Here is a 57105-nt window from a genome sequence, read left to right on the forward strand (position 1 = left end):
TACGATCCCGTGCGAGGTTAAGCTGAAGAGGCGGAGCCGCAGCGAAAGCGAGTCTGAATAGGGCGTTTAGTACGTGGTCGTAGACCCGAAACCAGGTGATCTACCCATGTCCAGGGTGAAGTTCAGGTAACACTGAATGGAGGCCCGAACCCACGCACGTTGAAAAGTGCGGGGATGAGGTGTGGGTAGCGGAGAAATTTCAATCGAACCTGGAGATAGCTGGTTCTCCCCGAAATAGCTTTAGGGCTAGCCTTAAGTGTAAGAGTCTTGGAGGTAGAGCACTGATTGGACTAGGGGTCCTCATCGGATTACCGAATTCAGTCAAACTCCGAATGCCAATGACTTATCCTTAGGAGTCAGACTGCGAGTGATAAGATCCGTAGTCAAAAGGGAAACAGCCCAGACCGCCAGCTAAGGTCCCAAAGTGTGTATTAAGTGGAAAAGGATGTGGAGTTGCTTAGACAACTAGGATGTTGGCTTAGAAGCAGCCACCATTTAAAGAGTGCGTAATAGCTCACTAGTCGAGTGACTCTGCGCCGAAAATGTACCGGGGCTAAATACACCACCGAAGCTGCGGATTGATACCGAATGGTATCAGTGGTAGGGGAGCGTTCTAAGGACAGTGAAGTCAGACCGGAAGGACTGGTGGAGTGCTTAGAAGTGAGAATGCCGGTATGAGTAGCGAAAGACGGGTGAGAATCCCGTCCACCGAATGCCTAAGGTTTCCTGAGGAAGGCTCGTCCGCTCAGGGTTAGTCAGGACCTAAGCCGAGGCCGACAGGCGTAGGCGATGGACAACAGGTTGATATTCCTGTACCACCTCTTTATCGTTTGAGCAATGGAGGGACGCAGAAGGATAGAAGAAGCGTGCGATTGGTTGTGCACGTCCAAGCAGTTAGGCTGATAAGTAGGCAAATCCGCTTATCGTAAAGGCTGAGCTGTGATGGGGAAGCTCCTTATGGAGCGAAGTCTTTGATTCCCCGCTGCCAAGAAAAGCTTCTAGCGAGATAAAAGGTGCCTGTACCGCAAACCGACACAGGTAGGCGAGGAGAGAATCCTAAGGTGTGCGAGAGAACTCTGGTTAAGGAACTCGGCAAAATGACCCCGTAACTTCGGGAGAAGGGGTGCTTTCTTAACGGAAAGCCGCAGTGAATAGGCCCAAGCGACTGTTTAGCAAAAACACAGCTCTCTGCGAAGCCGTAAGGCGAAGTATAGGGGGTGACACCTGCCCGGTGCTGGAAGGTTAAGGAGAGGGGTTAGCGTAAGCGAAGCTCTGAACTGAAGCCCCAGTAAACGGCGGCCGTAACTATAACGGTCCTAAGGTAGCGAAATTCCTTGTCGGGTAAGTTCCGACCCGCACGAAAGGTGTAACGATTTGGGCACTGTCTCAACCAGAGACTCGGTGAAATTATAGTACCTGTGAAGATGCAGGTTACCCGCGACAGGACGGAAAGACCCCGTGGAGCTTTACTGTAGCCTGATATTGAATTTTGGTACAGTTTGTACAGGATAGGCGGGAGCCTTTGAAACCGGAGCGCTAGCTTCGGTGGAGGCGCTGGTGGGATACCGCCCTGACTGTATTGAAATTCTAACCTACGGGTCTTATCGACCCGGGAGACAGTGTCAGGTGGGCAGTTTGACTGGGGCGGTCGCCTCCTAAAGTGTAACGGAGGCGCCCAAAGGTTCCCTCAGAATGGTTGGAAATCATTCGTAGAGTGCAAAGGCATAAGGGAGCTTGACTGCGAGACCTACAAGTCGAGCAGGGACGAAAGTCGGGCTTAGTGATCCGGTGGTTCCGCATGGAAGGGCCATCGCTCAACGGATAAAAGCTACCCCGGGGATAACAGGCTTATCTCCCCCAAGAGTCCACATCGACGGGGAGGTTTGGCACCTCGATGTCGGCTCATCGCATCCTGGGGCTGTAGTCGGTCCCAAGGGTTGGGCTGTTCGCCCATTAAAGCGGTACGCGAGCTGGGTTCAGAACGTCGTGAGACAGTTCGGTCCCTATCCGTCGTGGGCGTAGGAAATTTGAGAGGAGCTGTCCTTAGTACGAGAGGACCGGGATGGACGCACCGCTGGTGTACCAGTTGTTCTGCCAAGGGCATAGCTGGGTAGCTATGTGCGGAAGGGATAAGTGCTGAAAGCATCTAAGCATGAAGCCCCCCTCAAGATGAGATTTCCCATAGCGTAAGCTAGTAAGATCCCTGAAAGATGATCAGGTTGATAGGTTCGAGGTGGAAGCATGGTGACATGTGGAGCTGACGAATACTAATAGATCGAGGACTTAACCATATAATATGTAGCAAATGTTATCTAGTTTTGAAGGAATATGCCTTCAATAGTTTGGTGATGATGGCAGAGAGGTCACACCCGTTCCCATACCGAACACGGAAGTTAAGCTCTCTAGCGCCGATGGTAGTTGGGACCTTGTCCCTGTGAGAGTAGGACGTCGCCAAGCAACTAAGCACGAGTCAAATGACTCGTGTTTTTTCGTGTTTTCTTTTATAATCCATAGTAATAAAAAATGTATTTAAATAATTATTATTTTGATTAAATACAGGGGAATGTGGCTAGGATAGTAAATAAGCAAAAGAGTTGCAAATTTTATTAATACGTATATAATTAAAGTCAAAGATAGTCAAAGTCAATAAAGGTGGCGGATAAATGAGAAATATATCTGATATCATTGAGCAATATCTAAAGCAAGTTATTGACTTAAGTAATAATAATGTGATTGAAATCAAGAGAAATGAGATTGCGGATCGATTCGAGTGCGTACCATCTCAAATCAATTATGTGATCAATACCCGTTTTACGTTAGAAAGAGGATTTGTAGTAGAAAGTAAACGTGGTGGAGGAGGTTACATTCGCATTATAAAAGTCAAACTGCATGACGATATAGACATTATTGATCAAATGCTTCATATGATTGATCATAGCGTTGCGCAAGGAAATGCAGAGAGTATGATTATACGTTTAATAGAAGAGGGAATCATAACGAATCGTGAAGCTAAACTTATGTTAAGCGTACTAGATCGTTCTGTATTATCAATGGATGTTCCTTCTCGAGATGAACTTAGGGCTCGAATATTATGCGCAATGTTAAGAACACTGAAATATAAATAAATACAGCTTTTGTAAAAGAATAATAACTAAAAGATAAGGCAGTTAAATATTGTAGAAGTTTTGAAAAAAGAACACGCACTTTTATGTAAACGAATAAAGGAAAGTGAACAGTCTAGTAATGTATGAAAAGTACTATGAGATAGATCGTTCCTGTTGTAAAGGTGGGGATAGTGATGACTTGTCAAAACTGTAATATAAGACCAGCAACTTTACATTATACAAAAGTAATTAACGAAAAGAAGGCGGAAGTTCATCTTTGTGAGCAATGTGCAGAACAAAGTGGCTATACGTCTTTCTTTCAATCATCGCAGTCTAACTTTTCATTCCATGATTTATTTGCTGGGTTATTACATGGTGAATCAACAATGTTTGAAGAAGAAAAAAGCGGATTTTCGAACACAAATATATTAAGATGTCCAAATTGTAAAATGACATATGAGCAACTTACAAAGGTAGGACGCTTTGGATGTGCTTCTTGTTACGATACATTTAAGGAACATTTAAAGCCGTTATTAAAACGTCTTCACGGCGGGCATACAGATCATTGTGGAAAAATTCCGAAGCGTATAGAAGGAAATATTCACTTAAAGAAAGAATTAGATGAACTAAAACTCATTCTGAAACAATACGTACAGAAAGAGGAATTTGAGAAAGCTGCTGGAGTAAGGGATAAAATTAGAAATCTTGAAACTCAGCTTAGTGAGCATAGAGAGGGGGAATAGTTCTATGTCACTGGACAAAATTATGAATGAAGCGATTAGTCCATGGATGAAGGGAGATGGCCCTGATTCTGATATTGTTTTAAGTAGTCGAATTCGTTTGGCTCGTAATTTTAAAAAATATCAATTCTCTACTATGCAAAACGAAGAAGAAGCTAAACAGATTCAAGAATTATTTAAAAAGGAATTTATAAATAAAACAGTAGAACCTTTTGGAGAGTTTGAACTATTAAAAATGAATGAATTAACGCCTCTTCAAAGGAGAGTATTAGTTGAAAAGCATTTAATTAGTCCCAACCTTGCAGGAACAGAATATGGAGCGTGTCTATTGTCAGAAAACGAACATATTAGTGTTATGCTGAATGAAGAAGACCATATTCGGATTCAGTGCTTATTTTCAGGATTGCAGTTATCAGAGGCCCTTCAAAGTGCCAATCAAATAGATAATTGGATTGAGAAAGAGGTTGAATATGCTTTTGATGAATCACTTGGATATATTACGAGCTGCCCTACTAACGTTGGTACAGGACTTAGGGCTTCCGTAATGATCCATTTACCAGGGCTCGTTTTAACGAAAAGAATTAGCCGTATTATACAAGTAATTCAAAAATTAGGGTTAGTAGTAAGAGGAATATACGGTGAAGGTAGCGAAGCGTTAGGTAATATATTTCAAGTGTCAAACCAAATGACGCTAGGAAAATCTGAAGAAGATATTATTGCAGATTTAAAGAGTGTCATTCAACAAATCATACAGCAAGAAAAGATGGCTAGAGAATTAATTGTACAAAATTCAAGTATTGAGCTTGAAGATAAAGTTTATCGCTCTTATGGCATACTAGCCAACAGTCGTTTAATTCAATCTGCGGAAGCAGCCAATTGCTTATCAGATTTACGACTTGGTATTGATTTAGGATATATAAAAGGTATATCGAGAAATATTTTGACTGAGCTAATGGTTCTTACACAACCAGGCATTTTACAACAATATGCGGGAGGACCTTTAGGGCCAGAAGAAAGAGATTATCGAAGAGCAACCTTAATCCGTGAGCGATTACGTATTGAAAAAAACTAAGCGCAAGTAGGAGGCGATTTCTATGATGTTTGGAAGATTTACAGAAAGAGCACAGAAAGTATTAGCTTTATCTCAAGAGGAAGCGATTCGTATTGGGCATAACAATATTGGAACAGAACATATTTTACTTGGGCTTGTACGCGAAGGTGAAGGAATTGCAGCAAAAGCGTTGATTGCTCTTGGATTAAGCCCGGAGAAAGTTCAAAAAGAAGTAGAAGCGTTAATTGGACGCGGAACAGAAGCTTCTCAAACCGTACATTATACACCGCGTGCTAAAAAGGTTATTGAGCTGTCTATGGATGAAGCTCGTAAATTAGGTCATTCTTACGTTGGAACAGAACATATTCTACTTGGTTTAATCCGCGAGGGTGAAGGGGTAGCAGCACGTGTTTTAAATAACTTAGGTGTTAGCTTAAATAAGGCAAGACAACAAGTATTGCAACTTCTTGGAAGTAATGAAGCAAGTTCAGGTCATCAAGGTGGTTCTTCAACAAATGCAAATACACCAACACTTGATAGCTTAGCACGTGATTTAACAGTTGTTGCACGTGAAAATCGTTTAGACCCTGTTATTGGACGTGGTAAAGAAATTCAACGTGTAATTGAAGTTTTAAGCCGTAGAACGAAAAACAATCCTGTATTAATTGGGGAGCCTGGTGTAGGTAAAACGGCAATTGCAGAAGGATTAGCACAACAAATCGTAAATAATGAAGTTCCTGAAACTTTAAGAGATAAGCGTGTTATGACACTAGATATGGGTACAGTGGTAGCCGGAACGAAATACCGTGGTGAATTTGAAGACCGTTTGAAGAAAGTAATGGATGAAATCCGCCAAGCAGGAAATATCATTCTATTTATTGATGAACTTCATACATTAATTGGTGCAGGTGGAGCAGAAGGTGCTATTGACGCATCGAACATTTTAAAACCATCTTTAGCTCGTGGGGAATTACAATGTATTGGAGCGACAACGTTAGATGAATACCGCAAATATATTGAAAAAGACGCAGCTTTAGAGAGACGTTTCCAACCAATTCACGTTGATGAGCCAAGTTTAGATGAATCAACTCAAATTTTGAAAGGTTTACGCGATCGTTATGAGGCACATCACCGCGTATCTATTACAGATGATGCAATTGATGCAGCTGTAAAGCTTTCAGATCGTTATATTACAGATCGTTTCTTACCAGATAAAGCAATTGATTTAATTGATGAAGCTGCTTCAAAGGTTCGCTTACGCTCTTATACAACACCACCAAATCTAAAAGAGCTTGAAGTGAAGCTTGAGGAAATTAGAAAAGAAAAAGATGCAGCTGTACAAAGTCAAGAGTTTGAAAAAGCTGCTTCCTTACGTGATATGGAACAACGTTTACGTGAGAAGTTAGAAGATACGAAGCGTCAATGGAAAGAGCAACAAGGAAAAGAAAACTCAGAAGTGACAGTAGAAGATATTGCAAATGTTGTTTCTACGTGGACTCGTATCCCGGTTTCTAAGCTTGCACAAACAGAGACTGATAAATTATTAAACTTAGAATCGATTCTTCACGATCGTGTTATTGGTCAAGATGAAGCGGTAGTAGCTGTAGCGAAAGCTGTTCGTCGTGCTAGAGCAGGCTTGAAAGATCCGAAACGTCCGATTGGTTCATTTATTTTCTTAGGACCAACAGGTGTAGGTAAAACGGAGCTAGCAAGAGCGTTGGCAGAATCTATGTTCGGTGATGAGGATGCAATGATTCGCATCGATATGTCTGAGTACATGGAGAAGCATTCTACTTCTCGTTTAGTTGGATCTCCTCCAGGATATGTTGGATATGAAGAAGGTGGACAATTAACAGAAAAGGTTCGCCGTAAGCCATATTCAGTTGTCTTATTAGATGAAGTAGAGAAAGCTCATCCTGATGTGTTTAACATTTTACTACAAGTATTAGAAGATGGTCGCTTAACAGATTCTAAAGGGCGTACAGTTGATTTCCGTAATACAATTGTTATTATGACATCTAACGTTGGTGCAGAAGCGTTAAAACGTAATAAACATCTTGGATTTAACGTACAAGATGAGAGCCGCGATTATTCAGATATGAAAGGTAAAGTAATGGATGAACTGAAAAAGGCATTCCGTCCAGAATTCTTAAACCGTATTGATGAAATTATCGTGTTCCATATGCTTGAGAAAAAACATATTCAAGAGATTGTAACACTTATGGTAAATCAGTTAGTAAATCGCTTAAAAGAGCAAGAAATTGAATTGCATTTAACAGAAGGAGCGATTTCGGCTATTGCTGATAAAGGGTTTGACCGAGAGTACGGTGCTCGTCCGCTTCGTAGAGCAATTCAGAAACATGTAGAAGATAGACTATCGGAAGAACTTTTAAAAGGTGCTATTGAGAAAGGACAAAAAGTTATCTTTGATGTTGAAGGAGAATCATTTGTCATTCATAGTGCTGAAAAGGTAAAATAAGTATAGACAAACTAAGAGGGCTACGAGATAGCCCTCTTTCTTGTACGATAAGGATAAATTGTTTATAGATGAAAGTGAAGTGAGATATAAAACGATATGGCTAAAAAGAAAACAAAATTCACATGTCAAGAGTGTGGGTATCAGTCACCAAAATATATGGGGAAATGCCCTGGATGTGGTCAATGGAATACGCTTGTTGAAGAGATGGAACCGGTTGTATCATCAAGGCGCCTTAATTATGCGAATGCAATTCAAACAGAAGTAACAAAACCAAGACGTCTAACAGAAGTGGAAACAAAGTCTGAGGCGCGTATTGAAACAAAATTTCAAGAATTTAACCGTGTACTTGGTGGCGGGATTGTAGATGGATCCTTAGTACTGATTGGTGGAGACCCCGGGATTGGAAAATCAACGTTACTATTACAAATATCATCACAATTAGCGGATTCTTCATATGATGTCCTATATATATCGGGTGAAGAATCAGCAAAACAGATTAAACTGCGTGCGGATCGTTTACATGTAAATGGTAGTAATCTATTTGTTGTATCAGAGACGGACTTACAGCGAATTGCAACACATATTGAAGAGGTGAACCCAGCCTTTGTTGTTATTGATTCTATTCAAACAATACATCTACCTGAAGTAACATCAGCACCGGGAAGTGTGGCACAAGTTCGTGAATGTACAGCGGAATTAATGAAACTTGCAAAAACGAAAGGAATCCCTATTTTTATCGTTGGACATGTGACAAAAGAGGGAGCAATTGCAGGACCTCGTATGTTAGAACATATGGTCGATGCAGTTCTTTACTTTGAAGGAGACCGTCATCATACATACCGCATTTTGCGAGCAGTAAAGAATCGTTTTGGTTCTACGAATGAAATGGGTATTTTTGAAATGAAAGAGCTTGGCCTTGCAGAAGTATTAAACCCTTCTGAAATTTTTCTTGAGGAAAGACCAGTTGGGGTTGCAGGATCAACAGTGGTTGCCTCAATGGAAGGAACAAGACCAGTTTTAGTAGAAATACAAGCATTAATTTCCCCTACTAGTTTTGGAAACCCTCGAAGAATGGCAACGGGAATTGATCATAACCGTGTATCGCTTATTATGGCAGTGCTAGAAAAAAGAACAGGCTTATTATTGCAAAATCAGGATGCATATTTAAAAGTAGCAGGTGGTTTGAAGTTAGATGAACCAGCAATTGATTTAGCTGTCGCTTTAAGTATAGCTTCAAGTTTTAGAGATAAATCTACGGCACCAACCGATGCAGTAATAGGAGAAGTAGGATTAACTGGAGAAATAAGAAGAGTATCAAGAATTGAACAACGTGTACAAGAAGCAGCTAAATTAGGATTTCAACGCGCTATTATTCCTAGAAAAAATTTGGGAGGATGGACAATTCCAGATGGGATTGAGGTAGTTGGTGTATCTAATTTAGGAGAAGCACTTCGTTTGACATTAGGAGGCTAGGCTATGGAAGAAAACAAGCAACGTGTCAAAAGTATGATTAATATTTTACAACTTGTGGCCCCGGGAACACCACTGCGCGAAGGGATAGATAATGTACTTCGCGCACAAACAGGGGGATTAATTGTTCTTGGATATAATGAGCAGATTAAAAGTATTGTTGATGGAGGTTTTCATATTAATTGTGCATTCTCTCCAGCTAGTTTATATGAATTAGCAAAAATGGATGGGGCACTTATTTTAAATGAAACGGGAAGTAAAATTTTGATTTCGAACGCACAGTTAGTTCCAGAGTCATCTATTGACTCTATTGAGACAGGTATGCGCCACCGAACGGCGGAGCGTGTAGCAAAGCAGACAGGCAGCCTTGTTGTGGCTATTTCACAAAGACGTAACGTAATTACGCTATATCAAGGGAATTTACGTTATACACTAAAAGATATAGGCGTTATTTTAACAAAGGCGAATCAAGCTATCCAAACGTTAGAAAAATATAAGGCTGTATGGAATGATGGGATTACGAATTTGGGCATTCTAGAATTTGAAGAGGTTGTTACAATGTCCGAGGTAGTCCATGTTTTACATAGTGTTGAAATGGTACTACGTATTAAAAATGAAATATTGAGCTATATTCATGAATTGGGAACAGAAGGTAGGTTAATTCGTTTACAACTTACGGAACTATTAGCCGACTTAGAAGCAGAGGCAGCGCTATTAATTAAAGATTACTATCAAGAAAAAACACAAGACCATCATCAAATTTTGAAAAAGTTACAAGAACTTGCGAATACACAACTTCTAGAGGACAGTGATTTAGTTAAATTGCTTGGATACCCAGGACAAACGAGTTTAGAAGAAAGTGTGACGCCGAGAGGATACCGAATCACAAGCAAAATTTCGCGTGTTCCACCACTTATCATTGAAAATTTAATTAATCGATTTAAAACTTTGCAAGGTGTTTGTCGTGCAACTATTAATGAATTAGATGATGTGGAAGGAATTGGAGAAGTCAGGGCGAAGAAAATACGAGAAGGCCTAAAAAGAATTCAAGAGCATCTCTATATGAGTAGACACAATTAAGAATATTACATTGATTCCATAATATAACGACACTAGAACATTTTTGGTATATGATATGATATATTGGTAAATAAAACTATTTATAAAAAAACACGTCCGCTTTTGCATTCGGCGTTTTGATTAGCGAAACAATGGTTAATAATGAGTAGGAGGTGGTTGGATGTTAAAACGGATTGTACAGCTCTTCTTTTTAGTAATCGGGGGAGCGTTAGGGATTTACTTAATCCCAAAAGTTATTAATGTATTAGACATCGGTGCCGTTCCTTTATTGGAAGGATCGTATGTTCGTGCAATTATTGGTGCAATTATTTTATTTTTAACAACATTTTGGCTTGTAGATTATATTGTTCAACTTATTAAGCATATTGAAGAGGCTCTTGTAAAAGCGCCTGTAGCAGATGTTTTGTTTGGTACATTAGGTTTAATCTCTGGGCTTATTGTTGCGTATTTAATTTTAATACCAATTCGTGAATTTACAATTCCAGTTATTAGTACAGTGTTGCAAGTGTTCTTTACTCTTTTACTAGGATATTTAGGATTCCAAGTAGGGTTTAAAAAGAGGAATGAATTGCTAGGATTATTTACATTACCACAACGTGGGAAGAAGAAAAATAATAATAGTGAGAATGAAGAACCAGAAAATGAGGTAGAAGAATCTTTAGCGCATTGGAAAATTCTCGATACAAGTGTAATTATCGATGGACGTATTGCTGATATTTGCCAAACAAAGTTTTTAGAAGGAACAATTGTCATTCCGCAATTCGTGTTAGAAGAACTTCAGCACATTGCCGATTCTTCTGATGCTTTAAAACGTAATCGTGGTCGCAGAGGATTAGATATTTTAAATCGTATTCAAAAAGAGATGCCGATCCCGGTAGAAATTTATGAAGGCGATTTCGATGATATTCAGGAAGTGGATAGCAAACTTGTAAAGTTGGCGAAAATCACTGGTGGAACGGTAGTAACGAATGACTTCAACTTAAACAAAGTCTCTGAATTACAAGGGGTAACGGTGTTAAACATTAATGATTTAGCTAATGCAATTAAACCTGTTGTACTCCCAGGTGAAGAATTAAGTGTTTATGTTGTAAAAGATGGAAAAGAACAAAATCAAGGTGTAGCATATTTAGATGACGGCACGATGATTGTAGTAGAAGATGGTAGAGAATATGTAGGCTCACAACTCGATGTACTCGTTACGAGTGTGTTACAAACGTCGGCTGGGCGCATGATTTTTGCCAAACGTAAATTATTAGAAAAAGCATTATAAGTAGAGGATTATTAATATGTATACATTAATTATTCCAGCAGCTGGTCAAGGAAAGCGGATGGGTGCTGGCAAAAATAAGTTGTTCTTACTTATTAATGAAGTACCGATTATTGTGCATACGTTACGTGCTTTCGAACAGGATAAAGCATGTAAAAATATTATTATGGCAATTAACGAAGAAGAGCGTCCGTATTTTGAAGAGTTAATGCAAAAGTATCCGGTTGCAAAGCCAGTACAATTTATTCAAGGTGGAGCTGAAAGACAAGATAGTGTATATAATGCGATTCAGCATACGAGTGATGTTGAGTATGTTCTTGTACATGACGGTGCGCGCCCGTTCGTAACGAATAAAGTGATCCAAGACGTATTAACTGCAGCAGAAAAATATGGAGCTTCCATTTGTGCGGTGCCAGTGAAAGATACTGTTAAGAAAGTAGAGCAGGGTGTTGTTGTCGAAACGGTAGAAAGATCTCAACTTAAAGCTGTTCAAACACCGCAAGGGTTCTCTGTTTCTCTTTTGTTAGAAGCTCATAGAAGTGCGAAGCAGAGTTGTTTCCTTGGTACAGATGATGCAAGTCTCGTAGAACGTATCGGGAAGCAAGTAGGTGTAGTAGAGGGGAGTTACTATAATATTAAAGTGACGACCCCAGAGGATTTACTAATTGCTGAAAGTTTTCTTCACGTTCAAAAGAAATGATAGCAATGATTATAGCGAAGAGAAGCTCGGCAAAGGCCGGGCTTTTCTTTATAAGGATAGCAATATAATATAGAATCATAAAGCTCAGTAGTTTAGCTCGAGGAGGATGTAAAAAATGTTTCGAATTGGACAAGGTTTTGATGTGCATGAATTCGCGGAAGGTAGACCGTTAATTATTGGCGGAATTACAATTCCACATGAGAAAGGATTAATCGGTCACTCTGATGCAGATGTATTGTTACATACAATCGCGGATGCGTGTTTAGGTGCAATTGCAGCAGGAGATATTGGGAAACATTTTCCTGATACAGACCCTGCCTTTAAAGATGCTGATTCAGCTGTATTATTGCAAAAGGTTTGGGAGTTTGTGCGTGAACAAGGTTATGAATTAGGGAATTTAGATTGTACAATTATTGCTCAAAAGCCAAAAATGGCACCACATATTGAAAGTATGCGCAAACGCATTAGTGAGCTATTAGAAACGTCTATCGATAATATCAATGTAAAGGCAACAACAACAGAAAAATTAGGATTTACAGGTAGAGAAGAAGGAATTGCTTCTCAAGCAGTTGTTTTATTACAGAAAAAATAATGGTTTTTAATTCGTAAGATGGATAATCACATTTTTTTGGTGTACAATTATAGAATGTGTTGACATTAAGAATGGAAGGTGTACCAATTATGGAAAAGCAAGTGAGAGTGCGCTATGCGCCAAGTCCAACAGGACACTTACATATCGGAAATGCGCGTACGGCATTATTTAATTATTTATTTGCTCGTCATCAAGATGGTAAGTTTATTATTCGTATTGAAGATACTGATGTAAAACGTAATGTTGCTGGTGGAGAAGAAAGCCAATTAAAATACTTGAAATGGCTCGGTATGGACTGGGATGAAGGTGTTGATGTTGGTGGTGAATTTGGACCATATCGTCAAACAGAGCGTTTAGATATTTATAAAAAGTTATATGAAGATTTATTAGAGCGTGGTTTAGCTTACAAATGTTATATGACAGAAGAAGAGCTAGAAGCAGAACGCGAAGGGCAAATTGCTCGTGGTGAAACACCTCGTTACGCAGGTAACCACCGTGATTTAACTGAAGCGCAAGTGAAAGAATTTGAAGCTGAGGGACGTATTCCAAGTATTCGTTTCCGCGTACCAGCTGACCGTGATTACACATTTAAAGATATTGTAAAAGATGAAGTTGCATTCCACTCAAATGATTTCGGTGATTTCGTTATCGTGAAAAAAGATGGAATTCCAACTTATAACTTTGCAGTAGCAGTAGATGATCACTTAATGGAAATTACACACGTACTTCGTGGTGATGACCATATTTCAAACACGCCAAAACAAATGATGATTTATGAAGCTTTCGGTTGGGATATTCCGCAATTCGGTCATATGACTTTAATTGTAAATGAAAGCCGTAAAAAATTAAGTAAGCGTGATGAATCTATTATTCAATTTATTGAGCAATATAAAGAGCTTGGATATCTTCCAGAAGCAATCTTTAACTTTATTGCACTACTAGGTTGGTCGCCAGTAGGAGAAGAAGAAATCTTCTCTCAAGAAGAGTTTATCAAAATGTTTGATGCAGCTCGTTTATCAAAATCACCTGCATTATTTGATTCTCAAAAACTAAAATGGATGAACAACCAATATATGAAAAAGCAAGATTTAGATACGGTGGTAGAATTAAGCTTACCGCATTTAGTGAAGGCTGGACGTATAGGTGAAACTTTAAGTGAACAAGAACAAGCTTGGATTCGTGATGTAATTGCGTTATATCATGAACAAATGAGCTTTGGAGCTGAAATTGTAGAGCTTTCTGAAATGTTCTTCAAAGATCATGTTGATTATGAAGAAGAAGGACAAGAAGTATTAAAAGGTGAACAAGTACCAGAAGTACTTCGTGCATTTGCTGGTCAAGTAGAAGCACTAGAAGCTATGGAACCGGCAGCAATTAAGGCGGCTATTAAAGCAGTTCAAAAGGAAACAGGTCATAAAGGTAAAAACTTATTTATGCCAATCCGTGTTGCAACTACTGGTCAAACACACGGTCCAGAGCTTCCTAATGCTATTGCACTTCTTGGAAAAGAAAAAGTTTTAAATCGTCTTCAAAAAGTAATTGGTTAACATTTTCTAGGTTTAGAAATATAATAAGTATACTTAAAACCTAATAAGGAAAAGCGACGAGAAGGAGAAGTAGAAAATCAGGCTTTTTACAGAGAGAACCACCTTAGGCTGGAAGTGGTTTATAAGCGGATTTTTGAAATGCCCCTTCGAGTCTTCTGCTGAACAGCAAATTGTTTTGCGAAACGTCTTAGGACGTAAAGTAAGCAGAAGCGGTGTACACCGTTATCAGAGATGAGTTTGAGGCTTTTTTTAGCCTAAACAGAGTGGAACCGCGCTTATAAGGCGTCTCTGTCAATATGACAGAGACGTCTTTTTTTATACCGTAAAATTGGGTATGAGTATAAGTTTTATCCACGTGTATAAAGATTTAGGGGGATAAGTAGGGAGTTAGTTCACTCGAAAAAGCAGCCCATAAAGGGGAGGGAACGTCGATGTTTAAGAGGCTTCGGGAAGATATTGAAGTCGTTTTTGAACAGGATCCAGCGGCAAGAAGTTATTTCGAAGTCATTTTGACTTACTCTGGATTACATGCAGTTTGGGCCCATCGAATTGCACATGCTTTTTATAAAAAGAATTTCTTCTTTATTGCACGTTGGATCTCACAAGTTAGTCGTTTCTTTACTGGCATTGAGATTCATCCAGGAGCAACAATTGGTCGTCGTTTTTTCATTGACCATGGAATGGGGGTTGTAATTGGAGAAACGTGCGAAATTGGTGATAATGTAACAATCTATCAAGGAGTTACATTAGGTGGTACGGGTAAAGAAAAGGGAAAGAGGCACCCTACAATTCAGGATAATGTATTAATTGCAACAGGTGCTAAAGTACTGGGTTCGATTACAGTTGGAGAGAATTCTAAAATTGGAGCAGGTTCTGTCGTATTAAAAGAAGTCCCTGCACATTCTACAGTTGTAGGTATACCTGGCCGAGTCGTTATTCAAAATGGCGTAAAGATTGGTCAAGAATTGAATCATTCCGATCTTCCAGACCCAATTTTTGATAAATTAAAGGTCATGGAAGTAGAACTTGATAAATTGAAAAAACAACTTGAAGTAAAGGTAGAAAGGAAGGATAAAAATGACTATTCACATTTATAATACGTTAACACGTCAAAAGGAAGAGTTTATTCCATTAGAAGAAAATAAGGTAAAGATGTATGTATGCGGACCTACAGTTTATAACTATATTCACATCGGGAACGCAAGACCACCTATGGTATTTGATACAGTGCGCCGTTATTTAGAATATAAAGGATACGATGTGCAGTATGTATCTAACTTTACTGACGTAGATGATAAATTAATTAAAGCGGCAAATGAGTTAGGCGAAGATGTGCCGACAATTGCGGACCGTTTCGTGGAAGCGTACTTTGAAGATGTAACGGCACTAGGTTGCAAACATGCAACAGTTCATCCGCGTGTAACAGAAAATATGGACATCATTATTGAATTTATTCAAGAACTTGTGAATAAAGGATATGCATATGAATCAGAAGGGGATGTGTACTTTAGAACGAAGGAATTCGAAGGGTACGGTAAGTTATCACATCAACCGATCGCGGACTTACGTCACGGTGCGCGTATTGAAGTAGGAGAAAAGAAACAAGACCCTCTTGATTTTGCACTATGGAAAGCTGCGAAAGAAGGAGAAATCTTCTGGGAAAGCCCTTGGGGTCAAGGTCGCCCAGGCTGGCATATCGAGTGCTCGGCAATGGCGCGTAAATACTTAGGGGATACAATTGATATTCACGCTGGTGGTCAAGACTTGGCATTTCCTCATCACGAGAATGAAATCGCGCAGTCTGAGGCGTTAACAGGAAAAACATTTGCACGTTATTGGATGCACAATGGATATATTAATATTAATAATGAGAAAATGTCTAAGTCACTTGGGAACTTCATTTTAGTTCACGATATCATTAAGCAATATGATCCGCAGTTAATTAGATTCTTTATGCTATCAGTACATTACCGTCATCCAATTAATTTCAGTGAAGAGTTATTACGAAGCACAAATAACGGACTGGAAAGAATTAAAACAGCTTACGGTAATTTAAAACACCGTATGGAAAGTAGTACGGATTTAACAGATCATGATGAGAAGTGGTTAGCTGACCTGAAAAAATTCCAAACTGCATTTGAAGAAGCGATGAATGATGACTTCAATACTGCCAATGCAATCACTGAGTTATATAATGTAGCAAATCATGCAAATCAATATTTACTGGAAGAACATACGTCTACAGTGGTAATTCAAGCATACGTAAAACAACTTGAAACATTATTTGATATTCTAGGGTTAGAATTAGCGCAAGAAGAGTTACTAGATGAAGAAATTGAAGCGCTTATTCAAAAACGTATTGAAGCTCGTAAAAATCGTGATTTTGCATTATCAGATCAAATTCGCGATGATTTAAAAGATCGTAATATTATTTTAGAAGATACCGCTCAAGGTACAAGATGGAAAAGAGGATAAGAATGATTGATGCAAAGCAATTAAACAGCTTAGCGTTAGCATATATGGGTGATGCGGTATATGAACAATATATCCGCTATCACCTACTTCAAAAAGGGAAGGTTCGTCCTAATCAGTTGCATCGATTAGGGACAAGCTTTGTTTCGGCAAAAGCACAGGCGAAAGTTGTTTATCATTTATTAGAGACAGCATTTTTAACTGAGGAAGAAGAGGCAGTACTAAGAAGAGGGCGTAATGCAAATTCAGGTACTGTTCCGAAAAATACAGATGTACAAACATATCGACATAGTACAGCCTTTGAAGCGTTAATTGGCTATCATCACTTATTAAATAATCGTGAAAGATTAGACGAAATTGTATATAAGGCAATTGCTGTTCTAGAAGAAAAGGAAGGGGGCACATCATCATGAGTAGTGAATATATTATCGGACGTAACCCTGTAATTGAAGCGTTACGATCAGGGAGAGATATTAATAAAATTTGGATCGCAGAAGGTGCTGCCAAAGGACAAGTACAAATTGTACTAGCACTAGCGAAAGAAAATAAAATTATTTTGCAACATGCACCAAAAAAGAAGTTAGATCAATTAGTTGAGGGGAACCATCAAGGTGTAATTGCTCAAGTGGCCGCATATCAATATGCTGAGCTAGAAGATCTATTCAAAGTAGCAGAGAAGCGTAACGAAGATCCGTTCTTCTTAATTTTAGATGAAATTGAAGACCCGCATAACCTCGGTTCTATTATGCGTACTGCGGATGCGACAGGAGCTCATGGAATTATAATTCCGAAAAGAAGAGCTGTGGGACTTACTGCATCAGTTGCGAAAGCATCTACTGGGGCAATTGAATATATTCCTGTTGCACGTGTAACGAATTTATCTCGTACAATCGATGAATTAAAAGAACGTGGACTTTGGATTGCTGGTACAGATGCAAAAGGGAAAACGGATTATCGTAATTTAGATGGTAAAATGCCAATTGGATTAGTAATTGGAAGTGAAGGAAAAGGTATGAGTCGTATTATTGGTGAAAAATGTGATTTCTTAATTACTTTACCGATGGTTGGTAAAGTTACATCCTTAAATGCTTCAGTGGCCGCGAGTTTGTTAATGTATGAGGTATATCGTAAACGTAACGAAATTGGTAAATAAAAAATGAACGATATTTTAATCGTTGACGGTTACAACATTATTGGAGCTTGGGGAGACTTGAAAAAACTACGGGATGTAGATTTGCAATCATCAAGAGATGCACTGATTGATAAGATGGCGGATTACCAAGGTTACACAGGTACAAAGGTAATGATCGTTTTTGATGCTTATACAGTCCACGGTATTGAAAAAAAGATGAAACAATCACGTGTGGAAGTTATATTCACGAGGAAGAATCAAACTGCAGATGAAAAGATAGAGCAACTTGCAATTGAGCTTAGAAATATAAATACGCAAATATATGTTGCGACTTCTGATTATACGGAACAATGGGTTATATTTGCTCAAGGTGCGCTCCGGAAATCTGCGCGGGAATTAGAGTTGGAAGTACAAGCGATGGAGCAACAAGTAAGAAGGCGTACACAAGACACAAAAGAAAAGCAACCTGCTATGCGAAAGATATTTAGTAAAGATATTACAGAAAAGTTAGAAAAATTAAGAAGAGGAGAGCGTTGAAGCATTGACGCTCTTTGTCTTTTTACTGTATAATATTTCTAAATAAATAGCGGTCGGAGGGATCAAGGTGGAAGCAGGCTTCGTAAGTGTAGGCGACGTTACATTTCGTGATTTAGAAGATGAGGCAATCGTTGAGTTAGTTCGAAAAGGTAATACTGACGCTCTAGAATATTTGATTCACAAATATAAGAACTTTGTTCGCGCGAAATCGAGATCTTATTTCTTAGTGGGTGCCGATCGAGAAGATATTGTTCAAGAAGGTATGATTGGATTGTTTAAAGCGATTCGTGATTATAAAGAGGACAAGCTGTCTTCATTCAAAGCATTTGCTGAACTGTGTATCACTCGACAAATTATTACCGCTATTAAAACAGCAACCAGGCAAAAACATATTCCGTTAAATTCATATGTGTCTTTAGATAAACCGATTTATGACGAGGAATCTGATCGGACATTATTAGATGTTATTTCGGAAGCGAAGGTAACTGATCCTGAAGAAATGATTATAAGTCAGGAAGAATATACCGACATAGAATCTAAAATATCTGAATTATTAAGCGATTTAGAAAGAAAAGTGCTTTCTTTATATCTAGACGGTCGTTCTTATCAAGAGATTTCGGAACAGTTAAATAGACATGTGAAATCTATTGATAACGCTTTACAGAGAGTGAAGCGGAAATTGGAACGGTATATGGAAATGAGAGAGAGTACCACTTCAAATTAATAACAAGAGCTACAGGTGTAAAAAATCACCTGTTTTCTTTTTGTAGCGAGTACAAAAGGCATGTCATTGACATTGTCTTTTATTGTATGATACATTTTTAGGGACATAATGTTACAAGGTTGGTGTAACTAATGAGGAAAAAAGTTGTACTCTCATGTGAAGAGTGTAAAAATCGAAACTACTCTACGATGAAAGATACGAGCTCAGTAGAGCGACTTGAAATAAAGAAATTTTGTAAAACATGCAATCAGCATACAGTTCACAAGGAAACAAAATAAATAATTGAAATAATACACTGGAGGTCCCGTAGATGCGTTTAACGAACTTTTTCGGCGATGTAGGTCGCGAAATGAAAAAAGTAAGTTGGCCTAAAAAAGATGAATTACTCCGTTCAACAGCGACTGTTATCGCTACAGTTGTCTTCTTTGCGATTTTCTTCGCAGTAGTTGATATGGGCATTTCTTCTTTAATTCGGTTAATTCTTGGTTAATTCTTGAATAAGAAGCACTTATCCATGATATAATGTTATTTATAAGAACTGTGTAAAAGCCCGGTGAACGGGTTTTTTCATTTGCGCAAAAAAATGTACGTCAGGGAGGGAAGGACGCTCGTCCTAAATGAATGGAAAAAAGTTGGTATGTTGTCCATACTTATTCTGGATATGAAAATAAAGTAAAAGCAAACCTAGAGAAACGTGTAGAATCAATGGGTATGCAAGATAAAATTTTCCGTGTTGTTGTCCCGGAAGAAGTAGAAGTAGAAATGAAAAATGGTAAAGAAAAATTAATGAAAAGAAAAGTGTTCCCAGGTTATGTATTAGTAGAATTAATCATGACTGATGACTCTTGGTATGTTGTACGTAACACGCCAGGTGTAACTGGGTTCGTTGGTTCTTCTGGTTCTGGATCTAAACCATCACCTCTATTAGAAGAGGAAGTTGTTACCATTATGAAACATATGGGAATGGACAACGAAGTGGTTGATTTCGACTTTGAACTTCATGAGACAGTACGTGTAAATGAGGGACCATTCGCAGATTATACAGGTGCTATCGAAGAAATTGATGTGGAGAAGAAGAAGGTTAGCGTGCTTGTGGACATGTTTGGTCGCGAGACTCCAGTTGAACTTGACTTCCATCAAATTGAAAAATTATAAAATGAAACTTGAAATGAATTGTAAAAAGTGATAATATCTTTTAAGTCAGTACGTCTTCGTTATCGGAGACGTTTTTTGAAAGATTTTATCCTTAGAGATAAAATATGACGTGGGAGGGCAAATCACTGTCCAATTGACCACATCACGGACTTAAGGAGGTGTGTCTCGTGGCTAAAAAGGTAATTAAAATGGTAAAGCTTCAAATTCCTGCAGGTAAAGCTAACCCAGCTCCACCAGTTGGTCCAGCATTAGGACAAGCAGGTGTTAACATCATGGGCTTCTGTAAAGAGTTTAACGCTCGTACAGCAGATCAAGCTGGTCTTATCATCCCTGTTGAAATTACGGTATTTGAGGACCGTTCATTCACTTTCATTACTAAAACTCCTCCTGCTGCTGTTCTTCTTAAGAAAGTAGCTGGTATTGAGTCTGGTTCTGGTGAACCAAACCGTAATAAAGTGGCAACTGTTAAGCGTGATAAAGTACGCGAAATCGCTGAAACTAAAATGCCTGACCTAAACGCTGCTAGCGTAGAAGCTGCAATGCGTATGGTTGAAGGTACTGCACGCAGTATGGGCATCGTTATCGAAGACTAATTCGATTTGTTTTTTAAAAAAGGTTGCGGGTCTGGAATTCCAATTCGCAACCTTTATTATCGTAAATGATTATCGTTTTTAAATAAATGGGTGGCGCGCATCCTCAGGTTATACCTGAAAATAAGCGTAAACGTGGGAGGTTATTCCGCTAAAACCACATTCGAGGAGGAAATAAAAATGGCTAAAAGAGGTAAAAAGTACGTAGAAGCTGCAAAGCTTGTTGATCGTGCAGCTGCTTACTCTGCAACAGAAGCAGTAGAATTAGTAAAGAAAACAAACACAGCTAAATTTGATGCAACTGTAGAAGCTGCATTCCGTTTAGGTGTTGACCCTAAGAAAGCTGACCAACAAATCCGTGGTGCAGTTGTTCTTCCACACGGTACTGGTAAAGTACAACGTGTATTAGTGTTCGCTAAAGGTGAAAAAGCTAAAGAAGCTGAAGCTGCTGGAGCTGACTTCGTAGGCGATGCTGATTACATCGGTAAAATCCAACAAGGTTGGTTCGATTTCGATGTAGTAGTAGCAACTCCTGACATGATGGGTGAAGTTGGTAAACTTGGTCGCGTATTAGGACCTAAAGGTTTAATGCCAAACCCTAAAACTGGAACAGTTACTTTCGATGTAACTAAAGCTGTTAACGAAATCAAAGCTGGTAAAGTTGAATACCGCGTTGATAAAGCTGGTAACATCCACGTTCCAATCGGTAAAGTATCTTTCGAAGATGCTAAATTAGTAGAAAACTTCAGAACAATCGCTGACACTTTACAAAAAGTTAAGCCAGCTGCTGCAAAAGGTACTTACATGAAGAACGTAACAGTTGCTTCTACAATGGGACCTGGCGTACGTGTAGACGTTTCTACATTAGCGTAAATTTTGGAAGTTGACTTCATAAAGAAGTTTTAATATAATCATTTATGTTGTGAATTTAATTAGTGTACCGTAGACAGTAGGTGTCAATAGACTTAATTTCCTACCTAGGTGTTAATATACGAAGCGGAATTTTTTTCTGTGACTATATGCCTCCATGTCTACAAGTTGGGCATGGAGGTTTTTAGTGCACTTTCGGTACATCTTCTATATAATCTACAGGAGGTGTAATAACATGAGCAAAGTAATCGAAACTAAACAACAAGTTGTAACTGAAATCGCGGACAAACTTCGCGCTAGTAAATCTACAATCGTTGTTGACTACCGTGGTTTAACAGTTTCTGAAGCAACAGAATTACGTAAGCAATTACGTGAAGCTGGCGTTGAGTTCAAAGTTTACAAAAACTCTCTAACTCGTCGTGCTGCAGAATCTGCTGAAATGGCTGAGTTAAATGAATTCTTAACAGGACCAAACGCAATCGCGTTCAGTAACGAGGATGTAGTTGCTCCTGCGAAAGTATTAAACGACTTCGCTAAAGATCATGAAGCTTTAGAAATTAAAGCAGGCGTAATCGAAGGTAAACTTGTAACACTTGATGAGGTTAAAGCTATCGCTACTCTTCCATCACGTGAAGGCTTACTTTCTATGCTTCTTAGCGTTCTTCAAGCTCCAATCCGTAACCTTGCACTTGCTACTAAAGCAGTTGCAGACCAAAAGGAAGAGCAAGGCGCTTAATTTTTTAAAAGATAATTACGTATTATCGATAAAACAATACAAACCTATTTAAGGGAGGATATTTACAATGACTAAAGAACAAATCATTGAAGCAGTTAAATCTATGACTGTATTAGAACTTAACGACTTAGTAAAAGCTATCGAGGAAGAATTCGGCGTAACTGCTGCTGCTCCTGTAGCTGTTGCTGGTGGCGCTGGAGAAGCTGCTGCTGAGAAAACTGAATTTGATGTGGAACTAACTAGCGCTGGTGCACAAAAAATCAAAGTTATCAAAGTTGTTCGTGAAATCACTGGTCTTGGCTTAAAAGAAGCTAAAGAATTAGTTGACAACACTCCAAAAGTAATCAAAGAAGCTGCTGCTAAAGAAGAAGCTGAAGAAATCAAAGCTAAACTTGAAGAAGTTGGCGCTGCTGTAGAAGTTAAGTAATTAACTTTTGATGCTTTAAAAAAAGCTCGCTCTCATGCGAGCTTTTTTTTTAACTGTAAAGAAAAGAGGTGGCCATATGGCAGACCATTATTTTTCTAACGACCCTTCTAGTAAAAGTGATCGTAAGCGATGGGAATTTACGCTTCGTGGATCTCAATTTACTTTCTTATCTGACCGTGGGGTGTTCTCGAAAAACGAAGTGGACTTTGGTTCTCGTCTTTTAATTGAAGCGTTTCAAGTGCCAGATATTAAAGGTGACATATTAGACGTAGGTTGTGGATATGGACCAATTGGTTTATCGTTGGCGAAAGAGTTTCAAGACCGTAAAGTTCACATGGTGGATGTGAATGAAAGGGCACTTGAGCTTGCGAAAGAAAATGCCGCTAACAATAGAATTGGAAATGTGCACATTTTTCAAAGTAGCGTCTATGAAAATGTAGATGGTATGTATGCTGCTATTCTATCTAATCCTCCAATTCGTGCAGGTAAAGATATCGTGCATGAGATTTTAGAAAAAGCTATAGAACATTTAGTTCCAGGTGGGGAGTTGTGGATTGTTATTCAAAAGAAACAAGGTGCACCATCTGCGCTGAAGAAACTAGAAGAAGTATTTTCTGAAGTCGAAGTTGTAGAAAAGAAAAAAGGATATTATATCATAAAATCAAAAAAACGTTGACGGTTATTTTTGGCTATGTTAACATTATACAATGCCAATATATGATTTTCTGCGTTGAGAAAGATGTATATTTTTGTTTCTCTTGGAAAAGATAGTAAAATCAGCAGATTATGAAACAGAATGATGGTTTTCTTATAGAAGCCATTTTTCTTTTTTGAACAGGTAGAAAGACTCAACGTATTTATCTTTAAGAGAAAAAGACTACGCTAAATAGCAGTAGTTGTATTTATTTGTGATTTTGCACAAATTTTTTTGTGCATTTATAATACTCATGATTTGAGGGGTGAAGCAGTTGACAGGTCAACTAGTTCAATACGGACGCCACCGCCAACGAAGAAGTTATGCCCGTATTAGTGAAGTATTAGAGTTACCAAATCTTATCGAAATTCAAACCTCTTCTTATCAGTGGTTTCTTGATGAGGGTTTGCGAGAAATGTTCCAAGACATTTCTCCGATTGAAGACTTTACGGGAAATCTATCGCTTGAATTTATCGACTACAGCTTAGGTGAACCTAAATACTCTGTAGACGAATGCAAAGAGCGTGATGTGACGTATGCAGCACCACTTCGTGTAAAAGTGCGTCTAATCAACAAGGAAACTGGTGAAGTAAAAGAACAAGATGTGTTCATGGGAGATTTCCCACTCATGACAGAGACTGGAACATTCGTAATTAACGGTGCAGAACGTGTTATCGTTTCCCAGTTAGTTCGCTCTCCAAGCGTATACTATAGTGGCAAAGTGGATAAAAACGGAAAACGTGGTTTTACTGCTACTGTAATTCCAAACCGCGGAGCTTGGTTAGAGTATGAGACAGATGCTAAGGATGTTGTATATGTGCGTATTGACCGTACGCGTAAACTTCCTGTAACTGTTTTGTTACGCGCATTAGGGTTTGGCTCTGATCAAGAAATCACCGAGCTTTTAGGTGATAACGAATACTTAAGCAACACATTAGAAAAAGACAACACAGATAGCACAGAAAAAGCATTGCTTGAAATTTATGAGCGTCTACGTCCTGGTGAGCCACCAACAGTAGAAAATGCTAAGAGCTTACTTGTGTCTCGTTTCTTTGATCCAAAGCGCTACGATTTAGCAAATGTAGGTCGCTACAAGATCAACAAAAAGTTACACATTAAAAACAGATTGTTTAATCAACGTTTAGCTGAAACATTAGTGGATCCAGAAACTGGTGAAATTTTAGCGGCAGAAGGAACAATCTTAGATCGTCGTACACTTGATCGCATTTTACCTTACTTAGAGAAAAACATTGGATTCAAAACAGCGAAACCAATGGGTGGAGTGGTAGAAGGCGATGTTGAGCTGCAATCTATTAAGATTTATGCTCCTGAGTCAGAAGGCGAGCGCGTAATTAACGTAATTGGTAATGCAAATATTACTCGTGATGTAAAACACATCACACCAGGTGATATCCTTGCTTCTATCAGTTACTTCTTCAACCTACTATACAAAGTAGGGGATACAGATGATATCGACCACTTAGGAAACCGTCGTCTGCGTTCTGTTGGAGAACTATTACAAAATCAATTCCGTATCGGTCTTTCTCGTATGGAACGTGTTGTTCGTGAGAGAATGTCGATCCAAGATACAAATGCAATTACACCACAGGCATTAATTAATATTCGTCCTGTTATTGCATCTATTAAAGAGTTCTTCGGAAGTTCTCAGTTATCTCAGTTCATGGACCAAACAAACCCATTAGCAGAGTTAACTCACAAACGAAGACTATCTGCATTAGGACCTGGTGGTTTAACGCGTGAGCGCGCAGGCTTTGAAGTACGTGACGTTCACTACTCTCACTATGGTCGTATGTGTCCGATTGAAACACCAGAGGGACCAAACATCGGTTTGATTAACTCATTATCTTCATTCGCGAAAGTAAATGAGTTTGGTTTCATTGAAACACCATACCGTCGTGTTGACCCAGAAACTGGTCTTGTAACAGGGCATGTCGATTATTTAACAGCAGATGAAGAAGATAATTATGTTGTAGCCCAAGCGAATATGAAATTATCTGAAGAAGGAGAATTCCTTGATGAAGATATCGTAGCTCGTTTCCGTGGTGAAAACATTGTCACAAATAAAGAACGCATCGACTACATGGATGTATCACCAAAACAAGTAGTGTCGGCAGCGACAGCTTGTATTCCGTTCTTAGAAAACGATGACTCTAACCGCGCACTTATGGGAGCGAACATGCAACGTCAGGCGGTTCCGTTAATGAATCCGGAATCACCGATTGTAGGTACAGGTATGGAGTACGTATCAGCAAAAGACTCAGGTGCTGCAGTAATCTGTAAACACCCTGGTATTGTTGAGCGCGTAGAAGCACGTGAAGTTTGGGTACGTCGCTATGTAGAAGTTGACGGTCAAACAGTAAAAGGCGACTTAGATCGCTACAAAATGCAAAAATTCATTCGTTCTAACCAAGGAACTTGCTACAACCAACGTCCAATCGTAAGTGTTGGAAATGAAGTTGTAAAAGGTGAAATCCTTGCGGATGGTCCTTCTATGGAATTAGGTGAACTAGCACTTGGACGTAACGTGCTTGTTGGCTTCATGACTTGGGACGGTTATAACTACGAGGATGCGATCATTATGAGTGAGCGCCTTGTAAAAGATGATGTGTATACTTCTATTCATATTGAAGAATATGAGTCAGAAGCTCGTGATACGAAGCTTGGACCAGAAGAAATCACACGTGATATTCCAAACGTTGGGGAAGATGCATTACGTAACCTTGACGAGCGCGGTATCATTCGCGTTGGTGCGGAAGTAAAAGATGGAGATTTACTTGTTGGTAAAGTAACACCTAAAGGTGTAACAGAATTAACAGCTGAAGAACGTCTATTACATGCTATCTTTGGAGAAAAAGCGCGTGAAGTACGTGATACATCACTACGTGTACCACACGGTGGTGGCGGTATTATCTTAGACGTAAAAGTATTCAACCGTGAAGATGGCGACGAATTGCCACCAGGCGTGAATCAACTTGTGCGTGCATATATCGTTCAAAAACGTAAAATCTCTGAAGGTGACAAGATGGCCGGACGTCACGGTAACAAAGGTGTTATCTCTCGTATTTTACCAGAAGAAGATATGCCTTACTTACCAGACGGTACGCCAATCGATATCATGTTAAACCCATTAGGGGTACCATCTCGTATGAATATCGGTCAGGTATTAGAGCTTCATCTTGGTATGGCAGCAAGATACCTTGGCATTCACATTGCAACACCAGTATTCGATGGTGCTCGTGAGGAAGATGTTTGGGGCACAATTGAAGAAGCTGGTATGGCAAATGACGCGAAAACAATCCTGTATGACGGACGTACTGGTGAACCATTCGATAACCGTGTATCTGTTGGTGTCATGTATATGATCAAACTTGCGCACATGGTTGACGATAAACTTCATGCTCGTTCTACTGGACCATACTCACTTGTAACGCAGCAGCCTCTTGGAGGTAAAGCTCAGTTCGGTGGACAGCGTTTCGGTGAGATGGAGGTTTGGGCACTTGAAGCTTACGGTGCTGCTTATACTCTTCAAGAAATCTTAACAGTGAAGTCTGATGATGTTGTTGGACGTGTTAAGACGTATGAAGCAATTGTTAAAGGCGAAAATGTTCCAGAACCAGGCGTTCCTGAATCATTCAAAGTATTGATTAAAGAGCTGCAAAGTTTAGGTATGGACGTTAAAATGATGTCTAGCGACGATACAGAAATTGAAATGCGTGATACGGAAGATGACGATGATCATCAATCAGCAGACAAATTGAATGTCGAAGTTGAGACAACTAAGGAATAATTGGGATAACCTGTAGACTAAAAGGGAGGTAGGCCCCTTGATAGATGTAAATAACTTTGAATATATGAAGATTGGACTTGCTTCACCTGACAAGATTCGTTCTTGGTCATACGGTGAAGTTAAGAAACCAGAAACAATTAACTATCGTACGTTAAAGCCTGAAAAAGATGGCTTGTTCTGTGAGCGTATTTTCGGACCACAAAAGGACTGGGAATGTCATTGCGGAAAATACAAACGTGTACGTTATAAAGGTGTAGTTTGTGATCGATGTGGCGTTGAAGTAACGCGTGCGAAAGTGCGTCGTGAACGTATGGGTCATATCGAATTAGCTGCTCCTGTATCTCATATTTGGTATTTCAAAGGTATCCCGAGCCGCATGGGACTTGTCTTAGACATGTCCCCTCGCGCGCTTGAAGAAGTAATTTATTTCGCTTCTTATGTTGTAACAGAAAGTGGAGATACACCACTTGATAAGAAGCAATTACTTTCTGAAAAAGAATACCGTGCATATCGTGATCGATATGGTAGCACATTCCAAGCTGCTATGGGTGCAGAAGCGATTAAAAAGCTATTACAAGACATCGATTTAGATAAAGAAGTAGACTTCTTAAAAGAAGAATTAAAAACAGCACAAGGACAACGCCGTACTCGTGCTATTAAACGTCTAGAAGTATTAGAAGCATTCCGTAACTCTGGAAATGAGCCATCTTGGATGATCTTAGATGTTCTACCAGTAATCCCACCAGAACTACGACCAATGGTACAGTTAGATGGTGGACGTTTTGCTACTTCTGACTTAAACGACTTATACCGTCGTGTAATTAACCGTAACAACCGTTTAAAACGTCTATTGGACTTAGGTGCACCAAGCATTATCGTTCAAAACGAAAAACGTATGTTACAAGAAGCTGTAGACGCATTAATCGATAATGGTCGTCGTGGCCGTCCAGTTACTGGACCAGGTAACCGTCCATTAAAATCTCTATCTCACATGCTTAAAGGTAAACAAGGACGTTTCCGTCAAAACTTATTAGGTAAACGTGTTGACTACTCTGGTCGTTCTGTAATCGTTGTAGGACCGAACTTAAAGATGTATCAATGTGGATTACCGAAAGAGATGGCGCTTGAACTGTTCAAACCTTTCGTAATGAAAGAGTTAGTTGAAAAAGGATTAGCACACAACATTAAGAGTGCGAAACGTAAAATCGAGCGTGTACAACCTGAAGTTTGGGACGTTTTAGAATCTGTGATTAAAGAACATCCAGTACTTCTAAACCGCGCACCAACACTTCACCGTCTTGGTATTCAGGCGTTTGAACCTACATTAGTAGAAGGTCGCGCAATCCGTCTTCACCCACTTGTATGTACTGCATACAACGCGGACTTTGACGGTGACCAAATGGCCGTTCACGTACCTTTATCATCAGAAGCACAAGCAGAAGCTCGTCTTCTTATGTTAGCGGCACAAAACATCTTGAACCCGAAAGACGGTAAACCAGTTGTTACTCCATCTCAGGATATGGTATTAGGTAACTACTACTTAACACTTGAGCGTGAAGGTGCAATCGGTGAAGGTATGGTCTTCAAAGATGCGAACGAAGCATTACTTGCATATCAAAATGGATATGTACATCTTCATACGCGTGTTGCAGTAGCTGCAAGTGCAGTAAACAACGCAACATTTACTGAAGAGCAAAAGAGTATGCTTCTATTAACAACAGTTGGTAAATTAATATTTAACGAAATCTTACCAGAGTCGTTCCCTTATATTAATGAACCAACAAATTCAAACCTTGAAAAAGAAACACCAGCGAAATATTTCGTTGAAAAAGGTGCGAATATTAAAGAGATTATTGCTAGTCGCGAAGAAGTGGCGCCATTCAGCAAGAAAATCCTTGGTAACATCATTGCGGAAGTGTTTAAACGTTTCAAAATTACAGAAACGTCTCGCATGCTTGACCGTATGAAAAACTTAGGATTCAAGTACTCTACAAAAGCTGGTATTACAGTTGGGGTATCTGACATTCTTGTATTAGGTGAAAAAGATGAAATTCTCCACGAAGCACAAGCAAAAGTAGATAATGTAATTAAACAATTCCGTCGCGGTTTAATCACGGAAGAAGAACGTTACGATCGCGTTATCTCTATTTGGAGTAATGCAAAAGATGTTATCCAAGGAAAACTGATGAAGTCCTTGAATAAACGCAACCCAATCTTCATGATGAGTGATTCCGGTGCCCGTGGTAACGCATCGAACTTTACTCAGCTTGCTGGTATGCGTGGTCTGATGGCCAATCCATCTGGTCGTATCATCGAACTTCCAATCAAATCAAGTTTCCGTGAAGGTTTAACAGTACTTGAGTACTTCATCTCTACGCATGGTGCGCGTAAAGGTCTTGCCGATACAGCACTGAAAACTGCCGATTCTGGTTACTTAACACGTCGTCTTGTTGACGTTGCACAAGATGTAATCGTTCGTGAAGATGATTGTGGAACAGATCGCGGTTTATTAATTGGTGCGATTAAAGAGGGTAATGAAGTTATTGAGTCATTATATGATCGTCTTGTTGGACGTTTTGCAAGAAAAACTGTAAAACATCCTGAAACAGGTGAAGTATTAGTTGCTGAAAATCAATTAATTACTGAAGATATCGCTCATATCGTTGAAAATTCGGGTGTTGAAACTGTAAACATTCGTTCAGCGTTTACGTGTAACACTCGCCACGGTGTATGTAAGAAGTGTTACGGTCGTAACTTAGCAACTGGAACAGACGTAGAAGTAGGGGAAGCGGTAGGTATTATCGCAGCTCAATCTATCGGTGAGCCAGGTACACAGTTAACGATGCGTACGTTCCATACAGGTGGGGTTGCCGGAGATGATATCACTCAAGGTTTACCTCGTATCCAAGAGATCTTCGAAGCTCGTAATCCGAAAGGTCAGGCTGTTATCAGTGAAATCGACGGTGTTATCGCAGCGATCAACGATGTTAAAGATCGCCAAGAAGTAGTTGTACAGGGTGAAGTTGAAGCTCGTACGTATGCTATTCCTTACGGTGCTCGTCTGAAAGTAATTCCAGGACAGAAAATTAGCCACGGTAAAGAGTTAACAGAAGGTTCTATCGATCCGAAAGAATTACTAAAAGTAACGGACATTACGGCAGTTCAAGAATACTTATTACGTGAAGTTCAAAAAGTATACCGTATGCAAGGGGTAGAAATTGGTGACAAACACGTAGAAGTAATGGTACGCCAAATGTTACGTAAAGTACGTGTGAGTGATGCAGGTGAAACAGATGTATTACCAGGAACATTACTAGATATCCATCAGTTTACTGATGCGAATGCGAAGGTGTTACTGCAAGGTAAACAACCAGCAACAGCTAGACCAGTTCTGCTTGGTATTACAAAAGCTTCACTTGAAACAGATTCATTCTTATCTGCAGCATCGTTCCAAGAAACAACTCGTGTCTTAACTGATGCAGCGATTAAGGGTAAACGCGATGAGCTTCTAGGATTGAAAGAAAATGTTATTATCGGTAAACTTGTTCCTGCTGGAACAGGTATGAATCGTTATCGCAAAGTGGATCTTGTTAAAACAACACAAGATGACATGAATGTAGAAAACGATGAAGTTTATGTGGAACAGTAAAATTTTCCGTCGTAAATTTTGTATAAAAACAGTTAATCCTAGTTGACATTGTATGAGTCAAAATGTTACTATAAGCAAGGTTGCTCCTGAACGATGCTTTGGAGGATATTTATATGTCTTATCAAAAAGTGTCAAATGCTGAAAATGTAGTCGTTGGTCATAAACGTACATTGGAAGCAATCAAAAATGGTATAGTTAAAGAAGTTGTCATTGCAGAAGATGCTGATATGCGGTTAACCCATGTTATCATTCGCACTGCATTGCAACATAACATACCCATAACCAAAGTTGAATCAGTTCGTAAACTTGGAAAAGTTGCGGGGATTCAAGTGGGAGCTTCAGCAATAGGAATAATAAGTTAAAACTGTTTTTGTGAGGAGAGAGCATTTGCTCTCCCTTGCAAAAACTTTGTTTTCAACTAATAATGAACCACCTGGATATGTGGTCATACAAACATGCGAAGGGAGGATAATCAAATGCCTACTATTAACCAATTAGTGAGAAATGGTCGTACTGATAAAGTATGGAAATCTAAATCACCTGCGTTAAACAAAGGTTTTAACTCTTTAAAGAAAAAATCAACTGATATCTCTGCACCTCAAAAACGTGGTGTATGTACTCGTGTTGGTACAATGACTCCAAAGAAACCTAACTCAGCGTTACGTAAATATGCTCGTGTTCGTTTAACAAATGGTATTGAGGTAACAGCATACATCCCAGGTATCGGTCACAACTTACAAGAGCACAGCGTAGTATTAATTCGCGGTGGTCGTGTAAAAGACTTACCAGGGGTACGTTACCACATCGTTCGTGGTGCGCTTGATACAGCTGGTGTTGACAAGCGTATGCAAGGCCGTTCTAAATACGGTACTAAAAAGCCTAAAGCGGCTAAGAAATAATAACTTTTTAATGAAAGGAGGAACTCAATATGCCTCGTAAAGGACCTGTTGCAAAACGTGACGTGTTACCAGATCCAATGTACAATTCGAAGCTAGTAACACGCCTTATCAACAAAATGATGGTTGACGGTAAAAAAGGTAAATCTCAAACAATTCTTTATAATGCGTTCGATATCGTAAGCGAACGTACTGGTAAAGAGCCAATGGAAGTATTCGAGCAAGCTCTTAAGAACATTATGCCTGTTCTTGAAGTACGCGCTCGTCGTGTTGGTGGTGCTAACTACCAAGTTCCAGTTGAGGTTCGTCCAGAACGCCGTACAACTTTAGGTCTTCGTTGGTTAGTAAACTACGCTCGTCTTCGTGGTGAAAAAACTATGGAAGAGCGTCTTGCTAACGAAATCTTAGATGCAGCTAACAACGCTGGTGCATCTGTTAAGAAACGTGAAGACACTCATAAAATGGCAGAAGCTAACAAAGCATTTGCTCATTACCGTTGGTAGGATTCAACGTAAAATAAATGTAAGCATAAACCGCTTTATTTGTCGCTTATGGAAGTGTGGAGAGGGAGAATGCCTCTCCCTTTCGTTGGGCGCTCGTTTTACATAATGAGGGTACTGGACATACTGACATGTGTAACAATATAAAGTGGCTTTTTTGCTACTTAAAATAAAAAAATCCAATCCATATATGGAAGGAGCAAGACACCAAATGGCAAGAGAGTTCTCTTTAGAAAACACTCGTAATATTGGTATCATGGCTCACATCGATGCTGGTAAAACAACAGCTACTGAGCGTATTCTGTACTACACAGGACGTATTCACAAAATCGGTGAAACTCACGAAGGTGCATCTCAGATGGACTGGATGGAGCAAGAGCAAGAGCGTGGTATCACAATTACTTCTGCTGCAACTACAGCACAATGGAAAGGTCACCGTGTAAACATCATTGACACTCCAGGTCACGTAGATTTCACAGTAGAAGTAGAACGTTCTTTACGCGTACTTGATGGCGCAGTAGCAGTACTTGATGCACAATCTGGTGTAGAACCACAAACAGAAACTGTTTGGCGTCAGGCTACTACTTACGGCGTACCTCGTATCGTATTCGTTAACAAAATGGATAAAATCGGTGCAGATTTCTTATACTCTGTAGGAACAATCCACGATCGTTTACAAGCAAACGCACACCCAATTCAGTTACCAATCGGTGCTGAAGATGAGTTCAATGGTATCATTGACCTTGTTGAAGAATGTGCTTACATGTACGGTAACGATTTAGGAACAGACATTCAACGTGTTGAAATTCCTGAAGAGCATAAAGAACTAGCTGAAGAATACCGTGGAAAACTTATTGAAGCGGTAGCTGAGCTTGATGAAGAAATGATGATGAAGTACCTAGAAGGTGAAGAAATCACTGTAGAAGAGCTTAAAGCTGGTATCCGTAAGGCTACAACTTCTGTAGAATTCTTCCCAGTAATCTGTGGTTCTGCATTCAAAAACAAAGGTGTTCAAATTCTGTTAGACGCAGTTATCGACTACCTACCATCTCCATTAGATGTACCTGCAATCAAAGGTACTCTTCCGGATACAGATGAAGAAGTAGAACGTAAGTCTAGCGATGAAGAGCCTTTCTCAGCTCTAGCATTCAAAATCATGACTGACCCTTATGTTGGTAAGTTAACGTTCTTCCGTGTGTACTCTGGTGTGTTAAACTCTGGATCATACGTGAAAAACTCAACTAAAGGTAAGCGTGAGCGTGTAGGTCGTATCCTACAAATGCACGCTAACAGCCGTGAAGAGATCTCAACAGTTTACGCTGGTGATATCGCTGCTGCTGTAGGTTTAAAAGATACTACTACTGGTGATACTCTTTGTGACGAGAAGAGCCTTGTTATCCTTGAGTCTATGGAATTCCCAGAGCCAGTTATTTCTGTAGCTATCGAACCAAAATCAAAAGCTGACCAAGATAAAATGGGTACAGCATTATCTAAGCTTTCTGAAGAAGATCCAACATTCCGTGCTCACACTGACCAAGAAACTGGCCAAACAATCATCGCTGGTATGGGTGAACTTCACCTTGATATCATCGTTGACCGTATGCGCCGTGAGTTCAAAGTTGAAGCAAACGTTGGTGCTCCTCAGGTAGCATACCGTGAGACTTTCCGCTCTGCTGCGAAAGTTGAAGGTAAGTTCGCTCGTCAATCTGGTGGACGTGGACAATTCGGTCACGTTTGGATTGAGTTTGAACCTAATGAAGAAGGTAAAGGATTCGAATTCGAAAACAAGATCGTCGGTGGTGTTGTTCCACGTGAATACATCCCAGCTGTAGGCGCAGGTCTTGAAGATGCACTTAAAAATGGTGTACTTGCTGGATATCCAGTAGTAGACATTAAAGCTGCATTAGTTGACGGATCTTACCATGATGTCGATTCATCTGAGATGGCGTTCAAAATCGCTGCATCTATGGCACTTAAAGCTGCGGTTTCTAAATGTAACCCAGTAATTCTTGAGCCAATGATGAAAGTTGAAGTTGTAATTCCTGAAGAGTACATGGGTGACATTATGGGTGACGTAACATCTCGTCGTGGACGTGTAGAAGGTATGGAAGCTCGCGGTAACGCTCAAGTTGTTCGCGCTATGGTTCCACTTTCTGAAATGTTCGGTTATGCAACGTCATTACGTTCTAACACTCAAGGACGCGGAACATTCTCTATGGTGTTTGATCACTATGAAGAAGTACCAAAGTCTGTTTCTGAAGAAATTATCAAAAAAAATAAAGGTGAATAATTGATTTTTATCGATTCTTCACGTATAACTACTTATGTAAGCTTAGAAAGTGGGACGCAAGTTTCGCTTTCTAGCCTAAATATAAAATAACCTATATAAACTAAGGAGGAATTTAGAATGGCTAAAGCTAAATTCGAACGTTCTAAACCCCATGTTAACATCGGTACAATCGGCCACGTTGACCATGGTAAAACTACATTAACTGCTGCAATCACTACAGTACTTGCAAAAGCTGGTGGTGCTGAAGCACGCGGATACGATCAAATCGATGCTGCTCCAGAAGAAAGAGAGCGCGGTATCACAATCTCAACTGCACACGTTGAGTACGAAACTGAAACTCGTCACTATGCACACGTTGACTGCCCAGGTCACGCTGACTATGTTAAAAACATGATCACTGGTGCTGCTCAAATGGACGGCGGTATCTTAGTAGTATCTGCTGCTGATGGCCCAATGCCTCAAACTCGTGAGCACATCCTTCTTTCTCGTCAAGTAGGTGTACCTTACATCGTTGTATTCTTAAACAAATGCGACATGGTAGACGACGAAGAATTATTAGAATTAGTAGAAATGGAAGTTCGCGACCTATTATCTGAATACGGATTCCCAGGCGATGACATTCCTGTAATCAAAGGTTCTGCTCTTAAAGCTCTTCAAGGAGAAGCTGATTGGGAAGCAAAAATCATTGAATTAATGGCTGAAGTTGATGCTTACATCCCAACTCCAGAACGTGAAACTGACAAACCATTCTTAATGCCTGTAGAGGATGTATTCTCTATCACAGGTCGTGGTACAGTTGCTACTGGTCGTGTTGAGCGCGGTATCGTTAAAGTTGGTGACGTTGTAGAAATCATCGGTCTTGCTGAAGAAAATGCTTCTACAACTGTAACTGGTGTAGAAATGTTCCGTAAACTTCTTGACCAAGCTCAAGCTGGTGACAACATCGGTGCTTTACTTCGTGGGGTTGCTCGTGAAGACATCCAACGTGGACAAGTACTTGCAAAAAGCGGTTCTGTAAAAGCTCACGCTAAATTCAAAGCTGAAGTTTTCGTATTATCTAAAGAAGAAGGTGGACGTCACACTCCATTCTTCGCTAACTACCGTCCACAGTTCTACTTCCGTACAACTGACGTAACTGGTATCATCCAATTACCAGAAGGTACTGAAATGGTAATGCCTGGTGACAACGTAGAAATGACTATCGAACTTATCGCTCCAATCGCTATCGAAGAGGGAACTAAATTCTCTATTCGTGAAGGTGGACGTACAGTAGGTTACGGCGTAGTTGCTACTATCGTTGAGTAATCTTAACTGATATAAAAAACCCCGAGGGATTTTCCCTTGGGGTTTTTGTTTGCATTTATATAATGAACAAAATGATTGTTTCATGTTTTGACGAGTTTCTTCTATAATAATGTGAAATCATTAAAACTGAAATCCAGAAACTGTAAAATGAATTCTGCTAGATGAAAACTTGAAATTCTTTAAAGTGCCATGTATAATAGCAAAAGTAGAGAAAAGCAGATGCAAACAAAAAGATGCTTGCATCTAGACGAATAACATTGTATAATAGACAATGTTGGTCTTTGACTGCGATGAAGTGGAAGGTTGCTGACACACCCGGCCGCTTTGCCATGGCATGGTGTGAGGAAATTTCCATGGAGAAGGTCTATTTTAGAAATAGGCGAACGAAGGAGGGAAAATAATGGCAAAAGAAAAAATTCGTATCCGTTTAAAAGCTTACGATCACCGTATTCTTGATCAGTCAGCTGAGAAAATTGTAGAAACAGCTAAGCGTTCTGGGGCAACAGTTTCTGGTCCGATCCCATTACCAACTGAAAAAACTGTTTACACAATTCTTCGTGCTGTTCATAAGTACAAAGATTCTCGTGAGCAATTCGAAATGCGCACGCACAAACGTCTAATCGACATCGTGAGTCCTACTCCACAAACAGTAGATTCATTAATGCGTTTAGACTTACCATCTGGTGTAGATATCGAAATCAAACTATAATTTATATAACTTAAAAATGTAGGAGGTGTAACTCATGACCAAAGGAATCTTAGGAAGAAAGATCGGTATGACTCAAGTATTTGCTGAGAACGGTGAGTTAATCCCAGTAACAGTTATCGCTGCTAATCCAAACGTTGTTCTTCAAAAGAAAACAACTGAAACTGATGGCTACAACGCAATTCAGTTAGGATTTGAAGATAAGCGTGAAAAGTTAACTAACAAACCTGAACAAGGCCACACTGCTAAAGCATCTACAACTCCTAAGCGCTTCATTCGCGAAATCCGCGATGCAGACGTGGACGGATTAGAGGTTGGTCAAGAGGTAAAAGTTGACGTATTCGCTACAGGTGAAATCGTTGATGTAACAGGAATTTCTAAAGGTAAAGGTTTCCAAGGTGTTATCAAACGCCACGGACAATCTCGCGGACCTATGTCTCATGGTTCTCGCTATCACCGTCGTCCAGGTTCAATGGGCCCAGTTGCTCCGAACCGTGTATTCAAAGGCAAAAAACTTGCTGGACGTATGGGTGGAGACCAAGTTACTATCCAAAACTTAGAAATCGTTCAAGTTGACACTGAGCGCAACTTATTACTAGTAAAAGGTAACGTTCCAGGTGCTAAGAAATCTCTTGTAGTTGTTCAAGGCGCTGTGAAGGTTAGCAAATAATTCACAATAGGAAGGAGGAATTCCAATGCCAAAAGTTACTGTATATAACCAAACTGGTTCACAGGTTGGTGAAATCGAATTAGCTGAAGCTATTTTCGGTATCGAACCAAATGAAGCTGTACTTTTCGAAGCTGTAATGATGCAACGTGCATCTTTACGTCAAGGTACACACAAAGTAAAAACTCGCTCTGAAGTTCGCGGTGGTGGTCGTAAACCATGGCGTCAAAAAGGAACTGGACGTGCTCGTCAAGGGTCTATCCGCTCTCCTCAATGGCGTGGTGGTGGTACGGTATTCGGACCTACACCAAGAAGCTATGCGTACAAACTTCCTAAGAAAGTTCGTCGTTTAGCAATCAAATCTGCATTAGCTACTAAAGTAGTTGAGAACAACATTGTAGTTCTTGAAGACCTAGTGTTAAATGCACCAAAAACAAAAGATATGCTAGCAGTACTTAAAGGATTAACTGTTGAGAAGAAAGCTCTTATCGTAACTGCTGATGCAAACGAATCTGTAGAGTTATCTGCTCGCAATATCCCTGGAGTAACAGTAATCACTGCTGATGGCGTAAACGTTTTAGACGTGCTTCATCATGATAAGCTAATCATGACAAAAGCGGCAGTGGAAAAAGTAGAGGAGGTGCTTGCATAATGAGAGATCCTCGTGATATCATTAAGCGCCCAGTTATCACTGAACGTTCTATGGAAATGATGGCTGAAAAAAAATACACGTTCGATGTGGACGTTAAATCTAATAAAACAGAAGTTAAAGATGCTCTAGAAGCGATCTTTGGTGTTAAAGTAGAAAAAGTGAACATCATGAACTACAAGCCGAAAGCAAAACGCGTTGGTCGTCACGCTGGTTTTACTAGCCGTCGTCGTAAAGCAATCGTTAAGCTAACTGCTGACAGCAAAGAAATCGAAATCTTCCAAGGCGTTTAATTCTTACTAAAGAAGGAGGGAAATTGAGATGGGAATTAAAAAGTATAATCCAACTACTAACGGTCGTCGTAACATGACTACGAATGATTTCGCTGAAATCACGACTGACAGACCCGAAAAGTCTTTACTTGCTCCTTTAAGCAAAAAGGCTGGTCGTAATAACCAAGGTAAAATCACTGTACGTCATCAAGGTGGCGGACATAAGCGTCAATACCGTATCATCGACTTCAAACGTAACAAAGATGGAATTCCAGGACGCGTTGCTACGATCGAATACGATCCAAACCGCTCTGCGAATATCGCATTAATTAACTACGTTGACGGTGAAAAACGTTACATTCTTGCTCCTAAGAACTTAGAAGTAGGTATGGAAATTATGTCTGGCGCTGAAGCTGACATTAAAATCGGTAACGCATTACCATTAATCAACATTCCAGTAGGTACTGTTGTTCATAACATCGAGCTTAAACCAGGTCGTGGTGGACAATTAGTTCGTTCTGCTGGTACATCTGCACAAGTACTTGGTAAAGAAGGTAAATACGTTCTTGTACGTTTAACTTCTGGTGAAGTGCGTCTTGTATTATCTGCTTGCCGTGCAACTGTAGGTCAAGTTGGTAACGAGTCACACGAACTTATCAAGATCGGTAAAGCTGGTCGCTCTCGCTGGTTAGGTAAGCGCCCAACTGTTCGTGGTTCTGTAATGAACCCAGTTGATCACCCACACGGTGGTGGTGAAGGACGTTCACCAATCGGACGTAAGTCTCCAATGTCTCCATGGGGTAAACCAACTCTTGGATTCAAAACTCGTAAGAAAAACAAAGCGTCTGACAAATTCATCGTTCGTCGTCGTAAAAAATAATGGGATTGTAGTACGGTTCACTTTGAGAACCGTACGGCAATCACGAAGGGAGGCACCAAAATGGCTCGTAGCTTGAAAAAAGGACCATTTGTCGATGATCATTTAATGAGTAAAATTGCAAAGCTAAATGAAACTGAGCAAAAGCAAGTTGTTAAAACTTGGTCTCGTCGTTCAACGATCTTCCCTCAGTTCATCGGTCACACAATCGCTGTATATGACGGTCGTAAACATGTACCTGTATATGTTACTGAAGACATGGTAGGCCACAAGTTAGGTGAATTCGCACCAACTCGTACGTATAAAGGTCATGATGCTGACGATAAGAAAACTAGAAGATAATGAGAGGAGGCACTTCAATGCAAGCTAAAGCAGTAGCGAGAACAGTTCGTATTGCTCCTCGTAAAGTTCGTTTAGTTGTAGACTTAATCCGAGGTAAGCAAGTGGGTGAAGCGATTGCTATCCTTAACCACACACCAAAAACTGCTTCTCCAGTTGTAGAAAAAGTTTTAAAATCTGCAATCGCAAATGCAGAGCACAATTATGAAATGGACATTAACAACCTAGTTGTTGAGAAAGTTTTCGTTGACGAAGGTCCAACGTTAAAACGTTTCCGTCCACGTGCAATGGGTCGTGCAAGCCAAATTAACAAACGCACAAGCCACATCACAGTTGTGGTATCAGAAAAGAAGGAGGGATAATCGATGGGTCAAAAGGTTAATCCAATTGGTCTTCGTGTCGGCGTTATCCGTGACTGGGAATCTCGTTGGTTCGCTGAGAAAGATTACGCTACATTATTACATGAAGACATCAAAATCCGTGAGTACATTAATGTACGCTTAAAAGATTCTGCTGTTGCTAAAGTAGAAATCGAACGTGCAGCAAATCGTGTAAATGTTACAATTCACACTGCAAAACCTGGTATGGTAATTGGTAAAGGTGGTACTGAAGTTGAAGCACTTCGTAAAGCTCTTAACCAATTAACAGGCAAGCGTGTACACATCAACATTTTAGAAGTTAAGAGAGCTGATCTTAACGCTAAATTAGTAGGCGAAAACATCGCTCGTCAATTAGAAAACCGTGTATCATTCCGTCGTGCACAAAAGCAAGTTATTCAACGTGCTATGCGTGCAGGTGCTAAAGGTATTAAAACACAGGTTTCTGGTCGTCTTGGCGGAGCTGATATCGCTCGTGCAGAATCTTACAGTGAAGGAACTGTTCCACTTCATACACTTCGCGCTGATATTGACTATGCAGCAGTTGAAGCTGATACAACATACGGTAAATTAGGCGTAAAAGTATGGATCTACCGTGGAGAAGTCCTTCCTACAAAAAAGAAAGCTTCTGAGGAAGGAGGAAAATAATATGTTAATGCCAAAACGCGTAAAATATCGTAGAGAGCATCGTGGTAAAATGCGTGGTCGTGCTAAAGGTGGAACTGAAGTAGCTTTCGGTGAATTCGGTTTACAAGCACAAGCTGCTTCATGGATTACAAACCGTCAAATCGAAGCTGCTCGTCGTGCAATGACTCGTTACATGAAACGTGGCGGTAAAGTATGGATTAAAATTTTCCCTTCTAAACCTTACACTGCAAAACCTCTAGAAGTACGTATGGGTTCCGGTAAAGGGGCACCAGAAGGCTGGGTAGCAGTAGTAAAACCTGGGAAAATTATGTTCGAAATCGCGGGTGTATCTGAAGAGGTAGCACGCGAAGCATTACGTCTTGCAGCTCACAAGTTACCTGTGAAATGTAAATTCGTAAAACGTGAAGAAAATGGTGGTGAATCTAATGAAAACTAATGATATTCGTGAATTAACCACTGCCGAAATCGAAACAAAAGTTAAAGCTTTAAAGGAAGAGTTGTTTAATCTTCGCTTCCAACTTGCTACAGGACAATTAGAGAATCCAACTCGCATTCGTGAAGTGCGTAAGGCAATTGCTCGTATGAAAACTGTAGTTCGTGAAAGAGAGATCGGAATTAATCGATAAATTGAGGGGAGGTTTGCATAGTGAGCGAACGTAACCAACGCAAAGTTTATACTGGTCGTGTAGTGTCTGACAAAATGGACAAAACGATTACAGTTTTAGTTGAAACTTACAAAACTCATTCCTTGTACGGAAAACGTGTTAAGTATTCTAAGAAGTACAAAGCCCATGATGAGCAAAACCAAGCGAAACTTGGCGATATCGTAAAAATCATGGAAACTCGCCCGCTTTCTGCTACTAAGCGTTTCCGTTTAGTTGAAATCGTTGAAGAAGCGGTTATTATCTAAATAGACGAATCGGAATTTTTAGTCCGAAGGGAGGTTTCATAACATGATCCAACAAGAATCTCGTTTGAAAGTTGCTGACAACTCTGGTGCACGTGAACTTTTAACAATTAAAGTATTAGGCGGCTCTGGTCGTAAATATGCTAACATTGGTGACATTATCGTTGCTACGGTAAAACAAGCAACACCAGGTGGCGTTGTTAAAAAAGGTGACGTTGTTAAAGCAGTAGTAGTACGTACGAAGAGCGGTGCTCGTCGTCCGGATGGTTCTTACATCAAATTTGATGAAAACGCAGCGGTTATCATTAAAGACGATAAGAGCCCACGTGGTACTCGTATCTTCGGACCAGTAGCTCGTGAATTACGTGATAGCAACTTCATGAAGATCGTTTCTTTAGCTCCAGAAGTTCTATAATTTAAGGTATTGCCTTGCTAAGGAGGTGCAGAATTAAGATGCATGTAAAAAAAGGTGATAAAGTACAGGTAATCACTGGTAAAGACAAAGGAAAACAAGGCGTTATCCTTGTGGCTTTCCCAAAGCAAAACCGTGTTATCGTTGAGGGTGTTAACATCGTTAAGAAGCACTCTAAGCCATCTCAATTAAATCCACAAGGTGGAATTATTACTAAAGAGGCACCTATTCACGTTTCTAACGTTATGATTTTAGATCCGAAAACAGGTGAACCTACTCGCGTAGGCTTCAAGGTAGAAGATGGTAAAAAAGTTCGTATTGCAAAAAAATCTGGTGAATTATTAGATAAATAATTTTCTTAAGAAAGGAGGTCACTTCATTGAATCGCCTTAAAGAGAAGTTCCAAAAGGAAATTACTCCTGCTCTAATGAGCAAGTTTAACTATAAATCTGTAATGCAGGTACCAAAAATCGAAAAGATCGTAATCAACACTGGTGTTGGTGACGCGGTATCTAACTCAAAAGCTTTAGACAACGCAGTAGAAGAATTAACACAAATCGCAGGTCAAAAACCTGTTGTAACTCGTGCTAAAAAATCAATCGCTGGTTTCCGTCTTCGTGAAGGTATGCCAATCGGTGCGAAAGTAACTTTACGCGGCGAGCAAATGTATGAGTTCTTCGATAAATTAGTATCAGTTTCTTTACCACGTGTACGTGATTTCCGTGGTGTTTCTAAGAAATCATTCGATGGTCGTGGAAACTATACATTAGGTGTTAAAGAGCAACTTATTTTCCCTGAGATTGATTATGATAAAGTAAGCAAAGTCCGCGGTATGGACATCGTAATCGTTACTACAGCGAACACTGATGAAGAAGCTCGTGAACTTTTAACACAATTCGGTATGCCATTCCAAAAATAATGGAAGCCAACGCTAAGTAGAGGAGGCGAAAACGTGGCTAAAAAATCTATGATTGCGAAACAAAAGCGTACTCCTAAGTTTAAAGTACAAGAGTATACACGTTGCGAACGCTGCGGTCGTCCGCATTCTGTATACCGCAAATTTAAACTTTGCCGTATTTGTTTCCGTGAACTTGCATATAAAGGTCAAATTCCTGGTGTTAAAAAAGCTAGTTGGTAAAACCCACAAATGGGAAGGAGGTAAAACACATGGTGATGACAGATCCAATTGCAGACATGCTTACTCGCATCCGTAATGCGAACATGGTACGTCATGAGAAATTAGAGGTTCCTGCTTCTAAAATCAAAAAAGAGATCGCTGAACTTTTAAAACGTGAAGGTTTCATTCGTGATGTAGAATACATCGAGGATAACAAACAAGGTATCCTTCGTATTTTCCTGAAATATGGTGCAAACAACGAACGTGTAATCACTGGATTAAAACGTATCAGTAAACCTGGCTTACGCGTTTACGCTAAAGCTGACGAAGTACCACGTGTACTTAACGGATTAGGTATCGCTCTTGTTTCTACATCTAAGGGAGTAATGACAGACAAAGACGCTCGTCAATTACAAACTGGTGGAGAAGTAGTAGCATACGTTTGGTAATATATATTTAAAACGAACGGAGGTGTGACCACATGTCTCGTATTGGTAAAAAGATTCTTGAAATCCCTGCAGGTGTTACTATTACAGTTGCAGAAGACAATACTGTAACAGTAAAAGGCCCTAAAGGTGAATTAACTCGTACTTTCAATGCTGATATGCTTATCAAAATTGAAGAGAATACATTAACAGTTGAGCGTCCATCTGAACAGAAGGAACACCGTGCATTACACGGTACAACTCGTGCTTTAATCGGAAACATGGTTGAAGGTGTAACTGAAGGTTTCGCACGCGGACTTGAATTAGTCGGTGTTGGTTACCGTGCTCAAAAACAAGGTGATAAACTTGTATTAAGCGTAGGTTATTCTCATCCAGTAGAAATGACTCCGGAAGCAGGTCTTGAAGTTGAAGTACCTGCACCAACTAAGATCGTAATCAAAGGTATCGACAAGCAACGTGTTGGCGAATTCGCTGCTAACATCCGCGCTGTACGTGCTCCTGAGCCTTACAAAGGTAAAGGTATTCGTTACGAAGGCGAAGTTGTTCGTCGTAAAGAAGGTAAAACTGCTAAGTAAACCCGTTAGGTGAGAGAAAGGAGTGACAAGAATGATCACTAAAGCTGATAAAAATGCGACTCGTAAGAAAAGACATGCGCGTGTACGTGCTAAACTTACTGGTACTGCAGAACGTCCACGTTTAAACGTGTTCCGTTCTAACCAACATATTTACGCTCAAGTTATTGATGATGTAAATGGTGTAACGTTAGTAAGTGCATCTACTCTTGATAAAGACCTTGCTCTTAACGGTACTAGCAATATTGAAGCTGCTACGAAAGTTGGAGAATCAGTTGCTAAGCGTGCTGTAGAGAAAGGCGTTAAAGAAGTAGTATTTGATCGCGGTGGTTACTTATACCATGGCCGTGTTAAAGCTCTAGCTGAAGCTGCTCGTGAGGCTGGATTACAATTTTAATGGTCAAAGGAGGGAAAATTGATGCATCGCATTGACCCAAGTAAATTAGAACTTGAAGAACGTGTAGTTACGATAAATCGTGTCGCGAAAGTTGTTAAGGGTGGTCGTCGTTTCCGCTTTGCTGCACTAGTTGTAGTTGGCGATAAAAACGGTCATGTTGGATTCGGTACTGGTAAAGCACAAGAGGTACCAGACGCAATCCGCAAAGCTATCGAAGACGCTAAGAAAAACTTAATCGCTGTACCATTAGTTGGTACAACAATTCCACACACAATCAACGGTCATTTTGGAGCTGGTGAAGTATTCTTAAAGCCTGCTGCTGAGGGTACTGGTGTTATTGCTGGTGGACCTGTTCGTGCGGTCCTTGAATTAGCAGGTGTACAAGATATTCTTTCGAAATCTCTTGGTTCTAACACACCAATCAACATGATTCGCGCTACTGTGAACGGATTAAGCGAACTTAAGCGCGCTGAAGATGTTGCAAAATTACGCGGTAAATCTGTAGAAGAGCTACTAGGTTAAGGAGGGAAAACAAATGGCGAAAAAGTTAGAAATTACCCTCACTCGTAGTGTAATTGGTCGTCCACAAGATCAACGTGCGACGGTAGAAGCTTTAGGTCTTAAAAAGTTGAATTCAACTGTAGTTAAGGAAGAAACTCCTGCTATTCTTGGTATGATCAACAAAGTTTCTCACCTTGTAACTGTAAAAGAAGCTTAAGGATAACTCATTAATATAAGGAGGTGCCTGGGAATGAAACTTCATGAATTAAAACCTGCAGAAGGTTCTCGTAAAGTACGTAACCGTGTCGGTCGTGGTATCGGTTCTGGTAACGGTAAAACTGCTGGTAAAGGTCATAAAGGACAAAACGCACGTTCTGGCGGCGGTGTTCGTCTTGGCTTCGAAGGTGGTCAAACTCCATTATTCCGTCGTTTACCAAAACGCGGCTTCACAAACATTAACCGTAAAGAGTTTGCTATTGTAAACTTATCAACGTTAAATCGTTTTGAAGATGGTACAGAAGTAACACCTGAATTATTGCTGGAAACTGGCGTTATCAGCAAATTAAACGACGGTGTTAAAATTCTTGCAAGCGGCGCAGTAGAGAAAAAACTAACTGTTAAAGCGCACAAGTTCTCTTCAAGTGCTAAAGAAGCAATTGAAGCAGCTGGCGGATCAGTTGAGGTGATCTAATGTTTCGTACAATCTCCAACTTTATGCGCGTTGCTGAGATAAGACGTAAAATATTATTCACTTTAGCGATGTTAATCGTATTCAGGATTGGCACGTTTATCCCCGTGCCATTTACAAATGGAGACGTACTGAAGGCACAAGATCAATTAAATGCTTTAGGTATTCTAAATACATTTGGCGGTGGAGCCTTGAAAAACTTCTCCATCTTTGCGATGGGAATCATGCCGTATATTACAGCATCCATCATCGTGCAATTATTGCAGATGGATGTTGTTCCTAAATTTTCGGAATGGGCGAAGCAAGGTGAAATGGGCCGTCGTAAATTAACGCAATTCACGCGTTATTTTACAATTGTTCTTGCGTTTATTCAGGGGTTTGGTATGTCAATCGGTTTTAACGGTATGGTAGGTGGACAATTAATTTTGAATCCTGGTTGGAGCACTTATTTATACATTGCTACGGTACTGACTGCTGGTACTGCATTTTTAATGTGGTTAGGTGAACAGATTACAGCTAAAGGTGTAGGTAATGGTATTTCCATCCTAATCTTTGGTGGTATTGCCGCAGCGATCCCAAGTGTTATATCTCAAGTGTATCAGCAACAGTTTCAAAATATCGGAGATCAATTGTTCATGAGTATCGTTAAAGTTGCATTGATTTTACTAGCTGTGTTAGCAGTTATTGTGGGTGTTATTTTCATTCAACAGGCTGTTAGAAAGATCCCAATTCAATATGCGAAGCGTGTAACAGGAGGAAATGGTGGTTATGCTGGAGCACAAAACACACATTTACCGCTTAAGGTAAATAGTGCTGGTGTTATTCCAGTAATTTTTGCTGTTTCATTCTTAATTACTCCTCCGACTATTGCGCAGTTCTTCCCGAAACATGATGTATCGCAGTGGATTATTGCAAACTTTAACTATTCTCACCCAGTGGGAATGATCATATATGTTGCGCTCATTGTAGCCTTCACATATTTCTATGCGTTTGTTCAGGTTAATCCAGAGCAAATGTCAGAGAATCTAAACAAACAAGGTGGATATGTTCCAGGTATTCGTCCGGGTAAGAATACAGAACAATATCTAACAAAAATCTTGTATCGTTTGACCTTTGTAGGATCAATTTTCCTAGCAGCGATTGCAATCTTACCAGTTATCTTTACGAAGCTGGGAAATCTTCCTCCATCTGCACAGATCGGTGGAACGAGTATGTTAATCGTTGTCGGCGTTGCTTTAGAAACAATGAAGCAACTAGAAAGCCAACTGGTAAAACGCCATTACAAAGGGTTTATCAAGCAGTGAGTAAGTGGGAAGTATTGTCTTCCCTACATGCTCATGTACTCTGAGGGGGAACAAGGATGAACTTAATTTTAATGGGGCTTCCTGGTGCTGGTAAAGGTACACAAGCCGAACAGATTGTTGCCAAGTATAACATCCCTCACATCTCAACAGGAGATATGTTCCGTGCAGCTATGAAGGCTGAAACTGAAATGGGTTTACAAGCAAAATCCTTTATTGATAAAGGTGCACTTGTTCCAGATGAAGTTACAATCGGAATCGTTCGTGAACGTTTAAGTCAAGAAGACTGCGTAAGAGGCTTCTTATTAGACGGTTTCCCACGAACTGTTGCACAAGCATCAGCTCTTGAAGAGATTATGAAAGATCTTGGCAAAAAAATCGACTATGTTTTAAACATTAATGTGGATTCAGGATTGTTATTAAAACGCCTTACAGGCCGTCGCATTTGTAAAGAGTGCGGTGCGACTTACCACTTAGAATTCAATCCGCCAGCAAAAGCTGACGTGTGCGATAAATGTGGTGGCGAGTTATATCAACGCTCTGATGACAATGAAGAAACTGTAGCAAATCGCTTAGATGTAAATATTAAGCAAACTAAACCTTTGCTTGATTTCTACGAGGAGCTTGGTTACTTACAAAGCATTAATGGTGAGCAAGATATCAATAAAGTATTTGCTGATATCGATGTTCTCATCGGAGGCTTAGCGTAATGATAATCTGCAAAACTCCTCGCGAGATAGAAATCATGCGAGAAGCGGGCAGGATCGTTGCTTTGACTCATCAAGAGTTAAAACAGCACATTACTCCAGGAATTACAACGAAAGAGCTCGATCAAATAGCGGAAAAGACGATTCAAAAATATGGTGCTACGCCATCTTTTAAAGGATACAACGGATTTCCGGGGAGCATATGTGCTTCTGTAAATGAAGAGCTTGTACACGGAATTCCAGGGAAGCGCAAGCTCAAAGAGGGCGATATCATCAGTATCGATATTGGTGCGAAATACAATGGGTACCATGGAGATTCTGCATGGACGTATCCAGTTGGAAACATTTCTGAATCTGTTCAAAAGCTACTTGATGTCACAGAAAAATCGTTGTATCTTGGTCTAGAACAAGTAAAACCAGGCGAGAGATTATCAAATATCTCACATGCGGTTCAAACCCATGCTGAAGAGAATGGATTCTCGATCGTTAGGGAGTATGTTGGTCACGGAATCGGGCAAGACTTACATGAGGACCCTCAAATCCCGCACTATGGTCCACCAAATAGAGGCCCTAGATTAAAGCCGGGAATGGTCATCTGTGTTGAGCCGATGGTGAATCAAGGAAGACGATATGTAAAAACACTATCTGATGACTGGACAGTGGTAACGGTAGATGGTAAATGGTGTGCCCATTTTGAGCACACGATTGCTCTTACAGAAGCAGGATACGAAATCCTTACCACTTTATAAGTAGCTGGCTCTCCGGGATTTCAGAGCAGTGTAAAATGTTACTGATTTGAAGAAGGGAGAACTATTGAATGGCTAAAGATGATGTAATTGAAGTCGAAGGTACCGTTCTTGAAACGTTGCCAAATGCTATGTTCAAAGTAGAATTAGAGAATGGGCATGTCGTATTGGCTCACGTTTCTGGTAAAATCCGTATGAACTTCATTCGTATTTTACCAGGAGACAAAGTTACGGTAGAATTATCTCCGTACGATTTAAATCGTGGTCGTATTACGTACCGTTTTAAATAATATAGCACTCCGTAATCTTTAAGGAGGTTCGAGACATGAAAGTAAGACCGTCAGTTAAACCAATCTGCGAAAAATGTAAAGTTATTCGTAGACGTGGAAAAGTAATGGTTATTTGTGAAAACCCTAAACATAAACAAAAACAAGGTTAATCAGAAGGAGGTGCATTCGGAATGGCACGTATCGCAGGTGTAGATATTCCTCGTGACAAACGCGTTGTTATTTCTTTAACTTACGTATTCGGCATTGGTCGCACAACTGCTGAAAAAATTCTTGCTGAAGCTGGTGTTTCTGAAGAAACACGAGTTCGTGATTTAACGGAAGACGAATTAGGACGTATCCGTGATATCATCGATCGTATTAAAGTTGAGGGAGACCTTCGTCGTGAAGTATCTCTTAACATCAAACGTCTAATGGAGATCGGTTCTTACCGTGGTCTTCGTCACCGTCGTGGTTTACCAGTTCGTGGTCAAAACTCTAAAAACAATGCTCGTACACGTAAAGGTCCACGTCGTACAGTAGCAAATAAAAAGAAATAATAAGTAAAGGAGGTTGAACTAACAATGGCACGTAAAACAAACACTCGTAAAAAACGTGTGAAAAAGAATATTGAAGCTGGTGTAGCTCATATTCGTTCTACTTTCAACAACACAATCGTAACACTTACAGATACTCACGGTAACGCGCTTTCTTGGTCTAGTGCTGGTGCACTTGGTTTCCGTGGATCTCGTAAATCTACTCCATTCGCTGCGCAAATGGCTGCTGAAACTGCTGCTAAAGCTGCAATGGAGCACGGTTTAAAAACTTTAGAGGTTACTGTTAAAGGTCCTGGTGCTGGTCGTGAAGCTGCAATTCGTGCTCTTCAAGCTGCAGGTCTAGAAGTAACAGCAATTAGAGATGTTACTCCAGTTCCTCATAATGGATGTCGTCCACCAAAACGTCGTCGTGTGTAATTTTTCTGTATAGAATTTTCCCTTTTGTCTATAATGGATATGATGCATTATCGAGAAATTTCGTACAGAAACATCGCTTGTTGTGCACAATCGGGAACTGCCTAAGGGGGACTTTCGGTTAGACAGGGGTTATACCTTTGTTTAACCGGGGTTTCGACGTTTTGAAGGAGGGTTTAGTTAATGATTGAAATCGAAAAGCCGAAAATCGAAACGGTTGAACTTAACGAAGATGCTAAATATGGTAAATTCGTAATTGAACCGCTTGAGCGTGGATATGGTACTACGTTGGGTAACTCCTTACGTCGTATTCTTTTATCTTCACTCCCTGGTGCCGCTGTTACTGCTATCCAAATCGATGGCGTATTACATGAATTTTCAACAGTTGAGGGCGTAGTAGAAGACGTTACAACGATCATCTTAAACTTGAAAAAGTTAGCTCTTAAAATCTACTCTGAAGAAGAGAAGACGTTGGAAATTGATGTGCAGGGCGAAGGTATTGTCACAGCTGCTGATATTACTCACGATAGTGATGTAGAAATCTTAAATCCAGATTTACACATTGCAACGTTAGCAAAAGATGCGCATTTCCGCGTGCGTTTAACTGCAAAGCGTGGCCGTGGGTATACGCCAGCTGATGCAAATAAAAGCGAAGATCAACCAATAGGAGTAATTCCTATTGATTCTATTTATACTCCAGTATCACGTGTGACTTACCAAGTGGAAAAGACACGTGTCGGACAAGTGGCTAATTATGATAAGCTTACGCTTGATGTATGGACGGATGGAAGCATCGGGCCAAAAGAAGCTATCTCTTTAGGTGCCAAAATCTTAACTGAGCATTTAAATATCTTTGTTGGTTTAACTGATGAAGCACAAAATGCTGAGATTATGGTCGAGAAGGAAGAAGATCAAAAAGAGAAAGTTCTTGAGATGACTATCGAAGAACTAGACCTTTCTGTTCGTTCTTATAATTGCCTAAAACGTGCAGGAATTAATACTGTACAAGAGCTTGCGAACAAAACAGAAGAAGATATGATGAAAGTTCGTAACTTAGGACGTAAATCCTTAGAAGAAGTTAAACATAAACTTGAGGAATTAGGTTTAGGTTTACGTAAAGACGACTGAGGATTTAAACCCATCAACAAAGGAGGGAACTACGAATGGCATACAGAAAATTAGGCCGTACAAGTGCGCAACGTAAAGCTATGTTACGTGACTTAGCTACTGATTTAATTATCAACGAGCGCATCCAAACGACAGAAACTCGTGCAAAAGAACTTCGTTCTGTAGTGGAAAAAATGATCACTTTAGGTAAACGCGGAGATCTTCATGCTCGTCGTCAAGCAGCAGCTTTCATTCGCAATGAAGTAGCTAACGCTGAGACTGGTCAAGATGCACTTCAAAAACTATTCGCTGATGTAGCTCCACGCTATGCTGAGCGCCAAGGCGGATACACTCGTATTGCAAAAATTGGTCCACGTCGCGGAGACGCAGCACCAATGGTAATTATCGAGTTAGTATAATGATAATTAAAAGGGCAGGACAGTTCTTTTCAAGAAACTGGTCATGGCCCTTTTTTTTAAATATAAAAATAGGCTTACTTGGCGAAGGAAAGGGTGCCTTGTATTGAAAAAAGAGAAACTTCGGACAGAAAATATATCATTTCAATATCCTGGTGCAGCCACTTATGCATTAAAAGATGTTTCATTCTCCTTATATGAAGGAGAATGGGTATCTGTTATTGGACAAAACGGTTCTGGGAAGTCTACACTTGCAAAATTATTGAATGGTTTGTTTTTGCCGGAAGCAGGGACAATTACAGTAAATGATACAATGGTTTTGTCAGAGGAAACGGTATGGGATGTTCGAAAACAAATTGGGATGGTATTTCAAAATCCAGATAATCAATTTGTTGGAACGACAGTGCAAGATGACGTTGTCTTTGGTTTAGAGAATATCGGAATGCCAAGAGAGCAAATGGTAGAAAGATTAGATCAGGCCTTACGACTAGTCCGTATGGAAGATTTTCTTAATGATGAGCCACATTCGTTATCTGGTGGGCAAAAGCAGCGAGTAGCAATAGCAGGCGTTTTAGCACTTCAGCCGTCTATTTTGATATTAGATGAAGCAACGTCAATGCTAGACCCTCAAGGGAGACGTGAAGTGGTAGAAACGGTTAGACAACTTGTTAATGAAAAAGGTATTACCGTGTTATCAATTACGCACGATTTAGAAGAAGCGGCACAGTCAGACCGTGTCATTATTTTAAATAAGGGAGAGATATTAGAGGAAGGGACTCCAGAACAAATTTTCAAGTCCTCTCATATGCTCCAAGAAATTGGATTAGATGTACCATTTTCAGTGAAAATAGCAGAATTATTAAAAAGAAATGAAATTCTCTTGCAAAATACGCATCTTACAATGGAAAGCTTGGTGAACGAACTTTGGAGATTACATTCCAAAAAGTAGAACATCGTTATCAATATAAAACTCCATTTGAAAGACGCGCACTTTATGATGTAGACGTGTCGTTTCCAAGTGGGGGCTATTATGCCATTATCGGTCATACTGGTTCAGGTAAGTCGACGATGATTCAACATTTAAATGGTTTATTGCAGCCGACAAATGGCACAGTTCAAATCGGTGAACATTTCATTTCGGCAGGAAAGAAAGAAAAAAAGCTAAAGCCACTACGTAAAAAGGTAGGGGTTGTCTTTCAATTCCCAGAACATCAGTTATTTGAAGAGACTGTGGAGAAAGATATTTGTTTCGGACCTACTAATTTTGGGGTATCGGAAGAAGAAGCGAAGCAAAAGGCAAGAGAAGCAATTGAACTTGTAGGGTTAGAACCAGAACTGTTAACGCGTTCACCATTTGAGTTAAGTGGTGGGCAAATGAGGCGTGTTGCGATAGCGGGCGTATTAGCGATGGAACCCGAAGTGCTTGTATTAGATGAACCTACAGCAGGACTAGACCCAAAAGGGCAAAATGAACTTATGGAGATGTTTTATAAGCTACATAAGGAGAAAGGCCTTACAGTTATCCTTGTAACGCATAATATGGAGGATGCTGCTAAATATGCCGAGCAGATTGTAGTCATGCATAAAGGAACGGTCTTTTTGCAAGGAAGTGCAGAGGAAGTATTTTCACATGCTGATGAACTAGAGAAAATTGGTGTGGATCTTCCTATGTCTTTAAAGTATAAACGTGCAATTGAAGAGAAGTTTGGCATTTCAATCCCAAAGGCTACCTTATCTTTAGAGGATCTTACTCATGAAGTTGTGCAGGTGTTACGAAAAGGTGGTCATGAATCATGCAGCAGTTGATTATTGGAAGATATATTCCAGGGAATTCTCTTATTCATCAACTTGATCCACGTACGAAGCTGCTGATTGTCTTTTTATATGTATTTGTTGTTTTCTTAGCAAATAATGCGATTTCATATGGATTTTTATTTTTATATGCACTCATTGCTTTATTTTTTGCAAAAGTGCCGATTCGTTATGTACTTTCGGGCTTAAAACCAATTCTATGGATTTTTCTTTTTACATTTTTCCTGCATATTTTAACAAATAAAGAAGGGGAAGTACTATTCCAGCTTGGTTGGTTTTCGATACATGAAAAAGGATTAGAGCAAGGAATATACATTTCTATACGATTCTTCGTTATTATTTTAATGACGACATTATTAACGTTAACGACGACACCCATTGAGATTACAGATGGTTTGGAGACGTTATTAAAGCCATTGAAGCGTATAAAAGTTCCTGTTCATGAAATCGCATTAATGATGTCAATTTCTCTTCGTTTTATCCCGACATTAATGGATGAAACGAGTAAAATAATGAAGGCACAATCGTCACGTGGTATTGATTTTGCAGGGGGACCGATAAAAGATAGGATGAAAGCTATCATTTCACTACTCGTTCCTCTATTTATCAGTGCTTTTAAGCGTGCAGAAGACTTAGCAATTGCTATGGAAGCCCGTGGATATCAAAGTGGCGAAGGACGTACTAAATTTAGGCAACTACGCTGGAAAACAAGCGATACTGTAACGATTATAAGCTTACTTTGTTTAGCTTGTATTTTGGCATGGGTGCGATCGTAATGGAGAATAAAGAAATGGATAGAATAAAATGTACGGTTGCATATGATGGCATGCATTTTTGTGGTTATCAAATTCAACCGCAGCATCGTACTGTTCAACAAGAAATAGAGAAAGCTTTACAGAAATTGCATAAAGGGGAACTTATTCGTGTTCAGGCATCGGGCAGAACAGATTCTACTGTTCATGCTAAAGGACAAGTGATACACTTTGATACACCGTTGTCTCTTGAAGAGTGGCAATGGAGCAATGCATTAAACACTATGTTACCAGATGATATTGTTATCACACAGGTAGAGAAAAAAACAGAAGAATTTCACGCACGTTACGGTGTCGAGAGAAAAGAATATCGTTATCGTGTATTATTATCAAAGACTGCGGATGTATTCCGTAGAAATTACGTATATCAATATCCATATCCGCTCGAAATAAATGCTATAAGAAAAGCGATCCCTTATTTTATTGGAACGCATGATTTCACTTCTTTTTGTTCGGCAAAAACTGACAAAAAAGATAAAGTGAGAACAATTTATGAAATCGAGCTAATTGAGCAGGACGACGAATTAATTTTTCGTTTTGTAGGTAATGGATTTTTATATAATATGGTCAGGATTATTGTTGGTACGTTACTGAGCGTAGGGCAAGGAAAGCTTGATCCGGATAGCATTCCAGAGATTTTAGCGAAACAAAATCGTCAGTTTGCTGGAAAGATGGCTCCTGGTCATGGGCTTTATTTATGGCAGGTAAACTATAACAACTAATCCTGGTGTAACATTTGCTTGACATTAGAAACTCAAAAGTATATCATAACATATGGTATTGTTTCTAAAACCACGATTAGCCCCGGAAGGAAATCGTGTTTAAGATAAACAATAGATTTTTTCTATGGAAAAGATAACGAGGAGGGAAACACATGCGTACGACTTTTATGGCAAAAGCTAACGAAGTTGAGCGTAAATGGTATGTGGTTGATGCTGAAGGTCAAACTTTAGGTCGCCTTGCTAGTGAAGTAGCATCCATTTTACGTGGTAAAAACAAACCTACATTTACACCACACGTTGACACGGGTGATCATGTAATTATTATTAACGCTGAGAAAATTCATTTAACAGGTAATAAATTAAACGATAAAATTTACTACCGTCACACTAACCACCCAGGTGGACTTAAACAAAGAACAGCTCTTGAAATGCGTACAAACTACCCTGTACAAATGTTAGAGCTTGCAATTAAAGGCATGCTTCCAAAAGGACGCTTAGGCCGTCAAGTTTCTAAGAAACTAAACGTGTATGCTGGAGCAGAGCATCCACACCAAGCACAAAAACCAGAAGTTTACGAACTTCGCGGATAATCAATTAAAGGAGGGCTTACTTTGGCACAGGTTCAATACTATGGCACTGGACGTCGTAAGAGTTCAGTAGCGCGCGTACGCCTAGTTCCAGGCGAAGGACGCGTTATCATTAACGGTCGTGATTTTGAAAACTATATCCCATTTGCTGCATTACGTGAAGTAGTGAAACAACCTCTAGTTGCAACAGAAACTTTAGGTAACTACGATGTACTTGTAAACGTAAATGGTGGTGGATACACTGGTCAAGCTGGTGCTATTCGTCACGGTATTTCTCGCGCTTTATTAAAAGCTGATCCAGAATACCGTCTAACACTAAAACGTGCAGGTCTATTAACTCGTGACGCACGTATGAAAGAGCGTAAAAAATACGGTCTTAAAGGCGCACGTCGTGCACCTCAGTTCTCAAAACGTTAATTTTTGCGAACTACAAACCCCAACCATTTTGGTTGGGGTTTTTTATGTTTCATTCCTCTTTTGAAATTTTTGTAGTTTGGAATATTTTAGTGCTATCCTCTCGCGTATGCTTCTTCTTTAGAAGTTTAGACTAATACGTATTAGGGAGGTTTATAAGTACTATGAATGTCATTGTCAGCTTACAAGAAAAACAAAAAGAAAAGCAGTTGAAATATGAGCGGAAGATGCTGCGGGAATTATCATTAAAAACATTACGTTCAAATATTAGAGATGCCTTTCAGATGCAGGAACTTCATCGTCAGTATGAAGATTACTGCATTGAATTAGGGATAGAATCGTATTTATTAGGAGCGAGATATAGCAAATTTGGTTATTATGGCGAATCGTTCTTTGATGTGAAATATAGGGCCTTAGAAGAAGAGCAACAATTAACGGAAACACTATTTCAATTTTTAACGAGCATGACTATGCGGGAGATTAAGTTACAAGATGAGGAATTACTTTTTGAATCTTGCCAGCAGTTTATCGGCTTATGGTGGCAGGAAGGATATGAAAAAGGTGAAAGAAGATATCGATTAAAGCTTCATTAAGACAAGCATAAACTTTCCTCTTGTCCCATATAAGTAATTAGAGGGACTAGCTGGAGGAGGAAAGGTATGAAGAGAATTCGAATTATCTCTTTTGCACTCGCTGCGGTTATTTTGTTTTTTTTAGTCAAACAAGAATTTCAAATTACAAAATCGTGGCGAGCTTGGAATTTACCCTTATCAGGGAAAGTAATCGTATTAGATGCTGGGCATGGTGGACCAGACGGAGGGGCAGTTGGTGGCAAGGATATTGTAGAAAAAGATATTACGCTTGAGATTACAAAGAAGGTACAAGATTATTTACAAGAACAAGGTGCACTAGTTATTTTAACACGTGAGGGAGATTATGATTTAGCCCAGAAAGATACAAAGTCATATAGTAGACGTAAAGCAGAAGATTTAAAAAAACGTGTAGAGATTATTAATAAACCCGATGTAGACTTTTTTGCAAGTATCCATTTAAATGCTTTAACGAGTAGTGGATCGAAAGGCGCACAAACGTTCTATTACCGTTCTTCAATTGAAAATGAACGTGCCGCTAAATTTATACAAGCTGAGTTGAGAACGAGTTTAGAGAATACAAATCGTTCTGCTAAAACAATTTCTCATGTGTATTTATTAAAGTATGCGAAAACACCAGGCGCTTTAATTGAAGCTGGCTTTTTATCGAATGTAAATGAAAGATATATGTTGAATTCGGAGAAATATCAGCAAAAGGTAGCGGCTGCAGTATATCGTGGTATATTACGTTATTTCACGGAAAAAGGAAATCCTCCAGAATAAGGAGGATTTTTTTGCGTTTCTCTCGTTAACGAAGTTTTCCGAAAATATGTTATACTGGAAATGTAAACGCATTTATTTAAAAAGTAAAGAGAGATATATTTAATTAACATTATGTTATTTTTCATACAGGGGGCTGGGCTAATTATGGTAACGAAAGAACAAGTAGTGGAAGCGTTAGAGGGGATTGTAGATCCGTTTTTACATAAAACGTTAAAAGAAACAGGGGCAATTAAAGAGGTAACAGTCAAGCCTGAGAAGGAACATGTAAGTGTGAAAATTGCAATTGTAAAAACCGGTACAGCGGAACAAATGCAATTGCAATCTGGAATTGTAAAGTTAGTAAAAGAACTAGGAGCAGCAACAGTAGGGCTTCGCTTTGCAGAATTTACAGAAGAGGAATTAGCTCAGTTTGCACCAGAACAAGAAGAAGAGCAAACTGAATCCTTATTGTCACCAAATTCGAAAACGACATTTTTAGCAG

The 57105-nt window shown here is 39.7% G+C and carries 70 protein-coding genes, 2 rRNA genes and 2 other annotated features (2 of these 74 cut by a window edge); all 72 genes read left to right on the top strand.

Annotated elements, in window-relative coordinates; all coding sequences use genetic code 11:
- Positions 1–2291 (top strand): 23S ribosomal RNA (locus EGX95_RS26805) (it extends 632 nt beyond the left edge of the window).
- A gap of 50 nt (positions 2292–2341) precedes the next feature.
- Positions 2342–2457, top strand: a 5S ribosomal RNA gene (gene rrf, locus EGX95_RS26810).
- Positions 2458–2663: 206 nt separating this feature from the next.
- Positions 2664–3125, top strand: coding sequence for a transcriptional regulator CtsR (gene ctsR, locus EGX95_RS26815; protein ID WP_001244563.1), 462 nt, complete (start codon positions 2664–2666; stop codon positions 3123–3125).
- 173 nt (positions 3126–3298) lie between these two features.
- Positions 3299–3847 (top strand): protein-arginine kinase activator protein McsA, encoded by a 549-nt coding sequence (locus EGX95_RS26820; RefSeq protein ID WP_000128382.1) that lies wholly within the window; start codon positions 3299–3301, stop codon positions 3845–3847.
- A 4-nt stretch (positions 3848–3851) separates the two neighbouring features.
- Positions 3852–4916, top strand: a complete 1065-nt coding sequence (locus EGX95_RS26825) for a protein-arginine kinase McsB (protein WP_000050825.1) — start codon at positions 3852–3854, stop codon at positions 4914–4916.
- Between the two features lie 22 nt (positions 4917–4938).
- Entirely contained in the window at positions 4939–7374 is a 2436-nt protein-coding gene (gene clpC / locus EGX95_RS26830; protein WP_000971179.1) for an ATP-dependent protease ATP-binding subunit ClpC, read from the top strand.
- Between the two features lie 96 nt (positions 7375–7470).
- Positions 7471–8847 carry a DNA repair protein RadA gene (gene radA / locus EGX95_RS26835; RefSeq protein WP_001085212.1) on the top strand — a complete coding sequence of 459 codons (1377 nt, stop codon included), beginning with the start codon at positions 7471–7473 and terminating at the stop codon, positions 8845–8847.
- A 3-nt stretch (positions 8848–8850) separates the two neighbouring features.
- Entirely contained in the window at positions 8851–9924 is a 1074-nt protein-coding gene (disA, locus tag EGX95_RS26840) for a DNA integrity scanning diadenylate cyclase DisA (protein ID WP_000392171.1), read from the top strand.
- Between the two features lie 160 nt (positions 9925–10084).
- Entirely contained in the window at positions 10085–11194 is a 1110-nt protein-coding gene (locus tag EGX95_RS26845; protein WP_000919684.1) for a PIN/TRAM domain-containing protein, read from the top strand.
- Between the two features lie 16 nt (positions 11195–11210).
- Complete coding sequence (gene ispD / locus EGX95_RS26850) at positions 11211–11891, top strand: 2-C-methyl-D-erythritol 4-phosphate cytidylyltransferase (protein ID WP_000288304.1); 681 nt, start codon at positions 11211–11213, stop codon at positions 11889–11891.
- Positions 11892–12006: 115 nt separating this feature from the next.
- On the top strand, positions 12007–12483 hold the full coding sequence (gene ispF, locus EGX95_RS26855) for a 2-C-methyl-D-erythritol 2,4-cyclodiphosphate synthase (RefSeq protein ID WP_000488386.1): 477 nt from the start codon (positions 12007–12009) through the stop codon (positions 12481–12483).
- An 89-nt stretch (positions 12484–12572) separates the two neighbouring features.
- Positions 12573–14030 (top strand): glutamate--tRNA ligase, encoded by a 1458-nt coding sequence (gene gltX / locus EGX95_RS26860; RefSeq protein ID WP_000415154.1) that lies wholly within the window; start codon positions 12573–12575, stop codon positions 14028–14030.
- Between the two features lie 47 nt (positions 14031–14077).
- Positions 14078–14323: a binding site (T-box leader), on the top strand.
- Positions 14324–14461: 138 nt separating this feature from the next.
- Positions 14462–15127, top strand: a complete 666-nt coding sequence (gene cysE / locus EGX95_RS26865) for a serine O-acetyltransferase (protein ID WP_000476500.1) — start codon at positions 14462–14464, stop codon at positions 15125–15127.
- Positions 15108–16505, top strand: coding sequence for a cysteine--tRNA ligase (gene cysS / locus EGX95_RS26870; RefSeq protein WP_000152259.1), 1398 nt, complete (start codon positions 15108–15110; stop codon positions 16503–16505). The genes cysE and cysS overlap by 20 nt, the downstream gene beginning before the upstream one ends.
- Before the next feature lie 2 nt (positions 16506–16507).
- Positions 16508–16915: a Mini-ribonuclease 3 gene (locus EGX95_RS26875; RefSeq protein ID WP_000564261.1), complete on the top strand. Its 408-nt coding sequence runs from the start codon at positions 16508–16510 to the stop codon at positions 16913–16915.
- Entirely contained in the window at positions 16912–17655 is a 744-nt protein-coding gene (rlmB, locus tag EGX95_RS26880; protein WP_000093759.1) for a 23S rRNA (guanosine(2251)-2'-O)-methyltransferase RlmB, read from the top strand. The genes EGX95_RS26875 and rlmB overlap by 4 nt, the downstream gene beginning before the upstream one ends.
- A 3-nt stretch (positions 17656–17658) precedes the next feature.
- The gene (locus EGX95_RS26885) at positions 17659–18171 is read left to right on the top strand and encodes an NYN domain-containing protein (protein WP_000997883.1); all 513 of its coding nucleotides are present in this window, start codon (positions 17659–17661) and stop codon (positions 18169–18171) included.
- Between the two features lie 67 nt (positions 18172–18238).
- Positions 18239–18895 carry an RNA polymerase factor sigma-70 gene (locus tag EGX95_RS26890; protein WP_000387199.1) on the top strand — a complete coding sequence of 219 codons (657 nt, stop codon included), beginning with the start codon at positions 18239–18241 and terminating at the stop codon, positions 18893–18895.
- A gap of 131 nt (positions 18896–19026) precedes the next feature.
- Positions 19027–19173 carry a 50S ribosomal protein L33 gene (gene rpmG, locus EGX95_RS26895; RefSeq protein WP_002070160.1) on the top strand — a complete coding sequence of 49 codons (147 nt, stop codon included), beginning with the start codon at positions 19027–19029 and terminating at the stop codon, positions 19171–19173.
- 32 nt (positions 19174–19205) lie between these two features.
- On the top strand, positions 19206–19385 hold the full coding sequence (gene secE / locus EGX95_RS26900) for a preprotein translocase subunit SecE (protein ID WP_001241321.1): 180 nt from the start codon (positions 19206–19208) through the stop codon (positions 19383–19385).
- Positions 19386–19516: 131 nt separating this feature from the next.
- Positions 19517–20050, top strand: a complete 534-nt coding sequence (gene nusG, locus EGX95_RS26905) for a transcription termination/antitermination protein NusG (protein ID WP_000415794.1) — start codon at positions 19517–19519, stop codon at positions 20048–20050.
- A gap of 167 nt (positions 20051–20217) precedes the next feature.
- Positions 20218–20643: a 50S ribosomal protein L11 gene (gene rplK, locus EGX95_RS26910; RefSeq protein ID WP_001085872.1), complete on the top strand. Its 426-nt coding sequence runs from the start codon at positions 20218–20220 to the stop codon at positions 20641–20643.
- 177 nt (positions 20644–20820) lie between these two features.
- Positions 20821–21513, top strand: a complete 693-nt coding sequence (gene rplA / locus EGX95_RS26915; protein ID WP_002020168.1) for a 50S ribosomal protein L1 — start codon at positions 20821–20823, stop codon at positions 21511–21513.
- A 49-nt stretch (positions 21514–21562) separates the two neighbouring features.
- Positions 21563–21706 (top strand) — a sequence feature (ribosomal protein L10 leader region).
- Positions 21707–21745: 39 nt separating this feature from the next.
- Positions 21746–22246, top strand: coding sequence for a 50S ribosomal protein L10 (gene rplJ, locus EGX95_RS26920; protein WP_000048716.1), 501 nt, complete (start codon positions 21746–21748; stop codon positions 22244–22246).
- A gap of 67 nt (positions 22247–22313) precedes the next feature.
- On the top strand, positions 22314–22673 hold the full coding sequence (gene rplL, locus EGX95_RS26925) for a 50S ribosomal protein L7/L12 (protein ID WP_000159736.1): 360 nt from the start codon (positions 22314–22316) through the stop codon (positions 22671–22673).
- Between the two features lie 76 nt (positions 22674–22749).
- Positions 22750–23349: a class I SAM-dependent methyltransferase gene (locus EGX95_RS26930; RefSeq protein WP_000763281.1), complete on the top strand. Its 600-nt coding sequence runs from the start codon at positions 22750–22752 to the stop codon at positions 23347–23349.
- Between the two features lie 292 nt (positions 23350–23641).
- Entirely contained in the window at positions 23642–27175 is a 3534-nt protein-coding gene (gene rpoB, locus EGX95_RS26935) for a DNA-directed RNA polymerase subunit beta (RefSeq protein ID WP_000147554.1), read from the top strand.
- A 37-nt stretch (positions 27176–27212) separates the two neighbouring features.
- Positions 27213–30824 carry a DNA-directed RNA polymerase subunit beta' gene (gene rpoC / locus EGX95_RS26940; RefSeq protein WP_000567937.1) on the top strand — a complete coding sequence of 1204 codons (3612 nt, stop codon included), beginning with the start codon at positions 27213–27215 and terminating at the stop codon, positions 30822–30824.
- A gap of 113 nt (positions 30825–30937) precedes the next feature.
- Positions 30938–31186: a 50S ribosomal protein L7ae-like protein gene (locus EGX95_RS26945; protein ID WP_000121830.1), complete on the top strand. Its 249-nt coding sequence runs from the start codon at positions 30938–30940 to the stop codon at positions 31184–31186.
- Positions 31187–31300: 114 nt separating this feature from the next.
- A complete protein-coding gene (gene rpsL, locus EGX95_RS26950) occupies positions 31301–31723 on the top strand; it encodes a 30S ribosomal protein S12 (protein ID WP_001142340.1) in 423 nt (140 codons plus the stop codon).
- Positions 31724–31752: 29 nt separating this feature from the next.
- Entirely contained in the window at positions 31753–32223 is a 471-nt protein-coding gene (rpsG, locus tag EGX95_RS26955) for a 30S ribosomal protein S7 (protein WP_001137493.1), read from the top strand.
- A gap of 208 nt (positions 32224–32431) precedes the next feature.
- Positions 32432–34510 carry an elongation factor G gene (fusA, locus tag EGX95_RS26960; protein ID WP_000090373.1) on the top strand — a complete coding sequence of 693 codons (2079 nt, stop codon included), beginning with the start codon at positions 32432–32434 and terminating at the stop codon, positions 34508–34510.
- A gap of 117 nt (positions 34511–34627) precedes the next feature.
- Positions 34628–35815 carry an elongation factor Tu gene (gene tuf, locus EGX95_RS26965; protein WP_001029615.1) on the top strand — a complete coding sequence of 396 codons (1188 nt, stop codon included), beginning with the start codon at positions 34628–34630 and terminating at the stop codon, positions 35813–35815.
- A 400-nt stretch (positions 35816–36215) separates the two neighbouring features.
- Positions 36216–36524, top strand: coding sequence for a 30S ribosomal protein S10 (gene rpsJ, locus EGX95_RS26975; RefSeq protein ID WP_001040596.1), 309 nt, complete (start codon positions 36216–36218; stop codon positions 36522–36524).
- 34 nt (positions 36525–36558) lie between these two features.
- Positions 36559–37191 carry a 50S ribosomal protein L3 gene (gene rplC / locus EGX95_RS26980; RefSeq protein ID WP_000160207.1) on the top strand — a complete coding sequence of 211 codons (633 nt, stop codon included), beginning with the start codon at positions 36559–36561 and terminating at the stop codon, positions 37189–37191.
- A 25-nt stretch (positions 37192–37216) separates the two neighbouring features.
- A complete protein-coding gene (gene rplD / locus EGX95_RS26985) occupies positions 37217–37840 on the top strand; it encodes a 50S ribosomal protein L4 (RefSeq protein ID WP_001127258.1) in 624 nt (207 codons plus the stop codon).
- Positions 37840–38130 (top strand): 50S ribosomal protein L23, encoded by a 291-nt coding sequence (gene rplW, locus EGX95_RS26990; protein WP_001205558.1) that lies wholly within the window; start codon positions 37840–37842, stop codon positions 38128–38130. The genes rplD and rplW overlap by 1 nt, the downstream gene beginning before the upstream one ends.
- A 28-nt stretch (positions 38131–38158) precedes the next feature.
- Positions 38159–38989, top strand: coding sequence for a 50S ribosomal protein L2 (gene rplB, locus EGX95_RS26995; protein ID WP_000511580.1), 831 nt, complete (start codon positions 38159–38161; stop codon positions 38987–38989).
- A 60-nt stretch (positions 38990–39049) separates the two neighbouring features.
- Entirely contained in the window at positions 39050–39328 is a 279-nt protein-coding gene (rpsS, locus tag EGX95_RS27000; protein ID WP_000124453.1) for a 30S ribosomal protein S19, read from the top strand.
- 17 nt (positions 39329–39345) lie between these two features.
- Positions 39346–39687, top strand: a complete 342-nt coding sequence (gene rplV, locus EGX95_RS27005; RefSeq protein WP_001148024.1) for a 50S ribosomal protein L22 — start codon at positions 39346–39348, stop codon at positions 39685–39687.
- A 3-nt stretch (positions 39688–39690) separates the two neighbouring features.
- The gene (gene rpsC, locus EGX95_RS27010) at positions 39691–40350 is read left to right on the top strand and encodes a 30S ribosomal protein S3 (protein WP_000529956.1); all 660 of its coding nucleotides are present in this window, start codon (positions 39691–39693) and stop codon (positions 40348–40350) included.
- Between the two features lies 1 nt (position 40351).
- Complete coding sequence (rplP, locus tag EGX95_RS27015; protein ID WP_000928971.1) at positions 40352–40786, top strand: 50S ribosomal protein L16; 435 nt, start codon at positions 40352–40354, stop codon at positions 40784–40786.
- Positions 40776–40976, top strand: coding sequence for a 50S ribosomal protein L29 (gene rpmC / locus EGX95_RS27020; RefSeq protein ID WP_000855718.1), 201 nt, complete (start codon positions 40776–40778; stop codon positions 40974–40976). Before rplP ends, rpmC begins: the two co-directional genes overlap by 11 nt.
- A gap of 20 nt (positions 40977–40996) precedes the next feature.
- A complete protein-coding gene (gene rpsQ, locus EGX95_RS27025) occupies positions 40997–41260 on the top strand; it encodes a 30S ribosomal protein S17 (protein WP_000004106.1) in 264 nt (87 codons plus the stop codon).
- A gap of 43 nt (positions 41261–41303) precedes the next feature.
- Complete coding sequence (gene rplN, locus EGX95_RS27030) at positions 41304–41672, top strand: 50S ribosomal protein L14 (RefSeq protein ID WP_000615912.1); 369 nt, start codon at positions 41304–41306, stop codon at positions 41670–41672.
- Between the two features lie 38 nt (positions 41673–41710).
- Entirely contained in the window at positions 41711–42022 is a 312-nt protein-coding gene (gene rplX, locus EGX95_RS27035) for a 50S ribosomal protein L24 (RefSeq protein WP_000558200.1), read from the top strand.
- A gap of 26 nt (positions 42023–42048) precedes the next feature.
- Positions 42049–42588: a 50S ribosomal protein L5 gene (gene rplE, locus EGX95_RS27040; RefSeq protein WP_001080827.1), complete on the top strand. Its 540-nt coding sequence runs from the start codon at positions 42049–42051 to the stop codon at positions 42586–42588.
- Between the two features lie 33 nt (positions 42589–42621).
- The gene (rpsN, locus tag EGX95_RS27045) at positions 42622–42807 is read left to right on the top strand and encodes a 30S ribosomal protein S14 (RefSeq protein ID WP_001085700.1); all 186 of its coding nucleotides are present in this window, start codon (positions 42622–42624) and stop codon (positions 42805–42807) included.
- Positions 42808–42836: 29 nt separating this feature from the next.
- Complete coding sequence (rpsH, locus tag EGX95_RS27050; protein ID WP_000245511.1) at positions 42837–43235, top strand: 30S ribosomal protein S8; 399 nt, start codon at positions 42837–42839, stop codon at positions 43233–43235.
- A 32-nt stretch (positions 43236–43267) separates the two neighbouring features.
- Positions 43268–43807 carry a 50S ribosomal protein L6 gene (gene rplF, locus EGX95_RS27055; protein ID WP_000086558.1) on the top strand — a complete coding sequence of 180 codons (540 nt, stop codon included), beginning with the start codon at positions 43268–43270 and terminating at the stop codon, positions 43805–43807.
- A 31-nt stretch (positions 43808–43838) separates the two neighbouring features.
- The gene (rplR, locus tag EGX95_RS27060) at positions 43839–44201 is read left to right on the top strand and encodes a 50S ribosomal protein L18 (protein WP_000628816.1); all 363 of its coding nucleotides are present in this window, start codon (positions 43839–43841) and stop codon (positions 44199–44201) included.
- Positions 44202–44222: 21 nt separating this feature from the next.
- Entirely contained in the window at positions 44223–44723 is a 501-nt protein-coding gene (gene rpsE / locus EGX95_RS27065) for a 30S ribosomal protein S5 (RefSeq protein ID WP_000554646.1), read from the top strand.
- Between the two features lie 13 nt (positions 44724–44736).
- On the top strand, positions 44737–44919 hold the full coding sequence (gene rpmD, locus EGX95_RS27070) for a 50S ribosomal protein L30 (protein WP_001085234.1): 183 nt from the start codon (positions 44737–44739) through the stop codon (positions 44917–44919).
- Between the two features lie 33 nt (positions 44920–44952).
- Positions 44953–45393 (top strand): 50S ribosomal protein L15, encoded by a 441-nt coding sequence (gene rplO / locus EGX95_RS27075; protein WP_000766080.1) that lies wholly within the window; start codon positions 44953–44955, stop codon positions 45391–45393.
- Entirely contained in the window at positions 45393–46694 is a 1302-nt protein-coding gene (gene secY / locus EGX95_RS27080) for a preprotein translocase subunit SecY (protein WP_000490114.1), read from the top strand. The genes rplO and secY overlap by 1 nt, the downstream gene beginning before the upstream one ends.
- 56 nt (positions 46695–46750) lie before the next feature.
- Complete coding sequence (locus EGX95_RS27085; RefSeq protein ID WP_001048996.1) at positions 46751–47401, top strand: adenylate kinase; 651 nt, start codon at positions 46751–46753, stop codon at positions 47399–47401.
- Positions 47401–48147: a type I methionyl aminopeptidase gene (gene map / locus EGX95_RS27090; RefSeq protein ID WP_000582539.1), complete on the top strand. Its 747-nt coding sequence runs from the start codon at positions 47401–47403 to the stop codon at positions 48145–48147. The genes EGX95_RS27085 and map overlap by 1 nt, the downstream gene beginning before the upstream one ends.
- A gap of 68 nt (positions 48148–48215) precedes the next feature.
- Positions 48216–48434: a translation initiation factor IF-1 gene (gene infA / locus EGX95_RS27095; protein ID WP_001029884.1), complete on the top strand. Its 219-nt coding sequence runs from the start codon at positions 48216–48218 to the stop codon at positions 48432–48434.
- Positions 48435–48469: 35 nt separating this feature from the next.
- Positions 48470–48583 carry a 50S ribosomal protein L36 gene (rpmJ, locus tag EGX95_RS27100; RefSeq protein WP_000868344.1) on the top strand — a complete coding sequence of 38 codons (114 nt, stop codon included), beginning with the start codon at positions 48470–48472 and terminating at the stop codon, positions 48581–48583.
- A gap of 21 nt (positions 48584–48604) precedes the next feature.
- A complete protein-coding gene (gene rpsM / locus EGX95_RS27105) occupies positions 48605–48970 on the top strand; it encodes a 30S ribosomal protein S13 (RefSeq protein ID WP_000090789.1) in 366 nt (121 codons plus the stop codon).
- Positions 48971–48994: 24 nt separating this feature from the next.
- Positions 48995–49384: a 30S ribosomal protein S11 gene (rpsK, locus tag EGX95_RS27110; RefSeq protein WP_000101799.1), complete on the top strand. Its 390-nt coding sequence runs from the start codon at positions 48995–48997 to the stop codon at positions 49382–49384.
- Between the two features lie 180 nt (positions 49385–49564).
- On the top strand, positions 49565–50509 hold the full coding sequence (locus EGX95_RS27115) for a DNA-directed RNA polymerase subunit alpha (RefSeq protein ID WP_000569643.1): 945 nt from the start codon (positions 49565–49567) through the stop codon (positions 50507–50509).
- 35 nt (positions 50510–50544) lie between these two features.
- On the top strand, positions 50545–50907 hold the full coding sequence (gene rplQ, locus EGX95_RS27120) for a 50S ribosomal protein L17 (RefSeq protein WP_000331490.1): 363 nt from the start codon (positions 50545–50547) through the stop codon (positions 50905–50907).
- Positions 50908–51010: 103 nt separating this feature from the next.
- A complete protein-coding gene (locus EGX95_RS27125; RefSeq protein WP_000711783.1) occupies positions 51011–51853 on the top strand; it encodes an energy-coupling factor ABC transporter ATP-binding protein in 843 nt (280 codons plus the stop codon).
- Entirely contained in the window at positions 51829–52710 is an 882-nt protein-coding gene (locus EGX95_RS27130) for an energy-coupling factor ABC transporter ATP-binding protein (protein ID WP_000406517.1), read from the top strand. Before EGX95_RS27125 ends, EGX95_RS27130 begins: the two co-directional genes overlap by 25 nt.
- Positions 52698–53492, top strand: coding sequence for an energy-coupling factor transporter transmembrane component T family protein (locus EGX95_RS27135; protein WP_001186536.1), 795 nt, complete (start codon positions 52698–52700; stop codon positions 53490–53492). The genes EGX95_RS27130 and EGX95_RS27135 overlap by 13 nt, the downstream gene beginning before the upstream one ends.
- A 14-nt stretch (positions 53493–53506) precedes the next feature.
- Positions 53507–54250, top strand: coding sequence for a tRNA pseudouridine(38-40) synthase TruA (truA, locus tag EGX95_RS27140; protein WP_002081773.1), 744 nt, complete (start codon positions 53507–53509; stop codon positions 54248–54250).
- Between the two features lie 152 nt (positions 54251–54402).
- Entirely contained in the window at positions 54403–54840 is a 438-nt protein-coding gene (gene rplM / locus EGX95_RS27145; RefSeq protein WP_001260793.1) for a 50S ribosomal protein L13, read from the top strand.
- Between the two features lie 21 nt (positions 54841–54861).
- Complete coding sequence (rpsI, locus tag EGX95_RS27150) at positions 54862–55254, top strand: 30S ribosomal protein S9 (RefSeq protein WP_000079986.1); 393 nt, start codon at positions 54862–54864, stop codon at positions 55252–55254.
- Positions 55255–55415: 161 nt separating this feature from the next.
- Entirely contained in the window at positions 55416–55844 is a 429-nt protein-coding gene (locus EGX95_RS27155) for a YbaK family protein (protein WP_001101006.1), read from the top strand.
- 66 nt (positions 55845–55910) lie between these two features.
- A complete protein-coding gene (cwlD, locus tag EGX95_RS27160; protein ID WP_000822436.1) occupies positions 55911–56624 on the top strand; it encodes an N-acetylmuramoyl-L-alanine amidase CwlD in 714 nt (237 codons plus the stop codon).
- A 144-nt stretch (positions 56625–56768) separates the two neighbouring features.
- Positions 56769–57105 carry the start of an Mrp/NBP35 family ATP-binding protein gene (locus EGX95_RS27165; protein ID WP_000256608.1) on the top strand. The gene runs 731 nt beyond the window's last position, so the window shows 337 of its 1068 coding nt (coding positions 1–337); it begins with the start codon at positions 56769–56771; its stop codon lies off the right edge, out of view.

This window comes from Bacillus sp. FDAARGOS_527 (assembly GCF_003812125.1).
Taxonomy (GTDB): Bacteria; Bacillota; Bacilli; order Bacillales; family Bacillaceae_G; genus Bacillus_A; species Bacillus_A paranthracis.

Coding starts and splice junctions, on each gene's coding strand:
- truA (WP_002081773.1), top strand. CDS start 53,507: ATGGATAGAATAAAATGTACGGTTGCATATGATGGCATGCATTTTTGT.
- rlmB (WP_000093759.1), top strand. CDS start 16,912: ATGAGTAGTGAATATATTATCGGACGTAACCCTGTAATTGAAGCGTTA.
- rplO (WP_000766080.1), top strand. CDS start 44,953: ATGAAACTTCATGAATTAAAACCTGCAGAAGGTTCTCGTAAAGTACGT.
- ispD (WP_000288304.1), top strand. CDS start 11,211: ATGTATACATTAATTATTCCAGCAGCTGGTCAAGGAAAGCGGATGGGT.
- rplB (WP_000511580.1), top strand. CDS start 38,159: ATGGGAATTAAAAAGTATAATCCAACTACTAACGGTCGTCGTAACATG.
- EGX95_RS26845 (WP_000919684.1), top strand. CDS start 10,085: ATGTTAAAACGGATTGTACAGCTCTTCTTTTTAGTAATCGGGGGAGCG.
- cysE (WP_000476500.1), top strand. CDS start 14,462: ATGTTTAAGAGGCTTCGGGAAGATATTGAAGTCGTTTTTGAACAGGAT.
- rpmG (WP_002070160.1), top strand. CDS start 19,027: ATGAGGAAAAAAGTTGTACTCTCATGTGAAGAGTGTAAAAATCGAAAC.
- tuf (WP_001029615.1), top strand. CDS start 34,628: ATGGCTAAAGCTAAATTCGAACGTTCTAAACCCCATGTTAACATCGGT.
- EGX95_RS27135 (WP_001186536.1), top strand. CDS start 52,698: ATGCAGCAGTTGATTATTGGAAGATATATTCCAGGGAATTCTCTTATT.
- disA (WP_000392171.1), top strand. CDS start 8,851: ATGGAAGAAAACAAGCAACGTGTCAAAAGTATGATTAATATTTTACAA.
- rpsH (WP_000245511.1), top strand. CDS start 42,837: ATGGTGATGACAGATCCAATTGCAGACATGCTTACTCGCATCCGTAAT.
- rpsM (WP_000090789.1), top strand. CDS start 48,605: ATGGCACGTATCGCAGGTGTAGATATTCCTCGTGACAAACGCGTTGTT.
- map (WP_000582539.1), top strand. CDS start 47,401: ATGATAATCTGCAAAACTCCTCGCGAGATAGAAATCATGCGAGAAGCG.
- EGX95_RS26945 (WP_000121830.1), top strand. CDS start 30,938: ATGTCTTATCAAAAAGTGTCAAATGCTGAAAATGTAGTCGTTGGTCAT.
- rplM (WP_001260793.1), top strand. CDS start 54,403: ATGCGTACGACTTTTATGGCAAAAGCTAACGAAGTTGAGCGTAAATGG.
- rplV (WP_001148024.1), top strand. CDS start 39,346: ATGCAAGCTAAAGCAGTAGCGAGAACAGTTCGTATTGCTCCTCGTAAA.
- rplJ (WP_000048716.1), top strand. CDS start 21,746: ATGAGCAAAGTAATCGAAACTAAACAACAAGTTGTAACTGAAATCGCG.
- EGX95_RS26825 (WP_000050825.1), top strand. CDS start 3,852: ATGTCACTGGACAAAATTATGAATGAAGCGATTAGTCCATGGATGAAG.
- rpsJ (WP_001040596.1), top strand. CDS start 36,216: ATGGCAAAAGAAAAAATTCGTATCCGTTTAAAAGCTTACGATCACCGT.
- rplP (WP_000928971.1), top strand. CDS start 40,352: ATGTTAATGCCAAAACGCGTAAAATATCGTAGAGAGCATCGTGGTAAA.
- gltX (WP_000415154.1), top strand. CDS start 12,573: ATGGAAAAGCAAGTGAGAGTGCGCTATGCGCCAAGTCCAACAGGACAC.
- rpsC (WP_000529956.1), top strand. CDS start 39,691: ATGGGTCAAAAGGTTAATCCAATTGGTCTTCGTGTCGGCGTTATCCGT.
- ispF (WP_000488386.1), top strand. CDS start 12,007: ATGTTTCGAATTGGACAAGGTTTTGATGTGCATGAATTCGCGGAAGGT.
- rplD (WP_001127258.1), top strand. CDS start 37,217: ATGCCAAAAGTTACTGTATATAACCAAACTGGTTCACAGGTTGGTGAA.
- rpmC (WP_000855718.1), top strand. CDS start 40,776: ATGAAAACTAATGATATTCGTGAATTAACCACTGCCGAAATCGAAACA.
- nusG (WP_000415794.1), top strand. CDS start 19,517: ATGGAAAAAAGTTGGTATGTTGTCCATACTTATTCTGGATATGAAAAT.
- cysS (WP_000152259.1), top strand. CDS start 15,108: ATGACTATTCACATTTATAATACGTTAACACGTCAAAAGGAAGAGTTT.
- EGX95_RS26820 (WP_000128382.1), top strand. CDS start 3,299: ATGACTTGTCAAAACTGTAATATAAGACCAGCAACTTTACATTATACA.
- rplX (WP_000558200.1), top strand. CDS start 41,711: ATGCATGTAAAAAAAGGTGATAAAGTACAGGTAATCACTGGTAAAGAC.
- rplN (WP_000615912.1), top strand. CDS start 41,304: ATGATCCAACAAGAATCTCGTTTGAAAGTTGCTGACAACTCTGGTGCA.
- rpsS (WP_000124453.1), top strand. CDS start 39,050: ATGGCTCGTAGCTTGAAAAAAGGACCATTTGTCGATGATCATTTAATG.
- rplF (WP_000086558.1), top strand. CDS start 43,268: ATGTCTCGTATTGGTAAAAAGATTCTTGAAATCCCTGCAGGTGTTACT.
- secE (WP_001241321.1), top strand. CDS start 19,206: ATGCGTTTAACGAACTTTTTCGGCGATGTAGGTCGCGAAATGAAAAAA.
- cwlD (WP_000822436.1), top strand. CDS start 55,911: ATGAAGAGAATTCGAATTATCTCTTTTGCACTCGCTGCGGTTATTTTG.
- EGX95_RS26875 (WP_000564261.1), top strand. CDS start 16,508: ATGATTGATGCAAAGCAATTAAACAGCTTAGCGTTAGCATATATGGGT.
- rplC (WP_000160207.1), top strand. CDS start 36,559: ATGACCAAAGGAATCTTAGGAAGAAAGATCGGTATGACTCAAGTATTT.
- rplL (WP_000159736.1), top strand. CDS start 22,314: ATGACTAAAGAACAAATCATTGAAGCAGTTAAATCTATGACTGTATTA.
- fusA (WP_000090373.1), top strand. CDS start 32,432: ATGGCAAGAGAGTTCTCTTTAGAAAACACTCGTAATATTGGTATCATG.
- rpmD (WP_001085234.1), top strand. CDS start 44,737: ATGGCGAAAAAGTTAGAAATTACCCTCACTCGTAGTGTAATTGGTCGT.
- rpsK (WP_000101799.1), top strand. CDS start 48,995: ATGGCACGTAAAACAAACACTCGTAAAAAACGTGTGAAAAAGAATATT.
- rplW (WP_001205558.1), top strand. CDS start 37,840: ATGAGAGATCCTCGTGATATCATTAAGCGCCCAGTTATCACTGAACGT.
- rplA (WP_002020168.1), top strand. CDS start 20,821: ATGGCTAAAAGAGGTAAAAAGTACGTAGAAGCTGCAAAGCTTGTTGAT.
- rpsE (WP_000554646.1), top strand. CDS start 44,223: ATGCATCGCATTGACCCAAGTAAATTAGAACTTGAAGAACGTGTAGTT.
- EGX95_RS27155 (WP_001101006.1), top strand. CDS start 55,416: ATGAATGTCATTGTCAGCTTACAAGAAAAACAAAAAGAAAAGCAGTTG.
- rplR (WP_000628816.1), top strand. CDS start 43,839: ATGATCACTAAAGCTGATAAAAATGCGACTCGTAAGAAAAGACATGCG.
- rpmJ (WP_000868344.1), top strand. CDS start 48,470: ATGAAAGTAAGACCGTCAGTTAAACCAATCTGCGAAAAATGTAAAGTT.
- secY (WP_000490114.1), top strand. CDS start 45,393: ATGTTTCGTACAATCTCCAACTTTATGCGCGTTGCTGAGATAAGACGT.
- rplQ (WP_000331490.1), top strand. CDS start 50,545: ATGGCATACAGAAAATTAGGCCGTACAAGTGCGCAACGTAAAGCTATG.
- EGX95_RS26930 (WP_000763281.1), top strand. CDS start 22,750: ATGGCAGACCATTATTTTTCTAACGACCCTTCTAGTAAAAGTGATCGT.
- radA (WP_001085212.1), top strand. CDS start 7,471: ATGGCTAAAAAGAAAACAAAATTCACATGTCAAGAGTGTGGGTATCAG.
- EGX95_RS27115 (WP_000569643.1), top strand. CDS start 49,565: ATGATTGAAATCGAAAAGCCGAAAATCGAAACGGTTGAACTTAACGAA.
- rpsG (WP_001137493.1), top strand. CDS start 31,753: ATGCCTCGTAAAGGACCTGTTGCAAAACGTGACGTGTTACCAGATCCA.
- EGX95_RS26885 (WP_000997883.1), top strand. CDS start 17,659: ATGAACGATATTTTAATCGTTGACGGTTACAACATTATTGGAGCTTGG.
- rpsL (WP_001142340.1), top strand. CDS start 31,301: ATGCCTACTATTAACCAATTAGTGAGAAATGGTCGTACTGATAAAGTA.
- EGX95_RS27085 (WP_001048996.1), top strand. CDS start 46,751: ATGAACTTAATTTTAATGGGGCTTCCTGGTGCTGGTAAAGGTACACAA.
- ctsR (WP_001244563.1), top strand. CDS start 2,664: ATGAGAAATATATCTGATATCATTGAGCAATATCTAAAGCAAGTTATT.
- clpC (WP_000971179.1), top strand. CDS start 4,939: ATGATGTTTGGAAGATTTACAGAAAGAGCACAGAAAGTATTAGCTTTA.
- infA (WP_001029884.1), top strand. CDS start 48,216: ATGGCTAAAGATGATGTAATTGAAGTCGAAGGTACCGTTCTTGAAACG.